The sequence below is a fragment of the Paenibacillus sp. FSL L8-0333 genome (assembly GCF_037965665.1).
Lineage (GTDB): Bacteria > Bacillota > Bacilli > Paenibacillales > Paenibacillaceae > Paenibacillus_AQ > Paenibacillus_AQ odorifer.
Map to the genome: position 1 here is coordinate 6,400,710 of NZ_CP150186.1, position 57,671 is coordinate 6,458,380.

A 57,671-nucleotide genomic window follows, 5' to 3' on the forward strand; every position below is an offset into this window, starting at 1 on the left:
GAAGAAGAGCATGATGCAGATGACTACAAAGGTAACCCAGTTCGCCTCGTAAAGAGCGGCAGAGGATTGAATAACAGCTAAAACTCCGAAAAATGCAGCAATACCATAAATAATGAGCACAGTCTGACGATGACTAAAGCCTAGCTCGCGAAGGCAATGATGCAAGTGACCTTTATCTGGTGCAAAGATTGGTTTCTTCTGCAGCTTACGGCGCACGATCGCAAAGAACGTGTCCGACAACGGTACACCAATAATAAGCAAAGGTGTAATAAACGAAACCACGGCAATCTGTTTAAACCCTAGCAAAGCAAGTAAAGCTAAGCAGAAGCCTAAGAACAGCGATCCCGTATCCCCCATAAAAATCTTGGCGGGATGGAAGTTGAAGAACAAGAATCCGATTATGCTACCCAGAAGCAACAGGCATAACATTGCAACCATCGTGTTACCCATCAAGAAAGCCATTACCGCAATCGTAGCAATCGCAATCCCTGATACACCAGCAGCAAGCCCGTCCAACCCGTCAATCAGGTTAACAGCATTGGTGACACCAACAATCCAGAAAATCGTAAGCGGGATAGCAATCCAGCTTTCTAATGAAGAATACGTATTGTTAAATGGAATATTCACAAAATCTACAGTAATACCAAAACCGAAAACTACAATACATGCTGCGACAATTTGGCCCAGCAGCTTCAACTTTGCTGATAATTCAAATCGGTCATCCAACCCTCCGATAAGTACAATCAGTCCGCCGCCACACAGCAGCGCTTTGATGAAGTTGGCCTCCCGCGGAGTGAACTCATATGGAATAATCGGCAATACGGCAAGCAGGCCTAACACAAACGCCAGAAAAATAGCTAATCCGCCAAGGCGGGGCATAATTTTCGTGTGCACTTTACGAGCATTCGGCACATCTGTCGCACCAATCTTAATGGCGAATTTTTTCACCAAAGGTGTGAGGCCAAGTGCGAGTCCCATGCATACGATAAATCCAGCGATGTATATGATTAACATTTGATCAGTCGACCCCCATTTCTCTACCGCATTGAATTATACGCTGTTACAAAAACAAATTCCAATCCCTTTTTTAGGCTATTCATCTGATTTTCTAGGTGAATATCGGCATTTGACTAGACTTTTGTTACTTTATCTTTCTCACGCACCACTTTTAATGCGAATTTCGGCAACGCAAGCATTCTTTTGTACCGCGTAGGCTCTTTTAATAAACGGTACAACCATTCAATTCTCATTTTTTGGAAAACTTTTGGCGCTCTCTTGCTCTTGCCAGAAATTACATCAAAGCTGCCGCCGACCCCCATCATGATCGGAACACCTAACTTGGATTTGTGTTTTGCAATCCATGGTTCCTGACTATCCGCGCCTCTGGCCACAAATAATAAGTCAGGATTGGTTTTAACAATTCCAGCAATAATTTCATCGTCCGATTCCGGACCAAAATAACCGTCATGATATCCTGCAATAATAACACGCGGATATTGCAATTGTAACCTTTCAGCGGTTTCCTGAATCACCTCAGGTGTAGAACCAAGGAGATATACCTTCCATCCATATCTTTCACCCTGTTGCATCAATTCATGTAACAGGTCAAACCCAGCTACCCGTTCGGTTACAGGCTCCTTACAATAATTAGCAGCCCATACCACACCGGTTCCATCTGGGACAACCAATTCAGCTGACTTCATTATCTCCATATAAGCTGGATCTTCCAAAGCAGTCATAACCATAATCGGATTAGCTGTAATCACTTGATGCGGGATACGGGTATGAACCGCCTCTGTCAAATAAGCAACAGTTGCTGCCATATCCACCTTGGAGACTCTAATCCCAAAAATAGGAACTGTAGGTACCGCGCTTTCTGCTTTCACTTTAGATCATCCTTTATGGTGGAAATATTCTACGATTTGCCGTGCTGGAGCCCCTGCTTCTTGAATCAACGAGGAGAGGATCGTCTCCCGCTCATTTCTCCATCCCTCTGTTGTTTCCAAAAGATGGCCTATCTCAGCAGCAACCTGTCCAGCATCTAATGATTGGGTCGTGCCCACAGGCTGACACCGAACTCTGTCTAGAAAATGATCAATTTTCGGATCATAAGAGATACCAATCAGCGGAACTCGCCGCCCTGCGGCATAAATCAGGCTATGAAGACGCATTCCGATCAGCACTTCACATTGCCCTACTTCCCGCAGCATGTGTTGCGGATGACTGGCATCTTCACAAATACTGACCTGACCCCCATGCTGGCTTATATTTTCTTCCAGCTTCTCCATCACATAACGTGAGGCTTCAATATCAGATGGAAGATGAAACGGAAGGAATCTTAAATGCAATGGTTTCTCAAGATTCGCCTTAATCAAGCCTTGAGCAAGAGCGTCCAGCTCCTTGCGATCTTGTTCCCAATAACGTACCGAAATACCTACTACCGGAAGTGAATCTGAAGACTCTGGTAATTCAGCAGCATCAGTATCATCAGGTAAAGATAAGCCCATCACCGGGTCAGGAACAACCTCTATGTTCTTCTGTTCTAATCCCATAGAAAGTAAAAGCTCGCGGGATTGTTCATCCCGCACAGAGATATAGGTACATTTGCGAAACACTGATTTGATTAATGGGTGGAAAAGCTTACGATTCACAGGTCCGATTCCTTGCGCATAAATAAAGGTCGGTTTACCCATCCACTGCGCAAGCTTGATAATACCTAAATAGTAAGGAATACTCTTGCTTCCTGTTACATCTTGCAGCAAGCTACCTCCACCGCTGATCAGACCAGAACTCTCATAAATAGCTTGACGGACTTCAACCAGCTTCATCCGGTGCACAGATTTCACTCCATATGTGGCGCTAGTCCACTCAGGATCGATGGACAAGACAATGGGTTCGATCTCTATACCTGCAGCTTGAGAATGTTGTTGCAGTGCAATCAATATAGATTGCAGTACCGCCTCATCCCCGCTGTTATGGAAACCGTAATAACCGGAAATAACTATCTTTTTAGGAGTGGCGACCATCGTTTCCAACACCCTTCTGCAATTTGCCATACGATTACGGCAATCACACCAATGATCAGTCCTAATCCAAGACCGAGCAAGCCACGAATGAGCGAGATCAGAACTGGCGAGTGAATATGTGCAAAGGTATCCACCATGGAGAGCTGACCGATTACAGCAATAATCATGATAAACGCTGCATTCCGATATCTAAAGGCCAAGAATGCGCCAAGAATTAATAACGGATGCGCTAGCAAGAACTCTTTATTACGCGGTCGAACGCCAACCGTATTCTCCAAGAATGTACGTAAAACCATTTCCAGCGGACTCACACTGCCACCGTTACCTGTACGGGTCATGTAATAATAGCCAACAACCGCCAAAACAAAGGCAATGATAATCATCGCAAATGTGATTGGTGTCCGCAGCAGCTTACCTGTCTTGTTAAAGACAAAATCCCCGCGATACAAAAGTACGTAAAGTGCCACAAGACCGATAGGCGCCATATGAAGCAGACTGACACCACGGAACTGGTTGAGAACCAGGCTATAAGTAACATTATTAAGCAGTGCTATCATAAACGGCACAGCGCTCAAAGAGATCAGTGAAGTCTTAAAATAAAGCACTAAGCTATGTGTAAACCGGCGTTGCGGGCTCATAGCCTTATAGGTAAGGGGATTGCTCCGTAGAGGTGGCCCCATTTCATTAACCTTACGAATGGCAAGCACAACGGCAAGCGTTGGTGCACTTATCGCAGCGGCAAGCGCGAGCGCTTGTTCAAACATTTCAGGCTTCACTAGCATCAGGCCTGCACTTCCAATCAGACCTAACACCCAGGCAGCAAGCGTGAGCTGTGGAATGAAGTAAGAGACCAGCAGAGCCACTAAAGACACTGCTCCAACCACCGCAACTAACTTAAAGTAACGTTGATAAGAGGAATCTACAACCTCAAATGCCGTAGCTTGTCCCAACTTAAATCCATTATCTTCAATCTGCTCAACAGCTCCGCCTGGTTCGCTTAGGCTGGTAATAAGATTATCTAATGTATCTGTTACCTGTGCCTTAGCAGTATTTCTTGCAGGAATCGTGTTTAAGTAGATCATGCGGATATTCCGATCCTTTGTTGCCAGAGCGAAACGGTCCGAAATCACTTTTGGATCTAAAGCAGAATCACCCTCACTAAGGGAATATAAACGCGTCACATTATAATCCAGCAAATAAGCGAGCCTGTTAAAGCCCTTTTGCTGTTTCTTAATATTCTCAATTGCTGCAATCCCCATTCCACGTTCCTTAAGGAGATTAGCAAAGTCAGTGATACTGCCAGTATCGGCATCATCATTAAACCCTTTAACAGACTCACCTTCAAATAGAATCCGTTTAACACCCAATTCCTCATAACGATCCAACAGCTTCTTTACCGTGGCTTCATTATAAGTCAGAGAATCCACAAGACGAGGTACAATACTGAATCCCTTGTTGTGCAGCATCTCCAGTGTAAATGGATCGGGCTGGAGCGGCTTCAATGTAGCATCTTCTAGCGGGGTCTCAATGATAAGACCCTGCTGTCCGCGGAAACTCCAGTCTCTTGAGTTAATCCCAAGATTACTAAATGCTTCTTTAATTACAGGCGCTAAAGTATCGCTGTAATCAGCACTGGTAAAAAGAATATAGGTATAGTTCTCATTTTCAGGAATGATCGTGTCCGTAAGATTAGCTATATCAGCCGCACCCCATATCATCAGACGACGCGCCTTACGATAATCTTCCAATGTGCTTTCGTAAATCGCCATACTCTGAACACCCGCGTCTTTAAGGCGATCTAACTGCTCGGAAATATAATCTTGTGGATTTGCACGATAGCTGGCTACATCAACCAGATCACGATAATCAAATACAAATTCTACTGTCTTGGAAGACTTCTCCGTCTGCAGTCGATCATAGACCACAGGCAAGGCTGCTATAACGCCAACCACAACTATGATCCACAGCCACTTTCGGGAAGTAATATTCCAACGTTGCCATTTTTGCCGCACCAAAAGTACCTCCTCTTTCGCTTTAAAAACTCTTTTAACAAAAGTAGAAACGGATCGTCATCCTTTTAGAGACGGTACCCGTTTCTACATAAAATATAATTCACAATATAGAAGGCACTCTATATTTATTATTGTCCCCCGTCAACGCGAGCCATAACCTGTTTCGACAGTGCAGCAACCTTATCCTTAGCATTCTGCAGGGAGTCACCCACTACTGCAAAATAAACCTTAATCTTAGGCTCTGTGCCGGAAGGGCGCAGGCAGAACCAAGATCCGTCAGCCAGCAAATACTTCAGTACATTTTCCTTCGGCAGTCCATTTAAGCCCAGAGAATAATCCTGAATTTCTGTTACGGCAGATCCAGCAATTTCTTGTGGTGCATTAGAACGCCAATCATTCATGATTCCTTGAATTTGCGCAACGCCATCTTTGCCTTTCAGCGTACGGGACTCCAAGCTTTCCAAGAAGTATCCGAACTGCTCGTACAATTCCTGAAGAACATCATATAATGTTTTGCCTTGAGCTTTATAATAAGCACCTGCTTCAGCGATAAGCATAGCAGCAAGAACAGCATCCTTATCACGAGCATAATTGCCTGCAAGATAACCATAGCTTTCTTCATATCCGAAAAGATATGTGTATTCTCCGGATTGTTCGAACTGCGTCATCTTTTCTCCAATATATTTGAAGCCAGTCAGCGTATTAAATACAGTTGCACCATAATGAGAAGCTACAGCAGCCCCCATTTCGCTAGTAACGATAGTCTTTACAACCGCACCATTGCGAGGCAGCTTTCCTTGTTCCTGCAAACGACTCAAATAGTAATGAATCATCAGTGCTCCGGATTGATTGCCGGACAGAACAACAAATTTACCTTCATTGTCGCGAACTACCGCACCCATACGGTCTGCATCAGGATCTGTACCAATCAAAAGGTCAGCATTCAACTCTTCGCCCAGCTTCATAGCCAGCGTAAAAGCTTCACGTTCCTCCGGGTTCGGAGATTTCACTGTAGAGAATTCAGAATCCGGCTGCTCTTGCTCAGGTACAACATGCACCTGGGTGAAGCCGATTTTCTCAAGTACACGGCGGACTGGCAAATTACCTGTACCATGCAGCGGAGTGTATACGATTTTGAAGTCTTTTCCAAGCGTAGAGGCAATCTCTTCACTTGCAAGACTGACCGCAGCAACAGTATCGGTAAACGCTTCGTCATCCTTCTCTCCTAGCCAGTGCAACAGTCCTTGAGCTTCAGCTTCTTCTTGCGAAATCCGCTTCACACCATCAAAAGTGTCAACCTCTAATATGTAAGAAATGACCTTTTCGGCTTCGTGTGGTACAAGCTGTCCGCCTTCCGAATTATAGACCTTATAACCATTGTATTCAGGAGGGTTATGGCTCGCGGTGATTACAATACCACCCGTTGCTTTCAAATAACGCACACTGAATGACAGCTGTGGTGTTGAACGAAGGGAAGTAAACAAATGCGCCTCGATACCATTAGCAGCCAGTACGAGAGCAGCCTCAAGTGTGAATTCAGGCGAGAAGCGGCGAGAGTCATGCGCGATAACAACCGAAGGTCTGCCTTCTCCAGTATGCTTTTCTAGAATATAATTAGCGAAGCCTTGTGTAGCTCTGCCAACAGTATAACGATTGATACGATTGCTGCCCGCACCAATAACCCCACGCAAGCCGCCTGTACCAAACTCTAAGTCTCTGTAAAAACGCTCTTCAAGCTCCTGTGGCTCATTCTCCAGAGCGCGAAGCTCTGCCTTTGTAGCCTCGTCAACAGAAGGGTCCTGCAACCAGCGGGATAATGTGTCTGCCGCTTTTGCACTTAATTGAGTCATATGAATCTCTCCTTTAGATATATTTATAAAAAAATAAAATATTTAGCTCAGAGCAAACATAATTTCTCCAGAGGCTACAACCTTACCTTCAACGGAAGCAGTAGCTTGTCCTTTTCCGATGCTGCCCTTAAGACGGGTGATCTCTACTTCAAGAGTAAGTGTATCGCCCGGTACCACTTGACCACGGAAACGGAATCCGTCCAGCCCAGCTAAAAAACCGATTCGGCCGCGATTAGCCTCTACTCCCAGGATAGCAACCGCACCCACTTGTGCAAGGGCTTCTGTAATCAGTACACCCGGCATTACCGGATAGCCCGGAAAGTGACCTACAAAGAACGGTTCATTGATCGTTACATTTTTGATTCCTACAGCTTTTTTGCCCATTTCAATCTCGATAATTTTGTCCACCAGCAGAAATGGAGGCCGATGGGGGATGATTTCTTGAATTTGGTTGATATCCAGCATTATGACAAAACTCCTTTCGGATGTTGCACATTTTCTTTTATTCTTTGCCGAAATGCATAAAATTAGGCAGGTTCGGTAAAAACTATATTTATCCTTCACCAACTGCAGAAGTGGAGGTTGAGATAAGGGGCTTTCTCCACCGGATGCGGCAGCATGGCGGAGAGGGCCCTTTTTGCTGCCCGAGGCCCCCCACCATTATACATTTTTCAGCATAAAAAAGAAAACTCCCTTGTATAACAAGGGAGTGGTTAAATCATCTTCATTTATGGAGCAAAAACCAAATCATATACATGTCTCCACGTGCTCCACTGCAGAGCATCGCTTAACTCTTTCTTACCCAGGACAACGTAACCGACGGCCAGGCCGCCTCCAAGTGCAGCTACGAGAAGCAAGGGAATAAGAACCCATTGTATCATGGTCCATTTGGAGATCCCTCGTGGAGAGGGTTCTTTCTTCTCTTCCGATTTAACTTTTTCCTGTCGATCCATTCCTTCACCTCTACGCGCGCATGTTATTGGCTAGACCAAACATCTGATCACTGGACGAAAGTGCCCGAGCTACGAGTTGATACGTGCGTTGAATCTGCATCATTTCTGTCATTTCTGAGGTCATATCGACATTCGACTGCTCCAGCCATCCTGAGCGCACTCCAATTCCAGATGCCTCGCCTGCCGCTCTTTGTACAAAAGCCTGCTGTGCTGTAACTCCATCTGCAAGCATATAGAAATTCCCGTCGACAGCCTTTAAGGCATTCTGTGTCTTAGGTTCTACTATCATTATAGTACCCGCTACCTGAACAGGTCCATTCTCCGTCTTTTTCGTTAACACACGACCGGATTCATCGATAGCAGCATTCACACCTACAGGAACCGTTAGAGGTTTGCCCTCTGTATTTAAAACGGAGTTTCCTGTGTTATCAACCAATACCATCATCTTGGCATCAGTCGTGTCAGGAATAAAGTGAAAATCACCCTGACGTGTGTACGCCGTAGTACCATTGACCTGAACACCAAAAAGCCCGTTGCCCTGAATGGCTAAGTCGGTCGGACTCCCTGTTTCTTTAAGGGGACCCTCTTCCCAATTCGTTGAGATCGAAGGCACATAAGTCCCAAAACCCATATTAAAGCCTAGGGGTGTAGAACGGCCCGGTTGGTCATAATCATCCGATTGCTGTTGTACACGAGTCAGCACGTCCTCAAAAGAGCCCTGCTTGCTCTTATAACCATTGGTATCCATGTTGGCTAGATTATCCGCTATAATATCAAGCCGCTGCTGAAGGCTCGACATGGAGACTGCTGCACTAATCGTTGAGTTGTTCATAGATCAAACCTCCTATAAGCTCTACCTGTAAAGCTCATTTCCTAAGCACTGCCTAAACCCTGCCAACTTCACTTACAGCCTTCTGCAAGCTGCCATCATAATATTGAACAATCTTCTGGTTCGCTTCATAAGCCCGATAGGCGGCATTCAAATCCACAGTAACCTGAGTAGGATCTACATTGGAGCTTTCCAAGTAACCTTGGCGTACTTGCATGTTATCTGTTCCGTTAGAGAAACGGATATCTGCCGCCTCTACATCATCAGCGTGAAATACACCATTACCGTCACGTACAAGCTCCTGTGGCTTTGTTACTACACTCACACCAAGCTTGGTCCCTGTCGGAAGTCCTGTTACTGGATTAAGCAAATTACCCTGCCCGTCCACTTTAAGGGTGTCCTGATTTCCTGTCAAGACAAGGGGCTTGCCTGTGGAATCAAGAACCTTGAAGCCACCACTGCTCAGTACCTCTCCTGTAGCCGCGTTTATTGAGAAGCTCCCATTTCGCGTATACAGATTATTCCCTTCAGCATCCTGTACAGTAAAGAAGGCCTGTGGACGATAAACAACCTCACCCTCAGGGCTTACATATTTGCCCGAACCATCAAAGGAGATATTTTGACCTGTCACAGGATCAGCTACTTGCAAATCCGTAGATAAAGCAAAATCCATGGTCTTGCCGCTCTCCCTTAAATCACCCTGTAAATATTGGGATATCGACTGTTCTGCAAAAACCCCAGTGTTAAGACGCCCCACTGGCTTGGTATTGCCATTACTCATAGCAGAGATCAATACATCCGGAAAAGCATGATTGACACTGTCAACCTGCTTGTACCCCGTTGTATTCAAGTTAGCGATGTTCTGTGTTGCCGTATCATGTCTACGCTGCTGTGTAACCATACCTGCAGCGGCTGTATATAATCCTCTTATCATGAAGGTAGTCCCCTTCCGAATCTTTTGCTACCTTTTATATCGGCTGCTTAGAACTTTTTCTTAACGACCTTGTCCAAATTATCCAGCATTATTCCTGTTCCCTTAACTACACAATGCATCGGGTCTTCCGCTATCCACACCGGAACATGTAATTCTTCCGAGAGGAGCTCGTCCAATCCATTAAGTAAAGCGCCACCACCAGTTAGAACAACACCCCGGTCAATAATATCTGCTGATAGCTCAGGCGGTGTACGTTCCAGAACAGACTTAGCAGCTGCCACAATAGAAGAAACCGGATCCCATAGTGCTTCTTTTACCTCGCCTGAAGTAATAGTGAGCGTCTGAGGGAGTCCACTTACCATATCACGACCACGAATATCCATTTCAGCCTGCATCAGGCCTGGACGCACGGTGCCAATTGTAACCTTAATATCCTCTGCCGTACGTTCGCCGATTAACAGCTTATACTTTTGTTTAATATATCTTAAAATGGCCTCATCGAACTTGTCTCCTGCGACTTTAATCGAAGAAGCGGTAACGACGTCGCCCATAGAAAGTACGGCTACATCCGTCGTTCCGCCACCGATATCGACGACCATGTTCCCACTAGGCTGATAAATATCCATTCCCGCTCCGATTGCAGCGGCTTTTGGCTCTTCCTCCATAAAAACTTCCTTAGCCCCGCTCCGCTCCGCCGCTTCCCGTATGGACTTCTGTTCCACAGATGTAATATTTGTAGGGGCGCAAATCAGAATACGGGGCCGTGCGTACCAGGACCGGCCGCCAACGCGGTCGATAAAATACTTAAGCATCATTTCTGTGATTTCAAAATCTGCAATGACACCATCCCGGAGAGGACGGATTGTTATAATATTTCCAGGTGTACGTCCAACCATGCGACGTGCCTGTTCTCCCACCGCAAGGACTCTCTTCGTATCACTTTCAAGTGTGACCACGGAAGGTTCATCCAGAACGACTCCCCTTCCCTTAACATGTATGAGCACATTGGCCGTGCCGAGGTCGATTCCGATATCCTTGCTAAACATAATGAAAGAGCCCCCAAAGTGTTATTTTAATTGAAAAAACAGCAGTTAGTACTAAATTTAAAAATACCATACTTTAGGGGAAGTACACAATGTATTAAAGCTGAATATTTCCTTAAATTTCCGAAAATCTCATGGCTTTGATGCTACAGCAACCTCACGTTTTTTCCCCGTCGATTTTTTATATTTGATTTTTGTGGCTTCTCCCCCCCGAAGATGTCGGATGGACTTGTGATATTCGAGAATGTGCTTCACCTGATCGGCCAGATCAGGGTTGATCTCTGGCAGACGCTCAGTTAAATCTTTATGCACCGTGCTCTTTGAAACGCCAAATTCCTTGGCTATGGTCCGGACCGTATGCCTGGTTTCCACGATGCAGCGTCCGATTTTGATCGTACGTTCCTTGATGTAATCGTGCACGCTCCCGCCTCCCAACTGTGGATAGTTTGGTACATTATATGAGGGGCGGGCTTATATATTCGCGCTTTCAAGACATGACAAGCTATGGAGGGCTCATTTTATTTAATGGACAACCTAATAACCCGTGTTATTAGCATGATGAAAAGCCGTCGCTGTACCTTTAGGTCAACAACCGTTTCCCGCGTAAACAAAAGGCTCATCACAAACATAACCTTAAAAATCCCTATATACACAAAAAAATAGGGGGCTTTCGCCCCCTGCTATAGAAATTTTTATCGCTGTGGCAGTAAATCCGATGGATTGACTACTTTGCCATCTTCGTACACTTCAAAGTGTACATGATTTCCAAGGTTCTTTTCGATCTCACTGCGACCAGCTGTGGCAAGAGTATCTCCCTGCTTCACTACATCGCCTTGTTTAACTTTTGTTTCACCAAGACTTTGGTATACAGTCTTCAAATTACCTTGATGGGTAATTTCAATCACTTTACCTAATACCGCAACATCTTCCACTCTGGTCACTTCACCGCTGAGCGCTGCTTTGACATCGAACGTATTGTTGTCTTCACGGGCAATATCGATTCCGACATTAGGAATAAATTTGTCGTTATATTGCACCATAGCGGCAACGTGATTGTCCTCTGTACCATTCTCATCATAATACGGCTTAACTACTTCTACTTCACCTGGATTAGCTACTGGCCAAGTCATACTTTCCGTTGAAGCAACAACTTCAAGTGCATCTGGACCTCCGGTTGTTGTACCAGCTTCATTAGCGGAAGTTCCTACTTGCTGCGAAGTGGCGGCAGTGTCCTGGTTGAGCGGCTTTTGGCCGGCATCCTGATAGACCCACACCAAGGTTAGTATAATTGCCGCTGCCGCCGTGTAGACTGCTGGGAATACCCAACGTTTAGATACCAGTCTGTTCCATGAAGAAGGTTTTGCACCAGGTAAATCTCCCTGAGTTTTTTTGAGAGATTCATCTTGGTTTGTTTTGTTTTTGTCTTGTTCATTCATATGGTTATCACCTCAGTAACCAGTGTTACCGGGCTTTTCTCTTTTATACGTATCTTTCAAGTTATTTTTTCAGAAGAGTTGAGATTTGTGTAAATGAGATACCACTATAATAGTGTTTGAGAATTTGGGTAGCTGTTCCACCCTCTTTGGCCATCCCATTTGCCCCCCACTGACTCATCCCTACCCCATGCCCATTTCCGAAGGTCGTGATCAAGATCTTATTCCCCTTACGGCTCCAACTGAATTGGCTGGATCGTAGGCCTAGCTTCTCCCTCACTTCACGTCCAGTAAATATAGAGCCTCCAATAGAGATCTCTTTAATCCGATGTCCAGTGGTAAGAGACAACACTTCCATAGGTAATCTCGAAGATGATGAAATCTTCGTTGTAGTTCCTGAATTGGTAGTTTCTTTGGAGGCTGGAATGACTTTATCGTTCAGACCCAATCTAGTAAGTATTTCAGAAACAGTAAAAGTGTTAGTCACCGCATAGTTTGGGGTAATCTCTTTCTCCCAAGGACTCGTCACACTGCGCAGATAGGGAATCGCTGCATTCCAATACTCTTCTGAGTTCTCAGTATATCCTCCACTGGAGGCGAAAAAGGAGGCCGTTATCGGCTGCCCTTTATAAGTCATAATCACTCCGCGCGTCTCAAGGACCGCGCGCTGCAGCTTTGCGAGGTCGGCGCTTCTTCCGCCGAGCTTCCATTGCCGTTCCAGCGTGTCCTTAGATATGTAAGCCTGATGGCTTACCGTATCGGTTACATCCGCCTCCGGAACGGGTACGCCGCTTCTGTCGCCAGCCACCAGGCGGCGCATGATAAAGGTGCGGGCCGCTACGGCCTGCGCTTTGAGCGCTTCAAGCTCAAAGTCGGCCGGCATCTCGGCCGCTAGCACGCCGCGGACGTAGTCCTCCAGCGGCAATGTCTCTATTTGTCCGCTGTGCGACAAATAGACAGAGACGTTCGGCTGCGGCGCTTCCTGCGCAGCCGTCTCCGGCGCCGCCGGAGGGGCCGTGACCGCCGGCACGGCCACAGGCGCCGGTTGTCCCCGGTGTAGCGGGACAACCGCCAGCGGAATCAGCAGCGCCGCCAGGAAAGGCGCTGCGAGCCAGGCGACGGGAATGAGTCGCCTGCGCCGGGGAGCAAGGGGACGCGAATGCCAGCGCGTTGTCTTGTTTCTTCGCAAGTAGCGGAAATCTTTCATCTCTATGGCTCCTTCCGTGAATCACTGGTGATTCTTATAGATATGAAATTACAGCAACTGCTAGAACACAATTTGAGAGAAAGAGAGTTCCTGTCCTCAATCTATTACTAGACCGCAGGCTATTAAATTGCGCACAAAAAAATCCCCATCAGATGAGGATTCCATAAAAAAAGACCAAGCTGCAATCTGCAGCCTGGTCTCTCTTAATGAGTGATATTATACCCAAGTTGGTTGAACCTGAAAGCGTGGTTTAACCTCTTCGGTTTTAGTCGATTCACTCTTGGATACTTCCGGTTTAAGAACTTCATCCTTCACGGTTTGCGCTGAAGTATCCTCCATGGAAATGCGCCAAATTTCCGCACCCAGTCCGGACAACTTCTCAGCCAAATGAACATACCCGCGGTCAATATGATGAGTTCCGCTTACTTCAGTAGTGCCTTCAGCAACCAGACCTGCCAAAATAAGCGCAGCTCCCGCACGCAGATCCGTAGCACAAACCTTAGCTCCGACCAATTGTGCATTACCTGTAACGATCGCCGAGCGACCTTCGATCTTAATCTCAGCGTTCATATTGTGGAATTCATCCACATGCATAAACCGGTTCTCAAATACGGTTTCTGTAACGACACTGGTACCTTCAGAACGCAGCAATAATGCCATCATTTGCGACTGCATATCCGTAGGAAAACCTGGATACGGCAAAGTCTTCAAATCAACAGCTTTGAGAGGCTTGTCACTGATTACACGAATACCGTTCTCGTCGGGAATAATGGTTACACCCATTTCTTCCATCTTAGCAATAACAGGACCTAAGTGATCTGCAATTGCGCCTTCCACATATACATCGCCACCGGTAATTGCTGCAGCCGCCATGTACGTACCTGCTTCGATACGGTCAGGGATTACATGATGTTTGACCCCATGCAGACGTTCTACCCCTTCAATACGAATAACGCCTGTTCCCGCACCACGCACGATAGCGCCCATACCATTCAAGTAATTAGCTAGGTCTACAATCTCAGGCTCCTTAGCCGCATTCTCGATAACGGTCACGCCTTCAGCTAGTGTAGCTGCCATCATTATATTTTCGGTCGCACCTACGCTTGCTACATCCAAATACACTTTGGCACCGCGCAGGCGTCCGTTGCTTTTCGCTTCAATGTAGCCCTGGCCGAGACTAATCTCCGCACCCAGTGCTTCAAACCCTTTCAAATGCTGATCAATCGGTCGTGTACCAATGGCACAGCCGCCTGGCAGGGAAATTCTTGTCTGACCAAGTCTAGATAACAGTGGGCCCATGACTAAAAAAGACGCCCGCATTTTTCGAACCCATTCATAAGGTGCTTCACAGGAAGTGATGTTTGTAGCATCCACCTGGATAATATCGTTCTGATATGTAACCCCTGCACCCAGAGATTCCAACATTTTTGATATCGTCATCACATCATCAAGCGGAGGTGCGTCTACAATGACGCTTACTCCTTCTTCTGCCAATAGAGAGGCGGCTATGATCGGTAATACGGAATTTTTTGCGCCGCTAACTTTCACGCTCCCGGTCAATCTGTTGCCACCGCGGACGATAAATTTGCTCATTTTCGGTTTCCCTCCGCGTCCATTATTTCTTAAATTATTTTTTTAGATTAAAGTAATTGCAAAAAAGTTCTCTACTCCATCAATACGCCCATTTACTCGGGCATGTTCCTTAAAGTTCAGTGTTGACATAATAAAACCTTATTATTCGACACCTTTTGACCACTGCGACCTAAGACACTTATAACCAAACTACATCCCCTTAAAACATATATCGGATCATCCCACTCCAGCTCAGGTAATCCAGGAAGAACCCCGCTACAAAACGACCAAGTACAATGGCCAACAGCAAGTGCAGCAGCCTTCCCTGAGGACTCTTGGGATATCTTATGACCAAATCGAGCTTAAGGTTCTGCAATGCCCACCAAGATAATACAACACTGAGCAAAGATACAATCATTGAGACCATACTGCTGGTTCCAACTGCACTAGACAACCCACCCGACAATATATCCTCCATGCTAACCCTCCGTGTTCGTATTACTCGGAAATCGACTCTTATATCATACTTGTGAAGGGCAAAAGAATCCAGTACTTTTACAAATTTTTAAACAATTCAGCGCCATTATCCAAAATAATGAAGAAATTTTAACCTTTTTCAATAGATTACTATAATAAAAAAGCAGTCAAACCCATAAGGCTTGACTGCTTTTTTCCTACTGTTGTCCTTTTCCAGTGGACACTTTAATCCGTGTAACAGCGCGTTGCAGCGCCAATTCCGCACGGCGGTGATCGATATCATCTTGTTTGCTCCGAGTCTGGAGACGGCGCTGAGCCCGTTCTCTAGCCGCTTCGGCGCGCTCAACATCGATATCTGTTGGCAGCTCGGCACTTTCAGCCAGCACAGTTACTTTGTCCTTATGCACTTCAACGAATCCGCCATGAACGGCGATGGAGATCGTAACACCGTCCGATTTGACGGATAACGGAGCAACCTGAAGTGGAGTCACAAGCGGAATGTGTCCCGGCAAAATACCCAACTCGCCTTCGACCCCTCTTACAATCAAGCTATTCACTTGCTTGGAGTAAACGAGATGCTCCGGCGTGACAATTTCCAACAAAAAGGTATTCACTTCCATTCCTCCTTAAAGCTTTACATAGTAAAGCTCGCTTCGAAAGCATGCACTAAGCTTTACGAAGTAAAGCTTGCATCGAAAGCATTAGCTAAGCTCAGGTTACATCGATTTCGCTTTTTCTACTGCTTCTTCAATCGTACCTACAAATAGGAAAGCTGCTTCTGGAAGATCATCATGCTTACCATCCAGGATTTCCTTAAAGCTGCGTACAGTTTCTTTGATTGGTACATATTTACCCTTAAAGCCAGTGAACTGTTCAGCCACGTGGAACGGCTGCGACAGGAAGCGTTCAACTTTACGAGCACGAGCTACGATAACCTTATCATCCTCACTCAATTCATCCATACCCAAGATGGCAATAATGTCTTGAAGCTCGGTATAACGTTGCAACAATTGTTTAACACCTTGTGCTACGTTGTAATGTTCTTCGCCAACAATTTCTGGAGCTAGCAAACGCGAGCTGGAAGCCAGTGGATCAACCGCTGGGAAAATCCCCTTCTCGGAAATTTTACGCTCAAGGTTAGTTGTTGCATCCAAGTGAGCAAACGCTGTAGCCGGAGCAGGGTCAGTGTAGTCATCCGCCGGTACGTAGATTGCTTGAATCGATGTAACGGAACCTTTTTTAGTCGATGTGATACGCTCTTGCAGCTGGCCCATTTCAGTAGCCAAAGTCGGCTGATAACCAACCGCGGATGGCATACGGCCGAGAAGAGCGGATACTTCGGAACCCGCTTGGGTAAAGCGGAATATATTATCGATAAAGAGCAGCGTATCGCGGCCTTCCACATCACGGAAATATTCCGCCATGGTCAAACCGGTCAAAGCTACACGAAGACGTGCACCTGGAGGCTCGTTCATTTGTCCGAAGACCATTGCTGTCTTCTTAATAACGCCGGAATCCGTCATTTCGTGATAAAGGTCATTACCTTCACGAGTACGTTCACCGACACCTGCGAATACGGAAATACCACCGTGCTCTTGGGCAATGTTATTAATCAATTCTTGGATTGTTACTGTTTTACCTACGCCGGCACCGCCGAAGAGGCCGACTTTACCACCCTTAGCATAAGGTGCGAGCAAGTCGATAACTTTAATACCTGTTTCCAGGATTTCCGCTTGTGTTGACAATTCGTCAAATGTTGGTGCGAGACGGTGAATCGGGTTCTTTTTCTCAGCAAGAACTTCACCAGCGTTATCAATTGGATTACCAAGTACGTTAAATACACGGCCTAATGTCGCTTCCCCTACAGGAACCGAAATTGGACCTCCTTGATCGATCGCATCCAGTCCACGAACCAGACCATCAGTAGAAGACATCGCGATACAACGTACCAGATTGTCTCCCAAGTGATTGGAAACCTCAAGTGTTAGGTTAAGCTGACGACCATTGTCCAAGACGGTTTCAATTTTGATAGCGTTGAAAATCTCGGGCAACTGGCCGCGTTCAAATTCAATATCGACAACCGGACCCATAATGCTTACAACGCGTCCTTTGTTCATCTTCTTTTCCCTCCTCGAAAGCTGTTACATCAAGAAGAAACGACGTTGTCGTCATATAAAGATGACAACCGTTTCTCGTAGAAATATAAGCATTTCGTATAGTGTAAAACCTATACTTTCTTATATTGTAAGAAGAACTTACAGTGCCGTTCTTAAGGAACTATGTACCCTAAGCAAGCGGCACTGTTTCTCGTAAAATACAAGACAAGTTAAGCACTCGGTTTAACTTTTCTTGTATTTTAAGACTGCGCGTTCGCTCCGGCCACGATCTCGGTAATTTCCTGCGTAATTGCCGCCTGACGGGCACGGTTGTACGTAAGGGTAAGTTCTCCGATCATTTTCGACGCGTTCTTCGTTGCACTGCCCATAGCTGTCATTTTCGCACCCAGCTCACTGGCCTTGCCATCCAGAATTGCGCTATAAATCAAAGTTTCAGCGTACTTTGGAAGCAATACTTCTAGCACGCCTTCCGGTGAAGGTTCATATTCGTAGTTTGCAGAAGCTTCATGATGCTCTTGATTCCCTACTCCATCCATAGGCAACAGTCGCTCAACGGTTGGGATCTGGGTGATAGCATTGACGAATTGATTGTAACAAACATACAACTCATCATACGTACCATCTACAAACTGCTGTACTGCCGAATTCGCGATAGACTTGATGTCAGCAAACTTCGGCGCATCCGAAAGCTCAGTAACTTCCTGTACAATCGGATATTCACGGCGACGTAGAAAGTCACGGCCCTTACGACCAATAACAAACAATGCGTACTCATCTTTGGACTTATGCTTCTCCGCGATGAGCATCGTCACCTTACGCAAAATATTAGCGTTGTAACCACCTGCAAGCCCTCTATCAGAGGTAACGATTAGATAACCAGTCTTCTTCACAGGGCGGCTAACCAGCATAGGGTGTTGAACACCTTCTGTGCCAGCAGCAATGCTCGATACAACCTCTTTTAGCTTCTCAGCATAAGGACGGGCGGCAATTGCCTTCTCCTGAGCTTTTCTCAGCTTGGATGCGGCTACCATTTCCATCGCTTTTGTGATCTGTCTTGTGTTTTGAACACTCTTAATTTGACGTTTAATATCACGCATGCTTCTTGCCATGATTTCACCACCTTAAAGCTTTGACGGAGTCAAAGCTAACTTCGTAAGCATCATCTTAGCTTTGACGGAGTCAAAGCTACTTCATAAGCACAGCCTGAGCTTCGGCAGAGCCAAAGCTCACTTAGTAAAATCCGTTAAAGTCTATCTATATTAGCTAGTAGCGAAACCTCTTTTAAAGGTATCAATCGCTGCTTTTAGAGCGGCTTCGTTATCAGCTGTCAAATCTTTTGTATCCCTGATGGATTGAGCTACATCAGCAGCACTGCTATCCATGTAAGCAAGGAATTCCTTTTCAAAACGTTTTACGTCTTTAACTGGAATATCATCCAAATATCCTTTTACAGCTGTGTACAAGCTAAGCACTTGATGCTCAACAGACAACGGCTGATTCACACCTTGTTTCAGAACTTCCATCATACGTGCCCCGCGATTCAGACGGGCAAGTGTAGATTTATCAAGATCTGAGCCGAACTGTGAGAAGGCTTGAAGTTCGCGATATTGGGCAAGATCCAAACGGAGCGAGCCGGCTACCTTCTTCATCGCTTTGATTTGAGCGGAGCCCCCTACACGGGAAACGGAGATACCGACGTTGATCGCCGGACGTTGACCAGAGTAGAACAGATCGGATTCAAGGAAGATTTGACCATCTGTAATCGAGATTACGTTCGTAGGAATGTAAGCTGATACGTCCGATGCTTGTGTTTCGATAAATGGAAGTGCGGTTAATGAACCACCACCAAGCTCATCACTAAGCTTAGCTGCACGCTCCAAAAGACGGGAGTGCAAGTAGAATACGTCACCTGGGAATGCTTCACGACCCGGTGGACGACGAAGCAGCAAGGACAATTCGCGATAAGCCGAAGCTTGTTTCGAAAGGTCATCGTAAATGATCAGTACGTGCTCGCCCTTGTACATGAAGTATTCGCCCATTGCGCAGCCTGCGTATGGAGCAATATACAACAATGGGGACGGCTCGGAAGCCGATGCAGTTACAACGATTGTATATTCCAAAGCGCCATGACGGCGAAGAGTTTCTACAACCTGTGCTACTGTGGATTGCTTTTGACCAATGGCAACATAAATACATTTCATGCCGTTGCCTTTTTGGTTGATAATCGCGTCAATTGCGATTGCAGTCTTACCTGTTTGACGGTCACCAATGATAAGTTCGCGTTGTCCACGACCGATTGGTACCATCGCATCAATGGCTTTAAGACCTGTTTGCATCGGTTCATGTACCGATTTACGATCGATAACACCTGGTGCATTATTTTCTACAGGACGGAATTCAGTTGTAGCAATTGGGCCTTTGCCGTCAAGCGGCATACCAAGTGCGTTAACTACACGGCCGAGCAGAGCTTCACCAACAGGAACTTGCATAATTTGTCCTGTACGTTTTACTTGATCGCCTTCACGAATTTCCTTGTACTCACCCAGAATAACAACACCGACGTTGCTTTCTTCCAGATTGAGCGCCATGCCCACTACTCCGTTGGAGAACTCTAGCAATTCGCCTGCCATTGCGTTTTCCAGACCGTAGACACGGGCGATACCGTCGCCGACTTGAATGACGGTGCCGACTTCGGCAACTTCGATATCGGCTTTATATTCCTCAATTTGACTTTTGATCAAAGTGCTGATCTCTTCAGGTCTGATGCCCAATATCCTCACCCCTATCTTCTATGCTTATCATTAAAGGATTTCTCGAGACGCTCCAATTTGTTAGACAGACTGCCGTCATACAGCTTATCGCCGATATAAACTTTCAGTCCTCCCAACAGGCTTGGGTCCACCACATTCGTAATCCGGATTTTACGGTTTACGAGTTGGCCGAATTCTGCAGCTACAGCTGCTTTTTCTTCTTCACTTAAAGAATAAACAGAGTATACCTTAGCATCACCAATGCCAAGAGCGTCTCCTTCAATCTTGATATACGTATCCAGCAGATCGGCAAAAATATCGGTTCTGCCTCGCTCTACTAACAATTCTACAATGTTCATCACGATGGGAGAGAGCTTATCTTGAAGCGCTGTGCGCAGCACTTTCAGCTTGTCGGACTCCGAGATGCGCGGTGCAAGAATAAACCGCTTTATCTCTTGGTCGGAATGTAATAACCCAACCACTGCCTTGAGCTCTTCTTCTACTTCAAGGGTAATCCCTTTCTCTACCGCTGCACTGTACAATGCTCTAGCGTAGCGCTTGGCAACTACCGTATCGCGGCTCATGATTGGCCTCCTACCTCTTTGAGGTATTGGTTCACAAGTTGCTCCTGCTCGCCGCTAGCACTAACTTCTTTCTTAAGAAGTTTGGAAGCAATACGAACAGATGCCGTTCCAATTTCGCTGCGCAACTCTTCCACTGCTTTGTTCTTTTCGTTCTCGATATCGCGCACAGCCTCTTCTTTGACACGTGCTGCATCTGCTTTGGCTTGTGCCAAAGTTTGTTCTACCTGTAGATTGCTTGTGATTTGCGATTGTTGAATAATCTGTTGAGCTTCCTGGCGTGCACTGTTCAGCGCTTGCTTCTGCTCTTCCACATACGCGACCGCTTGTTCTCTAGTCTTCGCAGCTTCGTCCATTTGCTGCATTACCAGCTCACGGCGCTTCTCCATAACTGCAAAAAGTTTGCTGAACGCATACTTGCTAAGCAAGAAATATAAAATCCCAAAGGCGACAATTGAAAATACTATGTTTGTCCAAACAATATCCACTGAGGTCACTCCCTTCCGTTACCGCGTCATGCGGACGTATACAAAAGTAAGGCGCGGATGGCATCGGCCGTCCCCGCCAAACCGTAACTACGGTTTATTAAGTAAACATAATCAGGAATGCGATAACTGTTGCTGCCAACGGAATAACTTCGACGATACCTACACCAATAAACATTGTTGTTTGCAAAGCATTTTTCGCTTCTGGTTGACGAGCGATGGACTCAACTGTTCTACTAACGATCATACCGTTACCAAGACCTGCGCCAAGTGCACCCAATCCAACCGCTATTGCTGCTGCTAAAAATTCCATTTGTAAATATCCTCCTTTAATTTCGGTTCATATTTGTGTTTAATGATATAAGATATCTCCCACGAAGGAAAATCAGACGATAGCCGTTCTCTTCGCAGCAGTTCATTAATGTGCTTCTTCTTCGTGAATCGTCATCTGTGCGATATAAACCATCGTCAGAATCGTAAAGATAAACGCTTGTAGTGCCCCGACGAAAATACTGAAGCCCTGCCATACAGCCAGGAACGGAATACTGAGAATCCCCAGCTTCAAAATGACTGTAATTAGTACTTCTCCGGCGAAAATGTTAGCGAATAGACGAATAGCCAACGCTACAGGTTTTGCCAGGTTTTCGATAATGTTCAGTGGCAAAAAGATTGGAAACGGCTCGATGTAGTGTTTGAAATAATGTTTGCCGTTGAGCTTAATGCCCAGAAAGTTCATCAGTACAAATACTATGATTGCCAATCCTGCAGTGACATTAATGTCAGCAGTTGGCGACTTGTACCATAAAATTTCTGCATGCTCACCATTCGCCAAGTTCTTAGTTGCTTCAATCACGTGGCCAAACACTGTTACAGGTCCATGCGCCTCAGTTACAACGGAGAAAGGCAATCCAAGTAGATTGGAAACAAAGATAAACAGAATCAATGTCAACCCTAAAGATATGTAAGGTTTTCCTTTCTTCAGATCCATGGCACTGCTTATGACACCCTCTACAAATTCCACAACCCATTCCATGAAGTTCTGAAGCTTGGATGGATTTTCAACGGAAAGCTTACGAACCGAAAGCATAACCAGAACAAATACCACTGTACAACTGATCAGAAGCATCAACACGGCGGATAAATCTATCGGTATTCCCCCGACAAATATTTTCGGCATGTCATGCATAGTATCATCCCCCTTTCTCTTTAATCTGGTTAAAGCTTATTCTTCACACTCAGATATATCCCCGCAGGAATGGCGAGAAGCTGAGGAATGAATACGCCCGAAACAGTTGCTACCAGGGAGAAATGCTCAATCTTGACCGAGAACATGGTGACCAAAATTGCGAAGCTAATCCGTGTAACAAAACCGAGGCTGAAGGCATTCCCTTCGTTGCTCGCAATCGACTGCGTAACCCGTCGAACCTTGACGGCCAGATAACGAAAGTTTACCAATCCCGCCACCAGACCCAGAGTCATGCCCAGTGTAATTGCCCGGGTCTCATGATGAAGCACCCAGCCCATTAAGAGTCCTGCCATAAGGACGAGCGTAACTCTAGTGACGGTATTGATCATGGGAGTCATATTATCCATTCTGCTCCCCCAAAAATTTTTTAATTAACAAGGCGACATTCACAATTCCCAGAATCATTCCAGTTATAGTGCCAATGGCGAGCCAATATTTTGGCCCCTCCATCAGGTCTTTCAGCCATCTTGCCGCAAAAAAACCAATAAGAATGTAAGCGGCAAGCAAAGTGCCTGCACTTCCAATGACAAGCGCGGTCTGTAACAAGCTGTCCTTGCTATTTTGTTCTTTCATGGGCTACAATCCCAACTAATTTTACTGAATTTCCTGAGTCTTTGTCAATTCATTGAACATTGCCTAAAAACCCTTGAAAACATGAAAATAATCACAGCAAAACGTTCCAAAACCATATAAACCGTACAGTTTCACTGTATGTTGATTTTAATCAGATCAGATATTAGTTTAATTGAAATTATTTATTTTTTGTGAACATTCTGTGAAACTCTTCAGGACGTTCCTTATTAACACCAAAATGGTGCAAAATCGCATTGACAATCCGTTGGGAAGCCTTGCCATCTCCATACGGGTTGGCGGCCCGACTCATCGACTGATAGAGCTCATTATCAGTCAAAAGAGCATGTGTCCGTTGATACACCTTCTCCTCGTCCGTGCCCACAAGTTCCAGCGTTCCAGCCTCTATCCCTTCGGGACGCTCCGTTGTATCACGAAGCACAAGAACAGGCACTCCATAAGAAGGAGCTTCCTCTTGCAGACCGCCGGAATCGGTCAATATCAAGTGGGTATGCGGATAAAAATTATGCAGGTCCACGACATCCAGCGGATCAATCAGCTTAATTCTTGGATGTCCTCCCAGTATCTCATGTGCAGGTTCCTTAACGGCAGGACTCGGATGCACAGGGTAAACAATGGCGACATCTTCGAATTCATCAGCGATTCTTTTAATAGCTCGGAAGATATTACGATGCGGTTCACCTTGAGATTCTCTGCGGTGAGCAGTCATCAAAATAAGTCTTTTTCCTGAAGCAAAATCCAAAACAGGATGCCGGTAATCCGGCTGTACGGTATATTGAAACACATCAGTTACGGTGTTGCCTGTGATATAAATACTTGATTCTTTTTTGTTCTCGTGTCTCAGATTACTAGCTGACCAATCGGTTGGAGCGAAATGCAGATCGGCTAATACACCTGTTAATTGACGGTTCATTTCTTCAGGATAAGGAGACAATTTGTTCCATGTCCTAAGTCCTGCTTCTACGTGCCCAACCTGAATTTGCTGCAGGAAGGAAGCGTAACTAGCTAAAAACGTTGTTAAGGTGTCCCCATGCACCAGCACGAGGTCAGGCTTAACCTCCCTCAGTACAGGTTCCAAACCTTCAAGCACACGAATAGTAATCTCGTTCAAGGTCTGACGGTCCTTCATCACATCCAAATCGTAATCAGGGGTGATATTAAACACTTCCAACACTTGATCGAGCAGTTCTCTATGCTGCGCTGTTACACATACTATTGATTCGATATGCTCAGGATGCTTCTTCAGTTCAAGAACCAGAGGAGCCATCTTGATCGCCTCGGGGCGCACTCCGAAAATAGTCATTACTTTGATTTTGGACATAACCCCTACCCTCTCATCAAATATTCTCGCATTACTATACTTAATACTTAATTACTTATTACTTGGTTCCATAAAGACGGTCACCAGCATCACCAAGGCCTGGCACGATGTAACCATGTTCATTCAAATGATCATCAAGCGCTGCTACATAAATATCAACATCCGGATGAGCTTCCTGAACTGCAGCAACACCTTCTGGCGCTGCAATCAAGTTCATCATTTTGATCTGTGTACAACCACGGTTCTTCAGTGAGGTAATCGCAGCAATTGCAGATCCGCCTGTAGCAAGCATTGGGTCAATCACTATCAACTCACGTTCCTGTACATCAGTTGGAAGCTTGATATAATACTCCACTGGTTGAAGAGTGTCTGGATCACGGAAAAGCCCTACATGTCCTACTTTAGCCGCAGGTAGAAGCTTCAGTACACCTTCAAGCATACCTAAACCCGCACGAAGAATAGGAATAAGCCCCAGCATTCTTCCCGAAATCACTTTGCTTTCCGTCTCAGTGACCGGTGTCTGTACCGTAATTGTCTCTAGTGGAATATCACGTGTAATCTCATAAGCCATCAATGTGGCAACTTCGTCAACATGTTCTCTGAAATCCTTCGTGTTTGTTCTAACGTCGCGAATAAATGTTAGTTTGTGTTGAATTAAAGGATGATCGCAAATCACCAATTTTCCCATTTACTGTCCCTCCGGTAATTGTAAGTCTTGTCTATAGCCATAGAAAGCGCTTTGCTTCTCAGTGGCTAAATCCTGTCTATTATAGCACTCCCGCCGCTGCATTTCACCTCAGAATGGTACTTGAACTCACATTGAACATATTCCCTTGTATTTCCTTGTTTTTAAAGGTAATGATTGGCTTAATTAGGAAACCAATCACTTATAAAACCTAGATTATGTTGTGCAACTTTGGCTTTTTCATACTATTCACATTATTTTCACTAATTTTATTGAAAGTTCCATGAACTTTCAAGATTAATTTCATTCAATTTCATCTATTAACTGCAGTAATATTTGTGAACAATATGCAACAAAAAAGCCTCCATCAAACCCGGAAGAGGGTATGAATGGAGGCAGAATCATTTCTTATTGGAAGCAAAAATTTAGTATTTCAACTCTGGATAAAGAGGGTATTGGTCAGTCAACTCAGCCACTTGACGGGCAGATTCTGCCAAGTTTGCCTCATCCTTCGGATTCTTTAGAACATTAGCAATGATACGTCCAATAGTGACCATTGCCTGCTCGTCCATACCACGGGATGTGACTGCAGGTGTACCAATCCGAATACCGCTTGTTACAAAAGGACTTGTAGGATCAAATGGAATTGCGTTTTTATTCACAGTAATCCCGATGGAATCTAGTACTTTTTCCGCATCTTTTCCGGTAATGTTCAGATTACGGGTATCCAGCAGCATCAAGTGGTTATCTGTACCTCCGGATACAATGTTAACCCCTTCACTGATCAACGTTTCTGCAAGAACATTAGCGTTCTTCACTACATTTTGAGCATAAGTCTTAAAGGATGGCTGCAATGCTTCACCAAATGCGACTGCTTTTGAAGCAATTACATGCATCAAAGGTCCACCTTGGGAACCAGGGAATACCGCTTTATCAATAGCAGCTGCCCACGGCTGTCTGCACATAATCATACCTCCGCGGGGACCGCGCAAAGTCTTATGCGTAGTAGTTGTAACGAAATGAGCATGAGGAACCGGGCTCGGATGAAGACCAGCAGCAACCAATCCTGCGATATGGGCCATATCTACCATAAATAGCGCACCCACATCATTGGCGATAGCGCCAAGTTTTTCGAAATCAATAATACGCGGATAGGCACTGGCACCAGCTACAATCATTTTTGGACGGTGCTTGAAGGCTGCTTTACGTACTTCATCATAATCAATTAGGAAAGTATCTTCTTGTACTCCATAAGCAACGAAGTTATAAAGCAATCCTGAAGCATTAACTGGGCTACCGTGTGTCAAATGACCGCCGTGAGCCAAATTCATTCCAAGAACAGTGTCGCCAGGCTTAAGCGCAGCCAGATAAACTGCCATATTTGCTTGAGCGCCGGAATGTGGTTGTACGTTGACATGATCCGCGCCAAACAATTCTTTTGCACGATCACGAGCAAGGTTCTCAACGATATCTACATCTTCACAGCCACCATAATATCGTTTGCCTGGATAACCCTCTGCATATTTGTTCGTAAGCACGGAGCCCATAGCTTCCATTACGGCTTCGCTAACGATATTCTCTGAGGCAATAAGCTCAATGTTGGCACGCTGACGTTTCAGTTCCAGTTCCATCGCTTCCAGTACTGCCGGGTCACTCTTACGCAATTGTTCCATGTTCTTATTTCCTCCCTAGTGTGTGTAGATATGTTGTATTTAAGTAGAAACGATTTGCCCGCCATAAAGTGACTTAGGTCTACGTTTCTGCAAAAAATATAAAAACTAAAGTTCGTTAATCACAAAACTGTGAACCACTTTGTTCTGGAGCACGATATACCGCACGTTCCCCGCCAATTAGTGGGGGTCTGGTCCATGCCGCATTCACTCTGGCTGCTCCAATGTAGCGTAGAGTCGGACGGAAAGGAACGGCTACCCGCCGTAAATGCATTCCTATCAGAGTCTCGCCAATATCTAAACCAGCATGAGCTTCTATCGTTTCCGCCAAAACAGGATCTTTCATAGCGTGATAAGCAGCCGTAGCCATCGAACCTCCAGCACCTCGTATAGGTACAGCTGATACTTCCTTCAGACCAAGTGACTCTAGCAGAGAGCGTTCCATTACAAGTGCACGATTTAAATGCTCGCAGCACTGATACACCGGATGAAATCCTTTTTCCGCTGCTACTAAACGAACACCTTCAAGCAATTGTTCTGCAACTTCAAGTGCACCACCAGTTCCAATCCGGACACCAGCAACTTCACTTGTGCTCACTCCGACGACAACAATTTTGCCTGACCCAAGGTTACCAGCCTCCGCCAACTCTCTTAACACAGTGACGGTGGCTTCAGTTAATGATAGCTCTACAACTTCGTCCATCACTCTACCTCCTCAAACTTCAAACAAGCTTATTTTAAACAAAAAAGAGCAGTCCGCAGGTAGCTGCGGATTTGCTCTTTTGCCCAGGCGACCGGCCGTTTATTCCGATGCTCCATCGTGGTTTGATCCACATTTGTCGCCAGTTACATCGGAACCGATTATTTGTAACTTCATCTTAAAGCAAAGTGAACTGAAAATCAACCATTTACAAATGGCGGAAGGTTTCCAGCTTATCCAGCAAACTGAATAGCGCAGTGCGAATCTCAGCAGCAGTTAGCTCATAGTCCTCACGCGTGCCACCAAATGGATCAGAAATATCGAAGCTCGGAATACGCTGGCGAATCTCAATCATCCGCTGCAGATCCGTTGCATTCGGTTCACCACCAAGGGCTAAGCTCAACTCCGCATCTGCGTAAAGGCTGTCCAATTCCTTGATATCTTCCGTCACCGCATCTTCATCATGCACGTATTCCTTCAATGTATAGGTTTTCGTTACAGCATCCGGAAAATACTGCAGCAAATGCTGCTTATGCCCACCCGTCAAGGTCAGCACGAGGTCGGCCCAAGCGACAGCTTGACCTGTCAATTGTGACGACTCCATTGAATCATGAATTCCTTCTTCCTGCAGTATAGCTGCAGCATGTCTTGATATAGAAGTACCGGAAATGGCGGATACACCTGCAGACCGCACTTCCAGGTCGATTCCACGTTCCTTCGCGAGCTTTCGTAAAAGCCCCTCAGCCATAGGACTTCGGCATGTATTTCCGGTGCAGACGAATAAAATATGCAGCATGTTTTGCACCCCCATGAAATTAAATATTCTAATGCCGTTATTGTATCAAAAGATGAATAGCAAGCCAAACCCCAGAAGTATTGCACCGCCTAGTGCTTCTCCATAATCCCCGAGACCACGACTGACATGCCGTCCTATTAGCAACCCTAGAATCGACATTAGTCCCCCGCAGGCACCGAAGGCTAAGATGGTCAAAAGCACTCCATTCACAAACATCCCCAGTGATACACCCACGGAGAAAGAGTCAATACTCACACTGAGCGAAAGAAGTATCATCCCCCACAAGGTTCGATGATCCATAGCTCGCGAGCTTCCCGTATCCGGACGAAAGGAGTTGTACACCATATGCCCGCCCAAAAGAACTAGAAGACCTCCAGCAGCATAAGTCGTTACTTGACCTAACAAGTGTCCGACATAACTTCCTGTCAACAAACCCAGGAGAGGCATCAGCATATGAAAAACAGCAATGAGCAGACTCATTTGCAGAACATGCAGCAGACGAATACCTTTCATACCGATCCCTACACCGAGCGAAAAGGCATCCATCCCTAATGCAACCGCCATTATAGTAATGGTAACAATCTGCCCCCATTCGGTATATACATCTCCTAAGCCCATGCTTAACCCCCCAAGTCCGAAATATCTTGTACAACAACGATATGCGGACAAGGGGGTAATCATGACTTCATATAGGAGTCATATACGAAAAAGCAACGCCGTGGTTATCCGGCGTCGATGACGGATCCACCGGCGGCTTTCATAAGCCGGTTCATGATGGCAGCGCCGAGGCCCGTATACGGGCAAGCCTCGGCTAAGATGTAAGTCGCTCCCGCTTCATCGAACCGCCGCAAAGCGGCATATAGGGAGCGGGCCCCTTCCTCCGGCGAGGATAACGAGCCAAGGGAAAGGACACAGGCGGCAGGGTCGGCGGGATAAAGGGCCTTATGCTCCTCAAAGAGGAGCAGGCCCGTGATCTCGCCGTTTAGCTGCGCCGCCTGAAGTTGACTTGCGGCTTCGTCCGCCACGCGTTGCGGGGAAGAGCCGCGCACTACACCAAGCCAGCCGCGCGGCGCGTAGTGCGTGTACTTCATGCCCGGCGCGCGCGGCGCCGAAATGCCGCCAGCAGCATCCGCACCATGCTGCTCAATAGATGCGGATGCCCTTTCGAAAGGCTCACGATTGTTAACATTCAGGCAATCCGCTGAAGATTGTGCTGTAGTTGCTTTAGCTGTGATTGGCTCAGCAGTACTTAAATCAACAACAGAGATTGTCGTCCCCGAATCAGCCATGACAGTAGTAGTAGAGGCAGCAGTTGCCTCAGCATTACCGGGCTCTGAGCTTACAGCTTCTGCTCCCACCACTGCAGCCAATTGCTCCGAAGTAATCCCGCCGGGGCGCAGCACAGCAACTTTTCCGTCAGGCTGTACCTGCACGACTGTTGACTCTAGTCCCACTCCAGCAGCACCACCATCAAGGACGCCATCAATGTATCCAGCCAAATCTTCCATCACATGCGAAGCTAATGTCGGGCTCGGGCGACCCGAACGATTAGCACTGGGCGCCGCAACCGGACAACCTGCGGCACTTATCAGCGCCAGAGCTACCGGATGATCCGGCATCCGCACACCAACCGTATCCAAACCCGCCGTCACACAAGGCGACAGTACACCTTCACGAACAGGAAGCACAACTGTCAGCGGACCAGGCCAATAAGCTGCCATCAGCGCGGCCGCCTTAGGATGCACCTCTGCAACAAGCTCGTCCAAAGCTGCCGTATCCGAAATATGTACAATTAACGGATTGTCAGAGGGCCGTCCTTTTGCTGCAAAAACAGCCTCAACTGCCGACGTATTTCGGGCATCCGCCCCTAGCCCGTAGACGGTTTCGGTTGTAAAAGCCACTGTTCCGCCTTCGCGAAGCATTGTTGCTGCCTCCGCTATCGCCAGCTTGTCAGCTTCATTCGGCTGAAATACCTCAGAGTTCGTTCCCTCAACAGAATTCAACTTCCAGTATACAGTCTCAGCTCTATTTCCACTCCGCCGCTGAACGGCGAATAAAGGATTATTGTGTTCATTCATTCTCATCACAGGCTTTCTAGAAGATATAATTTATCTTAGCAAAAAACGGCCCCAGTAGGGAGCCGTGATAGATCTGCTTATAAAATAGTAACATATCTGGGGTCTTACGACCATAATCCACTGATCCAGTTCCAAAGGTTTTGCAGCAGCTCCCAGACGAAGAACCGTACCTCTGGCTCAGCAGCAGTTTCTCCTGATGAAGCACTTCCTGCCGAGGAATCAGCCTGCACTGTTTTTGCAGCTGCCGATTTCACCTTAGCACTGTTATCCGCACCAGCAGCAGACACTGTTTTTGTACCTTTGTCAGCAGCAGGTGCTGCCGCATCTCCAGAGCCCGCATCGATAAAGCAAAGCGGAGGAAACAGTACACACCACCAATTTTGTCCCTTGCCTGCACCAAGCGTGACCCGTACAGCTTCATACTCCCCAGCAGGATAGACGGTACCACCGTATAATTTGGTTGGAAAAGGGACTACGCCCAGCTCCACTTTATAGGAATATTCAATGCCCCGTTTCTCGAGCTCTGATCCAACCAAAGCGTTAAGCTCCGGCAGATGATTTCTAATCAGAGCACGTGCCTGCTCCAAGCTCTGCGGATCCTCAAGAGCAGATACCCACTGGTTCATTTGCTCCACAATTTTATCGCGAATTTGCCGTTTCACCAGCTGATCTTGCGCTCCGTCAGAATTAGCTAGAATACGTAACCGGATAGATTCTTGGGGAATAGATACTTCAGCTACTGCAGCATCGGTTTTTTGACCTTCCCAAGCCATCATGAGGACCATAAAAAAACAAATTAAAATGGCAGTATACTTAAAAGTTACACGTAAGGAATCTCTTTTATCCATATGATTATCGTTCATTTGTTGCAGCCCCTCTCCTCTTAACTCTCATGCTAGTAGTATGCCCGGAGATAAGAGACTGCAAACCTATGAATCTATGATTTTAAGAAACGAGCAGTTTCAGTGAGATCTTAACAGTCCTATAAAAGAAAATAAAGGGAATATTTTACTTTTTTAAATCATTATGATATAGTGGGTATATTCGGTATATTGCTTATATTTTTCTTTAATATCCAATTTATATAAATTTAAGGAGGTTCATTATGAAACTAGTAAAAACTGTATCTACTCTGACTTTGGCACTCATTGCTTCAACTTCCATTTATACTACAAGCTCATTTGCCGCAGAAACCTCTTCTAATCAAGTTGAACAAAGTGCTACGACCTCAGTCACCTCATCAGATACTACTTTTGTAAAAACAGTTACTGCTGATGAGATTGAATCGATTAAAGAAGAAGCAGCTCTAACTCAAAATATAAACCAGCCAAATTTTAATGAAAATAACAATAACTCATTAGGCATATTCTCCTATACGGAAGGTTTCACTTTTACAATGGATGGATGGGCTTCAGGCACACAAAAGAGAACGAATGGTGAAATAACTTTCACCTCAAATTCTGATGTCTATGCAACGATACATCAAAGAACTTCCTTTCCTACCGAAGCAGTTCCGATCATCTCTTATGAATTGATTAGCAAAAGTAGCGGTAAATCGGCAGGGGTTAGAAACGTGTCTTGGCCTTATGCAGAAAGCAGCCCGTATACTATCGGTTGGAGTAATGTTCTTCCAGGAACTTACTATTTACTAATCACTAATCTGGGACCCAATCAAATATTCGGCGGAGGATTCCTAAACGCTTACTGATAAGCGAAATTGAATACAATAAAATCGAGGCAGATTCCATGGGTGCTTCCATATTTTAATCCGACGGAAAGTAAGGCATAGAATTCCTGTAGCATTATTCATTAAAGCGAGATATATCCTATTGTAATATACCGAATTTAATAACTAACTAACAAAAGCGCATGCTGATAATCAGCATGCGCTTTTGTTAAGTTTCAAAAAATATTATCTCATTACTGATCTTTTTAGTATCAGGCTTCTTTCGGGTTCTCACCCTTGACTATTCTAAACACCTTTAACCGATACATGATTTATGACCGGGTCTGGAAGATCTTCTTCCTCTTGCTGACCATGCAGACGTACACTCATTACCAAACCAATGCTGGCCATGTTGATAAGCAGGGATGTACCTCCAAAGCTGATGAAAGGTAACGTGATACCTGTCAAAGGCATCAGACCAATAAACGCGCCAATATTCTCAAAAATCTGATATAGCATCATGGCGACAATTCCGACAATCAAGAACGGCCCGGCTCTATCCTTACACTCCAGCGCAATCAGAATCATTCGGTGAATGAGGATAAAGTACAGCAGCAGCAGCAGCGCCGCCCCCACAAAACCGAATTCCTCGGCAATTTGCACGAAAATGGAGTCCGAGTAGGTATATGGCACACGATTCGTTTGAACGGAATCTCCCTTCATATAGCCATCACCACTCATTCCTCCAGAAGCAATAGCAATTCTAGCATTGGTGGTATGATACTTAGCCTTTTCTGTTGCCTTTTCGGGAACAAGCCAAGGATCAAAACGTTCAATCCAGTGAGATCGCCCAATATCCGTAAGAAAGGTTTTAATTTCATCGTGATAATGGATATAACTCATAATTCCCGCAATCGCAGAACTAGCCACGATGACCAGCCCGATTAATGCATGCGTGTATTTAATATTGCCAATCCACAACAGACCCGCAAGAATCACAACGTAAGACAAGGCATTCCCAAGGTCATTTTGGGTAAGAACAATAAGAAATGGAAACAAGGTCAGAAGGCCGAGTGGCACAACATCCCGCCAGAACAGAAGCTTACTCTTATTCTTGCGGACAAGCATGGCCGCCAGAAAAAGAATTAATATCAACTTGAACAGCTCAGCAGGCTGCAGACTCAGTCCTCCAGGCAGGGTCAACCAGCCTTGTGCATTATTTTTAGTCTCGCCCAAAAAGCTGACGAGCACCAGCATCCCTATCCCAAACAAATAAATATATATCGCATATTTCACTAATATTCTGTAATCCAAAAAGGTCATTCCAATAAAAGCTACAAAACCAATAGCATAATACATCATCATACGAATATGATGTCCGTCCAGCTTCTCTCTTCCATGAGTAACACTATATATGGCGAAGATGCTGACCACCATGAGTAATAACAGAACGACTACAATAGCACCATCAATCTTTTTAATCTTCTGAAGCACGCTCTGCCTCCCTACTCTATATCCGGTCTTTCTTTATGATCCCCTGAGAAATCCTGCTAAATACTATTATAAAGGAAGTCGGATTGAAAATACAATTTCTCTACCCTGGACAAAGGAACCCTCTGCAAAGTAGGCAATATTATTTCGTTATGCCTAGCACATGACGCGGGATTCCAGCCAGATCATTAATGGTGATAATCTCCGTCCAATGGCCCGCTGCCGCAAGGAGTGCAGCGACTTGCTCAGCTTGACCGAAGCCAAGCTCAAAGCCGATCAGGCGCGGCGGTGCCGGGAGCAGCGTCAGCTGCTCCATCATGCGGCGGTACGGGTCCAGCCCGTCCGCTCCGCCATCCAGCGCAGTGCGCGGCTCATGGTCGCGCACCTCACGCTGCAGCCCGGCGATATCCTCGCCGGGGATGTACGGCGGGTTGGAGACGAGAATATCCGTCTCCATCCCCGCGAACGGCTCGAGCAGATCGCCGAGCCGAAAGTCCACAGCTGTGCCATTGCGCAAAGCGTTGCGCTCGGCCACAGCCAGAGCCGCCGGCGAAATATCGCCGGCGCAGACCCTCCACGCCGGCGCTTCCGCCGCCAACGTGACGGAGATCGCTCCGCTGCCGGCGCCGATGTCGACGGCGGTCAGCGGTCTTGCGGCGCGCACGTCCCCCGCGCCGCCTCCGCTGCGGGCCGTATCTCCGCCCGCGCTATCCAGCGCCGCTTCGCCCGGCGTTACAACGCCGTTCGGCCAAAGCTCCGCGCCGTAACGTAAAATCGCCTCGACAAGCAGCTCCGTCTCCGGCCGCGGAATAAGCACGTCAGGCGTCACCTCAAAAGGCCGCCCGTAAAATTCTTGCTCGCCGATGATATACTGCACCGGCTCACCAGCGCCCCGGCGGGTAACTCCCGCCTCAAATGCTTCCTTAACCGCTGCTGGAAAAGGATCTGCCAACGCCATGTAATAAGCTGCGCCAGACACTCCAAGCACATGCTCCAGCAGCAATTGTGCACTGCGCTGCGGTTCATTGCAGCCGCTCCGGCTCAAAAAAGAAGAAGCCTCCGCAAAGGCTTCCCGGATGCTTTTGACTTCCGACATGACATATACGCCATCGTTCAAAGCATTATTCTCCATTATCCATATTATCCATCAAGTCAGCTTGTTCAGCGATTGAAAGGGCTGAGATAATTTCAGTGATTTCTCCGTTCATAACCTGCTCCAAACGGTGCAGTGTCAGGCCAATACGATGGTCTGTAACCCGGCTCTGCGGGAAGTTATACGTCCGAATGCGCTCACTACGGTCACCCGTACCTACTTTACTCTTCCGTTCACCAGCATACTTCGCTTCTTCTTCCTGCCGTTTCATATCAGAGATACGGGCACGAAGCACTTGCAGCGCTTTTTCTTTATTGGAGTTCTGTGACTTACCGTCCTGACAGGTAGCAACGATGCCTGTAGGTACATGGGTTACACGTACTGCAGACTTGGTCGTATTTACAGACTGTCCGCCTGCACCACTTGAACAGAAGGTATCTACGCGAATATCTTTATCATGGATCTCGATCTCAAAAGCCTCAGCTTCCGGCATCACAGACACCGTAGAAGTAGAGGTATGAATACGACCTCCGGATTCGGTCGCTGGGATACGTTGTACGCGATGCGCACCACTTTCGTATTTCAGCTTACTGTATGCACCACGGCCGTTAATAAGGAAGATTACCTCTTTGAATCCACCAAGATCACTCGCGTTAACATCCATTAACTCAACGCGCCATCCTTGTGCATCAGCATAACGAGTGTACATCCGGTAAAGATCTGAAGCGAACAATGCTGCTTCATCTCCACCCGCTGCACCACGAATTTCAACGATTACGTTCTTATCATCATTCGGGTCTTTAGGCAGCAGCAACACGCGGATTCTCTCTTCCAGCTCCACTTGACGTTTGGAAAGGTCATCAATTTCCATCTTGACCATTTCTTTCATCTCATCATCAAGCTTTTCGCCTTGCATCTGCTTAGCAGCTTCAAGCTCTTCCATTACGCTCTTATATTCAGTATACGCCTCAAATGCAGGCTGTAGGTCTGATTGTTCTTTGGAATAGTCCCTCAGTTTCTTACTGTCGTTTGCAACATCCGGATCACAAAGCAGTTCACTGAGCTTCTCATAGCGGTCCGCCAGGGATTGCAATCGGTCCAACAAGGGAATTCACCTCTCCTGATTCAATTTCAAATTCGCAAATATAACATCAAATTTGTACTGTCATAAAAATAGATATACGACTTTATATTATACCAAAGATATTGTGAAATGGCTACAGTTCCGTACGCACAATACCTTAATAAAAAGCTTATATTTTTAAAAAGGATCATCCCAGCAATAGAAACTCCCACTGCTCGAGATGACCCCTATATCATTCGTACACTTAAACCTTCTTAAACGTTAAAACGGAAATGCATTACGTCGCCGTCTTGCACCAAATATTCTTTACCTTCAAGACGCAGTTGACCACGTTCCTTCGCACCGTTCATGGAACCAGCTGCCACAAGATCCGCGTAAGCCACTACTTCAGCACGGATAAATCCCCGTTCGAAATCTGTATGAATCACACCGGCAGCTCCAGGTGCTTTGGTGCCGCGGCGAATCGTCCACGCCCGAACTTCCTGAACGCCTGCTGTGAAATACGTATACAAGCCAAGCAGTTTATAAGCCGCTTTAATCAACCGGTTAAGCCCGGATTCTTCCAGTCCCAGCTCTTCCAGGAACATAGCTTTATCTTCACCTTCAAGCTCAGCAATTTCTGCTTCCACCTTAGCACTGATCGGAACAACTTCTGCACCTTCAGTAGCTGCAAAATCGCGAACTTGCTGTACATAAGGATTGTCCTCAGCACTTGCCACTTCATCTTCACTTACATTCGCCGCATACAGCACTGGCTTCAATGTTAACAAATGAAGATCACGGATAATAAGCTTCTCGTCATCAGACAATTCTATACTGCGTGCAGGTTTATCTTCGTAGAGCACTTCTTTGACGCGTTCTAGCAGCTCAACTTCTTGAGCGTATTTCTTGTCGCCGCCTTTGATATTCTTACGGGAACGCTCAATCCGCTTCTCAATGCTCTCAATATCAGCAAGAATCAACTCCAGATTAATGGTCTGGATGTCGCTGATCGGATTTACCTTTCCATCAACGTGGGTAACGTTCTCATCTTCAAAACAACGAACCACATGCACGATAGCATCTACTTCACGGATATGGGCCAGGAACTTGTTGCCTAGTCCCTCTCCTTTACTGGCACCACGCACGAGACCAGCAATATCAACAAATTCAAAAGCAGTAGGTACGGTCTTGTTCGGCTGTACCAGCTCAGTCAGTTTATCAAGACGTTCGTCTGGAACTTCAACAACACCAACGTTAGGGTCAATGGTACAAAAAGGGTAGTTAGCGGATTCTGCTCCCGCTTGCGTTATCGCATTAAACAATGTGGATTTTCCTACGTTAGGAAGACCGACGATTCCAGCTTTCAAAGCCATTTATATGACAACTCCTATTTTCAGCTAAATTGATCATCCGAATAAGCTATACGATCTAAACCATTATATATTAGAACATATTCGCCAGCAACACCGGATGTCAGGCAGATGTGTCCGAACGCGCAAGCTCTAATACCTTTTTTATCGCCGGCTGGTCCAGTAATGGCTTAGATTTATCCGGATCAACCTCCACATCAGGCACAGTCTTTACCTCTTCATTACAACTTCCATCAGAATTCAGACCCATTTCAAAGGAAAACCTGAAGAGATAACCGCTATTAGGCAATGCAACAACAAGCGGATCTATCCCTAGTCCATCCCCACCTGTCCTGCCGCCTACAACCGTTGCAAACCCGGTGCCTTTTACAAAGGCTGCAAGACCTTCCGATGATGAATACACAGAGCTATCTACCAGCAAATAGATTTTCCCTTTAAATCCAACAGATTTATTAGGGGTTACTACATCATTTGTTTTTCTATATGTCTTAAACATCTTTAAAGCTTCGGTTGGCAGCTTGGGCAGTTGCTCATCTTTGATGCCAGCAATAGGTTGTTGCCCCTTTGTAATCTGACGTGCTTGCATAAAGGTCTCCGCATATTTGCCTCTTGTATAAAGTAAGTATGTATTGTATTCGATAGGTTTATTGATCAACATAGGGACAAGATGAATTCTCCAATAATTACTGTTTCCTCCCCCATTTCCGCGGATATCTAATATTAATGTCTTATAGTCCTTTACCTCTATTAAAAAATCATGGATCTCGGAGCTGTCCATCTCCATGAGACTCCCGTCAAAGCTTTGCATGCCGAGATAAGCGATTCGATCGGGCTCTATAATGACTTTTTTTACATTCCCAGAAGTCTTTTTTGTTACATCTCCTACTCCATCTCCACCATTATGCATATCGTTATTGATATCATTAGAGCTTTGCTGCTCCGCTAAAGGTTTCTGGTTGTAACGGGCCAATACGTTAGGCTGCTGAAACACGTTGACCCAAGGCTCAAAACCAAAACCTAACTGAGCATACGTATGTAGATACCAGGGGTATTCTTCCTTGGATATAAAATTTGTATGCCCATTGTTTAATCTGCTAAGGACAAATCTCATACGTTTCAAAAACTCATCATCCGATTTCACGGCTGCTATTTTATTGCGGTATTCCTCTTTTTTTGCAAGCCAATCCTCTCCATTGAGACGTTTATTCACCTCTAAGAAAGGATAGTTCTCCTCAATAATCTTCCACATGTAATCAAAATCCTCTAGCCTTTGTTCTACCGTCAATGAAGGCAAAGCTATTTCTGATTGATCTTCAACTACAGCTGAAGAGGCTAGCGGTGCAACCGGACTTGCCTGGACTTGCTCAGACTCAGATTTCTTCTTTCCTGGTAAATCGCCACTGTTGCAGCTGACCAGTAATAGTAATACTACTGCAGAAACAACCACCCACGATACAGTCCTTGGCCTCACCTTAATCCCCCCTTTTCTCTCTTTATGACTTAATCCATTTTCAGGAATTTATTTTTTAATCATATTTTCCTAATCATCCTAAATCAAATATATTTATCACAATTATTTACATAATAATTCAGTAGAACAACAAAAAAGGACCTCTTTCGAGGTCCTCACACTTATGGACTATAGATCTTTAGACATTGTGATGTCAGTTACGATATATCCCATTTTTTTGTATAACTCAAATGCGCGATTGTTCTGGCCGAAGACGTGTAACCCGATTTTGGTAACATTCATCTCCCGGGCTTCTTCATCGAGTGCGATCATAGCCTGCTTGCCATAACCCTTACTCTGGAACGGTTCAAAAACATAAAAATCATAAATGAAAGCCTCGCGGCCGCCTCGGCCTTCACTTACGTTAAACCAGATATAACCAACCTGTTCATCACTGCTTATTTCTACTATAGAATATAGATAAGCACCATCTGTGTGCAGCCCTTTTGGCAAAGAGCGTGTTATGGCTTCCTCAGACAGCTTCATCGCGATCTCCGGATCCCAAGCACCGGCGCTGATCTTATCTTCCGCATAATCCCGGGTAGCTTGACCTAAGAAAAATTGAAAGGCCGACTCATCCATATGGACCAGTTTAATCATAATCTTACTCACTTCCTCGCTTCAATATTTACCATCCTATTTACGTATTAAACGGGAAGTACCACGTAAAGTTGCTAAATCTGGAGCGCCAATACCAAACATTGCTATTTTTAGCTCCAGCTCAACCTGTGCCAATGCAGCATCCAGCGCCTCTTCAGAATCGACAGCCGGCCCTAACAGATTGCGGCCAAAGCCTGCCAGATCAGCTCCAAGTGCCAGTGCTTTCGCTGCATCCACGCCATGTTTTAGTCCGCCGCTGCCAATCAAAGCGCCCTGCGGGGAAACTGCGCGCACCTCTGTGATACAATCAGCTGTTGGAGTACCCCAATCTGCGAAAGCCTCCGCCGCTGCCCGCCGTATAGGATCTACACTGCGGAACTTCTCCACCTGACTCCAGGATGTCCCGCCTGCACCCGCAACATCAATAAAAGCCGCACCTGCATTATAAAGACGTGCAGCTGCATCTCCATCAATGCCCCAGCCTACTTCTTTCACACCTACAGGGACTTCAAGTGCACGGCATACCTTCTCTATCTGGGATAGCAAAGAGGCAAAACCAGTGTTCCCTTCCGGTTGAAAGACCTCTTGCAGCCCATTCAGATGCAGTACAAGAAAATCAGCACCTGCGATATCCACAGCCCGGCGACATTCCTCAATCCCAAAACCATAGGACAGCTGTACAGCACCAATATTGGCGATAACCGGAATATCAGGTGCTTGATCCCGCACATAAAAGGTCGCCGTAAGCTCAGAGCGCTCCACTGCCGCCCGGACCGAGCCTACACCCAGCGCCCAACCACGACGCTGTGCAGCTGTGGCCAACCGGGCGTTAATCGCTCCTGTAGCTGCGCTGCCACCTGTCATCGAGCTGATGAGCAGCGGTGTACGCAGCTTGCGATCCAAAAACGTAGTCTGCAATGATATATCGTCAAAATTCAGCTCTGGAAGAGCATTATGCTGAAATCTGTAATGTTCAAACCCTGTAGTCACACCGACGCCACCTACTTCTTCATTTAGGCAAAGGCGTACATGTTCAATTTTGCGTTCGCCTGTCTTCGATGTAGGCAATAAAGATCTTTTGTCAGAAGCCTCTACAGCCGGCAGGTCCTTGCCATGATCTGCGCCAGACTGCCTAGTCGCATCATATGGCACGGCCTCTTCTGGCGTATGATTCATGCTGCGTTCCTCCTATTCCCAAACTCGATTTATTATAACATATCCCTACAGATGAATTTACAATATGAGGTTAGCGATTACAATTCTCCGGCTTAGTAATCATTAATTTCATAAACTTCGTACTAATCGTTCAAACTCATTATAGCTAGCTGAATGTTATTTATTAATGTTAAGGATATTTGGGCTGCTTCATTTCGCTCCACTAGGTGTTAATAGGTTGGTAATACACCGGAGCATAACAATCACAAGGAAGTGCTCTGCAATAATTTCAGGAGGAACTTCCATGAATTCAGATCGTCAGCAACCCGTTCACCCCTATAAACCTAAAGAAATAAACTACGCTCCCGGTTTAACTACGAAGAAACGTTCCGGTTCACGCCGCCGCACAATGGCGTTATGGACTGTCTTCATTCTAATCCTCTGGCTAATCGGCGTAATGACTTACCAGACGCACAAACCTTTACCCAGCGGCATTTCCTATGAAAGCCCTATATACAGAACGAATCATGTATCCTTCTGGCACGACCTAACCTATTCGGACGGTACAGCCACGGGCACTCAAGAGAGTCAGATTCTTTCGAGGATTCTACAAATTATCGAGGAGTCCAAAGAATTTTTGGTGATTGACCTCTTCCTTTTCAATGATTATACCCATAAAGATCAGTCATTTCCTCCGGTCAGCCGAATGTTGACGGACAAGCTTATCTTACAAAAAACAACTTATCCCGAGATGGAGATCGTCTTCATTACGGATGAGGTTAATACCAATTACAACTCTGCACCCAACCATCTTCTGGAAGAATTGAAGGCTGCGGGGATTAAAGTGATTTTGACCGATGTAAATGCTCTACGCGATTCTACGCCTGCTTATTCCGCTGTCTGGCGTACCTTTATTCAATGGTTCGGACAGTCGGGCGAAGGCCGGATTCCCAATCTTATGGCCAGCGGAGGACCGGATATTACCGCACGTTCTTATTTGAAGCTACTTAATGTGAAGGCTAACCACCGTAAGGTGGTTATTAGTGAGAATACCGCTCTAGTCTCCTCAGGAAATATCCATGATGCCAGCGCCTATCATTCCAATATCGCTCTGGAAGTACAAGGCCCAATTATTGCTGATATTCTCCAGACGGAACAAGCCGCGGCCAATCTTTCGGCTGCAGGGCCACTACTCACTTATGAGCCAGACTTCACCAAGGAGAAGGATCAGCACTCTGAAGAATCTATGGGAGTCCGCTATTTAACGGAAGGAAAGGTATATAAATATGCAAGACAAGCCCTCCAATCTGCACAGGAGGGTGACACCATTTGGATGGGTATGTTCTACCTTGCCGATGATGCAATTCTCGATGAATTGGTAGAAGCTACCGAACGAGGGGCTACGGTAAGATTGATACTGGACCCCAATCAGAACGCCTTCGGTCGTGATAAAATCGGCATTCCTAACCGTCCAGTTGCCATGAACCTGAACAAGCGCACGAACGGAAAAATCTCTATTCGCTGGTACAACACGACCAAAGAACAATATCACTCGAAGCTGCTTTTCATTGCCAAACAGACTGGAAGTTCCATCATTCTTGGCGGTTCCACCAATTTCACGACACGCAATCTGGATGACTACAACCTGGAGAATAATCTGTGGGTATCTGTAAAACAAGATCAGCCTCTTTATGCCCAGATGGAAGCCTACTTCAATCGACTGTGGAATAACGAGGACCATGAGTATACCCTACCTTTTGAGGCTTATCAGGGCGAAGTGACCTGGTTCAAATATATCCTGTTCCGGTTGCAGACCACCTTGGGCTTAACTACTTTTTAAAGCAAAAACCACCGCAGATGAGGCACAACACCCTCTGAGGTGGTTTTTGGTTATAGTAACGGCGACATAAGTCGAGCAGCAGATTCCAGTATACGGATCACCATACGCTTATTCATAAATTCCTCATGCTCAATTAAGCTGGTAGATAATAAATCCCGCTCAAAATCAGCCACAATACGAGCAACACTCTCCGTCTGAATCAGTAATGCATTCACTTCAAAATTAAGGTGGAAGCTGCGCATATCCATATTGGCCGTACCGATTGTTGCTATTTCACCATCGACGATAAGCAGCTTAGAGTGGATAAATCCCTTTTCATATTCATAAATCTTCACGCCAGCTTCCAGCAACGCCGGGAAATAAGAATGTGAAGCCAGAAAAGGAATCCATTTATCCGGCTTAGCCGGGAATAACAATCGCACATCTAAACCAGAAATAGCGGCTACACGCAGTGCAGTTAAGATGTCCTCATCAGGAATAAAATATGGACTGGCAATCCACACCGATTTCTCGGCAGAAGTGATCATGGAGAAGAAAATGTTTTTGAGCGCACGACGTTCGTTATCCGGTCCGCTAGCAATAATCTGTACGGCTCCATCACCTGTCATAAAGCGAAGTTGTGGAGTGAGGTAGTCTTGCTCCAGTATTTTTTCACCCGTAGTGTGCATCCAATCTTGCAGGAAAATAATTTGCATCGTCCGTACCGCTTCGCCTCTAACCAACATATGTGTGTCACGCCAAAATCCATAAGTCTTACTGCGGCTTAAATATTCATCGCCTACATTGAGACCACCCATGAATCCGACATCTCCGTCGATCACAACAATTTTACGGTGATTCCGGTAATTCACACGGCTGGAAAAAAAGGATGTTGAATTTCCGTAAGAAGCCACCTGAACTCCGGCGTCACTCATTTCCTTCAAAAAAGCTTTGGAAAGCTGAAAACTGCCAACGGCATCATACATAAATCTGACTGCAACACCGGCACGAGCTTTATCGATCAGAATTTGTTTAATGCGTGTTCCAATGTGGTCCGCCCGGAAGATGTAATACTCCATATGAATGTGATGCTTAGCTTGACGAAGCTCCAACAATAACGTACCAAACGTCTCTTCACCATTAGTGAGGATACGAGTTTCTGATGCAAAGGAAATAGGAGTACGTGCTAAAGTCTTGGATAACAGCAACAGTTTTTGGCGCGAGGGATCAAAGACTGACCAATCTTGGTGCGTACGTAAAGCGTCATTCTCAATTCTTTCGTAGGCCATAAGGTCTCTTTGTGCCTTTTTATCATATTTACGGCGTTTGAACACATTTTGCCCAAATAGAAAATAGAAGACCAGTCCCAGCACTGGGATCAACGCAAGCAATAAGATCCATGACATTGTTGTAGAAGGATTACGGTTCTCCATAAAAATAGCCAAGCTAATCGAAATAACTGTCAGAGTGGAGAAGATACTAATAATCGTTCCCGCAGTACTCCCAAAAATGCCGAAACCAAAATAATAAAATGCTATGAATGCCCCAATGATAATTATAGATTGAAGTCCTCTTCTCATACTCTACCTACCTTCTTATTCATACAAGCAACACGAAATTGACACATTTTATATATTACATGAAGAACCCTTTTCTTCCTAGCTAATTACTGTGCAAAAGTCTATTTACGACAAAACTGTAACCCTTCAGTTCCGATATTTGTATTGCCTGGTTGGATGGAATATAATAATTTTGACCAACTAGTCAATTATAGAACCCAGTAGTCAGAAAGGAGGTTAATCCTTTAATGAATGATAAAACTATTGACAAGCAGGAACAAATTATTAAGATCGCCATGCAGTTATTCGCTGTGAAAGGCTCCTCGTCCACATCCATGCAAGAGATCGCTGAATTATGTGGGATTTCGAAGGGCAGTTTGTATCTGGTATTTAAATCAAAAGAAGAACTGGAGCGCAGTATCTTCCTTTATTGTTATCGGATGATTCGTGATCCCTTGTTACGTGAAGAACAGGAAACCCGACGAACACCACGTGAGAAGCTTAGGAATCAGATAGAAATTCTGCTAAGTCACGTGTACGAATTGCGCGAGTTCTTGCAGCGTCAAATTCAGGAGGTTGCGGGCAAAGGATTTGATACTGAAGTCCCGGACTGGCTGCGGAGAAACAACGCTTCCTTCTTAAGATGGTTCCAGGTGAAGATGGAGTTGCTCTATGGAAAAGACGTCGTTCCCTATACCGGAGATTTATGTATGATCGGACATGGTCTCATCAAGTCTTATATTGCGGTTATTTTTCGTAAGGATACGCAGGTACCCATTGCCGATATGGCAGATCATCTAATGAATCTAATGGATATGATTGTGTCTGGCTTACTCACTAGTAAACAGGTTCCACTAATCAACTCTGCTACTTTAGCGAACTGGATGGCGGAGAATGAGGAGAATAAACGAAAGAATCCATTACAGCTCATTAAAGAAATGAAGACTGTGGTCAGTAAATTAAATAGTATAGAATCCGAAGAAGCAGCCGATCTGCTGGAATCGCTCAATATTCTGGAAGGTGAGGTGCTTATACCTCACCCACGAAAAGCAATCATTCAGGGGATGCTGTCCAACCTCCAATCCTGCTCTGAGCTCACAGCAGAATTAGAAGAGCTGAGGAAGCTAATTGCCTCAATTCCGCACAATTCATGTGTATTTCGTTAATTGACTCTAAGAAGAGTTCGGTAGAGAGAAAGTCATGGATAGTGAGTATTATGAATTTTTATAATGGCGCCTTATTTCGTAAAGAAAAGGGCCGAGAGGAGCAGAAACGAAACTTATGAAAAGCTTAATTAATTTCTCGCTCAGGAACAAATTTGCCATTTGGCTTCTGACGATAATTATTGTGTTTGCCGGTTTATATAGCGGACTGACGATGAAGCAAGAAACCTTGCCTAATATTAGTATACCCTATCTTAGCGTAACAACCATTTATCCGGGGGCCGCACCAGAAGGCGTCGTTAATGATGTCAGCAAACCGTTGGAGCAAAAGCTCCGCAATGTGGATGGTGTAAAGACGATCACCTCCACTTCTCTGGAGAATGCCTCCAGTATCCAAATTGAATTCGATTACGGAACAAATCTGGATAATGCTACAGCAGCAGTGCGCGAATCGCTAAATGAGGTCTCATTGCCAGACAATGTGCAGAAGCCTTCCATTTCCCGTTTTAGCCTTAGCTCAATGCCTGTCGTTTCGCTCAGTCTTTCCAATGGAGATACCCAGGACCTTGAGGAATTGACACGTATTGCTGAGAACGATATTCGCCCAGCCCTAGAGGATGTTGAGGGTGTGGCTTCTATTCAAATCTCTGGTCAATACGTCAAAGAAGTATCACTTAAATTCAATCAAGATAAGCTCAGCCAATATGGACTGACTGAAGATACCGTTAAAGGTATCATTCAAGGCTCTTCCCTCCGTGTTCCACTAGGACTATTCGAGATGGACAAGGCTCAAAAAGCAGTTGTCGTGGACGGCAACATCACTACCGTTGAAGATCTTAAAAATGTGACCATACCGGTAATGCCAACTGGCGCTAACGCTGCAGGTGCTGCAGGTGCTGCAGGTGCTGGAGCTACCGGCGCTGGTGCTGCTAACGGAGCTGCTGGTGCAGGTGCTGGAAATGCTGCTCCTGGCGGAGCTGCAAGTATGGGACTTCCAACCGTGAAGCTCGGAGAGTTGGCCACGATTGAGGTTGTGGGGAATTCCGAATCCATCTCCCGTACAAATGGTAAAGAATCGATCGGTATTCAGATTGTCAAAGCCAATGATGCCAACACTGTTGATGTTGTAAATGGCGTTAAAGACAAAACTGAAGAATTAAAAGCACAATATAAAGGCATTGACCTTACTGTTCTGCTTGACCAAGGTAAGCCCATTGAGGACTCCGTAAATACGATGTTGTCCAAAGCTGTGTTTGGTGCCTTATTCGCAGTAATTATCATTTTGGTGTTCCTGCGGAATATTCGTTCGACGATTATTTCTATCATCTCTATTCCATTATCCCTGCTGATTGCAGTGCTGTGTCTGCGGCAGATGAACATTACGCTTAATATGATGACACTTGGAGCGATGACGGTCGCGATCGGGCGGGTAGTCGATGACTCGATTGTAGTTATAGAGAACATATATCGACGGCTCTCCTTATCTGGTGAGAAACTGAAGGGCAGAGAATTAATCAGTGCAGCCACGCGTGAAATGTTCGTGCCTATCATGTCCTCTACAATTGTAACCATCGCGGTGTTCTTACCACTTGCTTTGGTTAGTGGTATGGTTGGTGAGCTGTTCTTGCCTTTCGCTCTAACCATGGTCTTCGCCCTGCTCGCTTCATTAGTAGTTGCGATTACCCTAGTTCCTGCAATGGCTCACTCGTTGTTCCGTAATGGATTGAAAGGTAAAAAAACTCACAGCGAGAAACCAGACAAACTTTCTGCTGGTTATCAAAAGATTCTGAACTGGTGTCTTTCTCATAAGCTCGTTACTTTTGGAGTTGCTGTTCTTCTCCTTGCGGGCAGCTTGTTCTTAATCAAGCCTATTGGCGTAAGCTTCATGCCATCCCAAGAGGATAAAACTGTAATGCTTACTTATTCACCAAAGGCTGGACAACGGATTGAGGAAGTTCAAGAACAAGGTCTGAAAGCTGAAAAATACATTTTAGCGCAGAAGCATATAGACAAAATGCAATATTCCATCGGCGGTGGAAGCCCGATGGGTATGGGTGGATCCAGCAATTCAGGACTATTTTTCATCGTTTATGATAGTGATACTCCTGATTTCGAAGCTGTTAAAGAGAAACTTATTGAAGGTTTGACCGCAGAAGTTCCAGATGGTGTATGGGGTGACATGTCCGCTCTGATGAGTGGAGGTATGGGTGGAAGCACTCTAACCGTGAATGTATTCGGAGATGAACTGGATCAGCTGAAGCCGGTCGCGGATGAGATTGCCTCAATCGTACAGGCTGACACCACTAATTTCAAAGACGCGGAAACAAGTCTCAAAGAAGCATACGATCAATATACGATTGTAGCGGATCAACAGAAGCTTAGCTCCCTTGGACTTACAGCCGGACAAATTGCGATGAAGCTGAGTCCAGCAGGCACACGTCCAGTGCTCACAGAAGTAGAATTGGACGGCAAGAACTACAAAGTCTATATCGAAACAGATAAAGAAACGTACAAGAGCATTAAAGAAATGGAAGAGGCTACTTTGACATCGCCACTAGGCATCTCCGTGCCAATCGGGCAAGTCGCTAAAATTGAAAATGGCTCCTCCCCTGACTCGATTACTCGTATGGACGGTAAAATGAAGGTAGATGTTACTGCCGAAATTATTTCGAGTGACGTGAATAGCGCTTCGAACAGCGTGAAAGAAAAAGTAGATGCTATGGAATTGCCTGATGGTGTAACTGTTACCTTCGGCGGTGTAACCGAGCAGATCAATGATACGTTTGGTCAATTAGGAATTGCTATGGCGGCCGCTATTGCCATCGTATACTTCGTGCTTGTGGTTACATTTGGCGGTGGATTAGCACCATTCGCTATCCTGTTCTCACTTCCTTTCACAGTGATTGGGGTACTCGTTGCCCTGCTGATCGCTGGGGAAACCTTAAACGTGTCCTCGCTCATGGGTGCGCTGATGTTGATTGGTATCGTAGTAACGAATGCGATTGTCCTCATCGACCGCGTTATTCATAAGGAAAAAGAAGGACTCACTACGCGTCAGGCCTTGCTTGAAGCAGGTGGCACACGTTTACGTCCAATCCTGATGACTGCCCTTGCAACGATTGGTGCATTGCTGCCATTGGTTACTGGACTTGAAAATAGTGCAGGAATTATCTCTAAGGGGCTCGGCGTGACCGTAATCGGTGGTTTGGTCAGTTCCACGCTGCTGACACTTGTAGTAGTGCCAGTCGTGTATGAATTCCTGATGAAATTCCGCAGCAAAAAGGTAATTGATTAGAACTATGATGTGAATAAGTAAATAGGCTCAAACGAGAGGCTGTCTCCAAAGTAGTGAATTCTACTTATGAGGCAGCTTCTTTTTTTTAGTAAAAGGCTGCACAGCGGATTCCTACTTTGGCCAATAGACTGTGTGCTGTGCCAATGTTCAACGTCATTAGGTTGGGTGGTGAGTGGAGAGAGTTGAGCGGTGAAAAATACGTGATGTGTGATAGCTGATGTACTGTGGGTGCTGGATGATATGCAATTTATGGTGGGGGGTTTGCGATATGCGGTATTTGTGGCGACAGGCGGTGGAGCATTTGCAGCATTGTGGTGGCAGACGATGTACCGTGAGCGCTGGATGATATACGAAGAGCGGTGGACGATGTGCGATTTATGGTGGGGTTCGCGGCATACAGCGGGTGATCTGCGTGGGTCGTTTGGACGGCGTACATTTGTGTTTACTGCGTTCTGTGTTTGGGCGATGTGCGGAGTGGATCTTAAACTAATTAGGGAAAAATTCCCTGGAAAAAGCCAATATTTTCTCTAAATGAACGAAATTAGGGATTTCCTCCCTGATAATAAGGGGATTTCTTTAATTACCACCGAATCAGCTATATTTTAGGGAGGTTTTCCCTAATTATTAGTCTGATGACTGAAAATCCCAGAATTTCAGGGAGAAATTCCCCAATTAGTCTATCGGTGCTTCAGTTGGGCAACAATAAGACGCTTCGGTTGGTACTTCAATTACTACTTCAGTTGGTGTGTCAGCCTCTACTTCTATCGGAGTTTAACTAGATCATCACTAGGATGCTTCACATGGTACTTCTATTTGTGCTTCTACAGAGCTTCTATTAAAGCTTCATATCTACTTGAATAGCACGCAAAAGCCCGACCTATCAATTAGGCCGGGCTTTCTAATATTAAATGCTTGTAGCTGCACTGCTCTCCAATGAAGCTCTCCAGGAACGAAGCATTTGCAGATCAAGTGGCAGAAACTCCTCAAGCATATGAGAGAGGCCTAGATATAGCGGACTATCTGTTGCTGCATTTAGTTTCTGACAGAACTGCGGTGTCCATTGAAGTAGATGCTTTTCCAAAAAGGACTCCTGAATATCAAGCAGCTCCATAGCACTTCTTATTGAAAAACTATTGTAAAGCATACGCTCATGCATGACTGCCATAAATTCGAGCTCAATAGCAATATGATCATCGGCTTCACCATTACACTTATTGAATACAATTCCAGCGGAGGTGTACACATCTGCAAGCACGTTGCAGAAATCCTCCGAACGACCTAAAATCGCTGCTTCGCGCAATTTAAAAGAACTAACGGACTGTTCTTGCATAAGCCGTTTATATTCTTTGCTCTCTTTCTCGCATATCATTGGCAGCTTGTTCGGTTCCTGACTCAAATAGCGCTTCAGCTCCCGACCGCCTTCTGTCATCTCTGCCGCTACACTCATCTGGCGATGGCGGCTCCATTGAGCCACTAGAGAGAGTGATGGTTTTCTACCCAAAAAATCCACTAAAAGCTGATATATTAATCCCCGACTTTCCAACCAACGGCTAAAAGCCTCCGGAACGGTGAGCGATGGAACAGTATGTGTACTCATTTTGCAAATCCTCCTCAATGGTTTCCCGGTCACTCTCCGTCACACACATTACCGACGTGCGGTTTCCGGTATCCTATCTGTTTTCGCAAAAGTGAACGTTAAAACTAATCCGCACCTAGATTATATCGGAAATTAAAAGCGCTTTCCGTGAGCATTCTATGTCTAAAAACTTTATTTGTCGTACTTTTGTCACACTTTTCGTTGTTCAATATGCGTTATCTTCTTATCTAGTTTGTCCAGTTTTATGTAATGAAACCCTGTCGTCCAGAACTTTGCTCATTGACGTGAATCCAAGCAATCTTTAAAATTCTAAACAAGTATAAACATCTTCGCGTTCTATCCTGTTAGTGACGTTAGGCGTTTATACGAGAAAATTTAAGAGCAATTTATCAGCCAGATTTAAAGGAAGGGAGCAACGCCATGGAGCCGCTGACGGACCCTTTTGGACGTTTACACGATTACATCCGCATTTCGGTTACCGACCGCTGCAACCTGCGTTGCATCTATTGTATGCCAGCGGAAGGGATGCAATTCCAACCGCAGGACGAGATTCTAAGTTACGAGGAAATTACCGCAGTCGTTAAGTCGCTAGCCCCTCTTGGATTACGTAAAGTACGACTAACTGGCGGAGAACCTCTTGTCCGCAAAGATCTGGAAAAGCTTGTTGCGATGATATCCGCGATTCCAGGTATAGAAGATATTTCGCTGACTACAAATGGTTTAATGCTTCCAGCCAAAGCCGCGCTGTTAAAAGAGGCTGGTCTGTCACGGGTAAACATCAGCCTAGACTCTTTACGGCAGGATCGATTTTCTATGATTACTCGTGGCGGTGAAGTCGCCAAGGTATTAAAGGGGATCGAGGCCGCACAAGCCGCCGGACTTCAACCGATAAAGCTTAACGTCGTATTGATGAAAGGAATTAATGACGACGAAATCAAAGACTTCATCTCCCTTACGCTGGAGAGTCCTCTAAATGTACGCTTTATAGAATACATGCCGATTGGCAGTGCTACTGATGCTTGGCGCCAAACTTATCTGCCTCTGGAAAGGGTTGTAGAAGCTTGTACTGAGGCTGGTTGGGAAACGGAAGCAGCAGAAATGCCCTCCGGGAATGGCCCTTCCCAGAATCGGCGGGTTGTTGGAGCCCCTGGTACATTCGGCCTGATTCATCCGGTGAGCGATCACTTCTGCGATAATTGCAACCGCCTGAGACTTACCGCAGATGGGCACATCAAAGCTTGCCTGTATTGGGCAGATGAATACAATGTCCGTCCTTTAATAAGCGATCCTGCTGCTGTGCAGGCCTTATTCCGGAAAGCGCTGGGCAACAAACCTCATAACCATGAAATGGCCTTAGCTCTGGAGAAAAAAGCACAAAGCCACACGCCGACAGCTCGGCGCATGTCTCAAATTGGTGGATAAACGTCCATCCCGGTATTATAGTTCCTCTTTTAATTTCATAAATACAAAAAACGCCGCTTTCCCACTGAACAACCTGGGGAAGCGGCGTTTGGTTTAAAGCTTAGCGATGAACTATTCAATCACTATTAGAGAGACAGAGCTTCGAGCAGCTTATAAATAGTCGCTCCTGCCTCGGCTCTTGTGGCATTATTCTCAGGACGGAAGGTGTTATCCTCGAATCCACCCAGAAAACCAGCTTCAGCTGGTTTTCACATACAGCAAATTTATTTCATTCGTACTCGCAAGCTCACCTTAAAGGCGGTTCCTTCCCCCGGACGACTATGTACAGTTACCTTACCTTCATGCAGCTCAACGATTTTTTTAACCAGTGACAGACCCAGTCCACTACCGCCACCACTTGCGGTTCTAGCTTTATCTGCCTTATAGAAACGCTCGAAGATCCGAGGCAGATCTTCCTCCGAGATGCCAATCCCGCTATCTTGAATCTCCACCTCTACCTGCTCATCCACCATGCGAAGGCTAATATGGATGTAACCGTTCTGCGGAGTAAACTTGATGCTGTTATGCAGTAGATTGGTCCAGACCTGGCTCATTAAATCTTTTACAGCAGATACATTCACTTCTTCCAGTTCAGCCTCTACCTCTATATTTTTCTCCAACCACTGTGGTTCAGAAGCCAGAATCGTATCTCTAAGCTGCTTATCCAGGCGGTAAATCTGATTTTCAAACGGAAAATTGCCCGATTCAAGCGCGGACAGCTTCAATAAATTATCACTGAGCCCAGATACACGGGTACTCTCAGCCACGATAATATTAAGGTAGTGCCTCCTGCTCTTCACACTCAAAGTTTCATCCTGCAGCGCAAGAGCAAACCCCCGAATAGAGGTTAGCGGAGATTGAATTTCATGCGATACATTAGAGATAAAGTCTTGACGCATGGTCTCCATCTGACTCAGTTCGCTGGCCATTACGTTGATGCTCTCTACAATCTCACCAAAATCACCATAGTCCTTAGTATTATCGAGTACCACATTGAAATCACCCTTAGCAATACGCCCTAAACCTTCGATAATTGATTTATAAAAAACACGTTCCCAGCCCCGGAATAACTTGGAGGTTACCAATGCCATCATGAACAAAATCACAATTCCGACCATCACGCCGATTAACTGGGTCAAATACTCCGAAGAGGGGCGTCCAACCCTGCCATATATCCAGTTCATCAAGAAATAAGCTGCACTCCAGCTAATCCCAACGCCACCGAAGTAAATAAAAGTCATCCCAATCCGCTTAAGAAGCTCCTTAAACCGGTTCATGCCTCTGCCTCCAGCCGATAGCCTAATCCGCGGATGGTACGAATAACAAACCCGTATTTATCTGGAGCGAACCGTTCGCGTAAACGGTTGATATGCACATCGAGCGTCCGCTCATTCCCTTCAAAATCATAACCCCATATCTCTTCGATCAGCCTGTCTCTAGTCAATGTCTGCCCCGGATAGCTGCCCAGCTTAAACAACAGCTCAAATTCCTTAAGCGGCAAGGTGACTTCTCCATACTCTGAGGATACCTCGTAGGTTTTACGATTCATTCGCAGCCGGCCGATCCCCACACTTTGTGCAGCAGAGATTTGGTAACGTTTGAGCAGCGCCTTTACTCGCGCAATAAGCACCACTGGCTCAAAGGGTTTGACGAGATAGTCATCACTTCCCAGTTCAAAGCCCTTCACAATTTGGGAGGTCTCACCCTTAGCCGTCAGCATCAATATCGGAAAATCATAAGTTTGGCGCATCTTCCGGCACAGCTCCCAGCCATCCAAATTGGGCATCATCACATCAATAATGGCTAAGTCTATGTTATGGCTCTCCAGAATCTGAAGAGCCTCCAGTCCATCAGAAGCTCCATAGATGTCATCCATCCCCTCAGCTCTCAGAAATACTTCTACCAATTCGCGGATGTGCGGATCGTCGTCCGCTACTAGTATTTTTGTCATGTATCACTGGAGCCTCCTCTTTATTGTCTTGAATCTCAAGGTTATTCATCTGCAGCTGCTGGGTGGCAAATTCACGATACAGCTCATGGTTTTCCAGCAGTTCTTCATGTCTTCCCATCCCGGTAATCTGGCCCTTTTCCATAAAAATAATCTGCTCAGCATTTACAACAGTAGCCAAACGGTGCGCAATTACAATCGTAGTCCGGCCCTTCATCAAATTGGACAGTGCTTTCTGTACTACGGCCTCTGATTGGCTATCCAGACTGGAGGTAGCCTCATCAAGCATAAGAATCTTTGGATTCCGCAGCAGCGCTCTAGCAATAGCAATCCGTTGCCGCTGTCCACCTGAGAGCTTCACACCTCTCTCACCAACATCCGTATTATATCCTTCAGGAAGCTCATCGATAAAGCCATCTGCATAAGCCATTGCTGCTGCTGCACGCATCTCCTCCATGCTAACGTCGCGATCCAATCCATAGGTTAAATTCTCAGCAATCGTACCTGCCAATAATGGGCTTTCCTGTGAGACATACCCGATCAGTTTCCGCCATGAGCGTAAAGAGAAGGTTGACACTGGTTTATCACCTAACTTAACCATACCTTTCTGAGGCTCATAGAATCGTTCGAGCAGTGAAAATAATGTAGTCTTGCCGCCCCCGCTCGGTCCAACAATAGCCGTCACCTGACCCGGAAGCATCCGAAAGCTTACATCGGTTAGCACATTCTCACCATTTTTATATCCAAAGCTTAGATTTTCTACCGAGATAGGACCTTCTGCACCGTTCGCCTCTTCCTGGCCCTCATATACCTCCTCTTCTGCTGCCAGGGTTTCAATAATGCGCTCTGATGCCCCTTTAGCCTTCTGAATCTGTGTAAAGAACGTGGTCAATTGAGTAAGCGGCATAATAATCTGAATAAGATACAGGATAAAGGCTACCAGCTCTCCAGCTGTCAAAGCCCCGGAAGATACCTGCATTCCGCCATAACCGATAATGACCACAAGTAACATCATAAAAACAAAAGAGACAAGTGGACTGATCATAGCGCTGATTTTGCCTTCACGAATACCAAAGGAGAGCAGGTTCATAATTCCGGTTTTGCCTGCTTCGTACTCTTTTTTCTCTGCACCCGAGGATTTGACCAGACGGATTTCTGACAATACACCACTAAGTGTGGCGGTAAAAGAGGCTGTTTCGTCCTGCATACCTTTGGAGATTTTGTACATCTGCCGTCCAAGCGGCACCAGAATCAACGCAGATAGTGGAAGAACGGTGAATAGAACAAGCGTCATTTTCCAATTTAGAAATAACAGCACAGCAATGGAGCCCACAATGGAGATCACTCCGGTAAATAAGCTGGCCAGATGTTCAGAAATCAGCGTTTTGATGATCCCTGTATCATTCGTCATCCGCTTTCTCCTGTTCGATTATCATTGTAATAAGCTACTGGCAATACTAAAAATTTACGCCATAACCGGTCACGTAGACCTGCAACCATCTTCTGGCCCACGTAATTCAGCAGATAGATGGAAATTCCCCCGGCGATCGTCTGCGCGATAAAAGCACCCGCTATACCCGCAATTTGCAGCTTGCTGACGGAGGCCAAAGAAAAGCCATCCACCAGATTTTTGGTGAACATTGGGATCACCAGACTAACCAATGTCGAGATCATGCTTAGTGCAATGGCTATTGCCAATAAGCCGTATGAAGGCTTGGTCTCTTTTAATAATGTGAGGAATGGCTTCAGCGCCGTTTTCCCCTTAGCTTCGGATTTTCTCATGCAAAAACTCCCCTTTTCTTGGTGACTCTGCGAGAAGAGTGTATCATCTCTGTTTCGCTTAACCCCATCCTAGCCCTGAATTGTAAACTGAAGTTAAACCCGTTAATCCGCTTTTGTACGAACGTAGATAGGGTAATCCTCAGGCATATTCCTAGTAAGGAGGAGCGATCTCTTAACATTTCTGCCACCTGCAAACTTGTTATATGCGTTTTTTGTCACTTAGCGGATCAAATTTAAATAAACGTTAAAAAAATGTAAAAAAGTAAAAAAGGAAGTTTGTATCCCTTTTCAACACGTGTTACAGTGATAGAAGGGCCTAATATTGGTCAGTATATCCATGCAAGACATCTAGTGGGAAAGGAGTGACGCATTTGCGGAAAGGCGTTAACTATCCATCTTCTTTCACGTCTTTAAAATGGTTCAATTTTTTTGTATACGGAACCATGGTCCTCTTCTCCAGCTTCTTTCAACTATACCTGCTGGATGTAGGGATGAACAAATTAGAGATCGGTGCCGTATTCTCTATGGGTGCGCTAGTATCCATCTTTGCAAATCCATTCTGGGCGATCTGGACTGACCGATACCAGAATATCCGGCGAATCGTTTTGCTTATGTTAATCGGAACGTTAGTGTTATCCCAGCTTATGTTTCGGGCAAATACATATGAGATGATCTACATCTCCATTCTTTTGTTCTATTTCTTCCAAGGACCGTTATTTGCTCAGAGCAATACGATGATTCTCAGCTATATTGACGGAACTAACTATCGCTTCCGTTCTTTTCGGCTTTGGGGTTCATTGGGGTGGGCACTAATTGCAATTGCTGCCGGATTGGTCCTTGACTGGGCTGGTGTATCTATCTTGTCCTATCTGTTTGCAGGCTTACTATGTGCATCAATGTTATCCATTCTTGCATTACCGAAACTCAACCATACCATTGGCATGGCTCCCATGCCGTATAGAGGCTTCAGCAAGCTAATTTATAATCCCTTTTTCTTGTGTTTCATATTGTTTGGTATCCTAGTTTCCATACCGAACACCATGAACACTACATTCATGTCTTTGTATATTACGGATCTAGGCGGCTCCAAGGGAATGATTGGTCTCGCAGTATTCCTCTCCTCTATTTTGGAAGTGGGTGTATTTGTTCTCTGCGACCGATTCCTTAAACGTAAAATATCTGTTCTGCTTGGCTGGCTTGCGCTGGTTAGCGCTTTATTCGTACTACGATGGTGGTTCATGGCGGACGCGACTACAGCCCTCCAAGTAGTGCTCATTCAAATTTTACACTGCATAACATTTGGTGGTTTCTTCTATGTAGGCACTCAACTGACCATGCTTCTTATTCCAAGACCTTACCGTGCTTCAGGACAAGCACTCTACACACTGACTTGGAGCGGTATAGCCGGTATTGTTGGAGGAGTTCTCGGTGGGTGGATGTATCAGAATCTAGGTGCACAGAGCATGTATCAAGCGGGTGTCTTCTTGACACTGTTTGGAACGCTAGGCTTTACTTTCATGTGGCTCTTTGTAAACCGTGGAGGCTACCGGCCCCCTACAGAGGATGAGGAAGAACTCTCTCACATCGAAATATTATAAGCGAAAATATAAAAAACAGGCTCAAACGTACCTAAACGGGACGTTTGAGCCTGTTTTATTATAAAGAACCTGAACGAATCAAGTGTTAGCCTTGTTTTGGAGGCTGAAATGAACTCTTCAGTGAAACGATAAGATTGAATACGAGATGCCCAGGCGCCGAATATTTGCTATCTACATTAAAATAGCCATGACGGAAAAACTGGAATTTATCCTGAGCCACACTGTCCTTAAGCGCGGGTTCCACAAAACCTTGTAAGATTTCAATGGATTTAGGATTAAGCTGATCCAAGAAGCTAGGCTCCGCTTTCTCTACCGTGGAATCCAGACCTTCAACTTCTGCAGCTTCATCTACTTCTTCAGCAGAAATCAGTGGCTCGTATAAACGGAATTCTGCAGGCACAGCTTGACTAGCTTCTACCCAGTGCAGAGTACCTTTTACCTTACGGCCTGTAAATCCACTGCCACTCTTTGTTTCCGGATCATACGTACAATGCAGTTCAACAACCTCGCCATTCTCATCTTTAATGACTTCATTACATTTGATGAAATAAGCATGCTTCAGACGTACTTCATTGCCGGGGAACAAGCGGAAATATTTATTGGGCGGATTCTCCATAAAGTCGTCGCGCTCAACATAAATCTCACGAGAGAACGGAATTTGGCGTACACCCATTTCTTCATTCTCTGTATTATTCTCCGCTTCAAGCCATTCTGTTTGGCCTTCCGGATAATTGGTGATAACAACCTTAAGCGGACGAAGTATAGCCATGGTGCGAGGCACAGTTAACTTAAGGTCTTCCCGGATAAAGTGCTCCAGCATTTGCAGGTCCACTAGACCCTGACTCTTGGAGATCCCTGCTTCGAACACGAACTTACGAATCGCTTCCGGCGTATATCCTCTGCGGCGCAGGCCGGAGATCGTTGGCATCCGCGGATCGTCCCAGCCATCCACATGTTTTTCGTCTACCAGCAGCTTCAGCTTACGTTTACTAGTCATGGTTTGAGCGAGATTCAGACGGCCGAATTCATATTGATGCGGAACAGAAGGCATCTCACATTCCGCTACGACCCAATCATAAAATGGGCGTTGATCTTCAAACTCAAGCGAACAAAGGGAGTGAGTTACACCTTCAATGGCGTCC

The 57,671-nt window shown here is 45.7% G+C and carries 52 protein-coding genes, 1 pseudogene and 1 riboswitch (2 of these 54 cut by a window edge); of the genes and pseudogenes, 7 read left to right on the plus strand and 46 right to left on the minus strand.

Annotated features, from left to right (window positions below):
- The 33 genes from NYE72_RS28570 to spoIIR form a co-directional block, all read right to left on the minus strand.
- Positions 1-1,014 carry the 5' portion of an MraY family glycosyltransferase gene (locus NYE72_RS28570; protein ID WP_036681523.1) on the minus strand. The gene continues 114 nt to the left of window position 1, outside the view, so only the first 1,014 of its 1,128 coding nucleotides appear in the window; its start codon is at positions 1,012-1,014; its stop codon lies off the left edge, out of view.
- Between the two features lie 116 nt (positions 1,015-1,130).
- Positions 1,131-1,886 carry a WecB/TagA/CpsF family glycosyltransferase gene (locus tag NYE72_RS28575; RefSeq protein ID WP_038573630.1) on the minus strand — a complete coding sequence of 252 codons (756 nt, stop codon included), beginning with the start codon at positions 1,884-1,886 and terminating at the stop codon, positions 1,131-1,133.
- Between the two features lie 6 nt (positions 1,887-1,892).
- Positions 1,893-3,026, minus strand: a complete 1,134-nt coding sequence (csaB, locus tag NYE72_RS28580; protein WP_036681529.1) for a polysaccharide pyruvyl transferase CsaB — start codon at positions 3,024-3,026, stop codon at positions 1,893-1,895.
- A complete protein-coding gene (locus NYE72_RS28585) occupies positions 3,002-5,038 on the minus strand; it encodes a DUF5693 family protein (protein ID WP_036681532.1) in 2,037 nt (678 codons plus the stop codon). The genes csaB and NYE72_RS28585 overlap by 25 nt, the downstream gene beginning before the upstream one ends.
- Before the next feature lie 128 nt (positions 5,039-5,166).
- A complete protein-coding gene (locus tag NYE72_RS28590; protein ID WP_036681534.1) occupies positions 5,167-6,888 on the minus strand; it encodes a phospho-sugar mutase in 1,722 nt (573 codons plus the stop codon).
- A gap of 42 nt (positions 6,889-6,930) precedes the next feature.
- The gene (gene fabZ / locus NYE72_RS28595) at positions 6,931-7,353 is read right to left on the minus strand and encodes a 3-hydroxyacyl-ACP dehydratase FabZ (RefSeq protein WP_036681536.1); all 423 of its coding nucleotides are present in this window, start codon (positions 7,351-7,353) and stop codon (positions 6,931-6,933) included.
- Between the two features lie 263 nt (positions 7,354-7,616).
- Entirely contained in the window at positions 7,617-7,841 is a 225-nt protein-coding gene (locus NYE72_RS28600) for a DNA-directed RNA polymerase subunit beta (RefSeq protein ID WP_036681538.1), read from the minus strand.
- Between the two features lie 10 nt (positions 7,842-7,851).
- On the minus strand, positions 7,852-8,673 hold the full coding sequence (locus tag NYE72_RS28605; RefSeq protein ID WP_038573632.1) for a flagellar hook-basal body protein: 822 nt from the start codon (positions 8,671-8,673) through the stop codon (positions 7,852-7,854).
- 52 nt (positions 8,674-8,725) lie between these two features.
- Entirely contained in the window at positions 8,726-9,604 is an 879-nt protein-coding gene (locus tag NYE72_RS28610) for a flagellar hook-basal body protein (protein ID WP_038573634.1), read from the minus strand.
- 47 nt (positions 9,605-9,651) lie between these two features.
- Positions 9,652-10,650 carry a rod shape-determining protein gene (locus tag NYE72_RS28615; protein WP_036681546.1) on the minus strand — a complete coding sequence of 333 codons (999 nt, stop codon included), beginning with the start codon at positions 10,648-10,650 and terminating at the stop codon, positions 9,652-9,654.
- 129 nt (positions 10,651-10,779) lie between these two features.
- On the minus strand, positions 10,780-11,067 hold the full coding sequence (gene spoIIID / locus NYE72_RS28620) for a sporulation transcriptional regulator SpoIIID (RefSeq protein WP_036681548.1): 288 nt from the start codon (positions 11,065-11,067) through the stop codon (positions 10,780-10,782).
- Positions 11,068-11,339: 272 nt separating this feature from the next.
- A complete protein-coding gene (locus tag NYE72_RS28625; RefSeq protein WP_036681550.1) occupies positions 11,340-12,083 on the minus strand; it encodes a M23 family metallopeptidase in 744 nt (247 codons plus the stop codon).
- Positions 12,084-12,144: 61 nt separating this feature from the next.
- Positions 12,145-13,287, minus strand: coding sequence for a stage II sporulation protein D (spoIID, locus tag NYE72_RS28630; protein ID WP_038573638.1), 1,143 nt, complete (start codon positions 13,285-13,287; stop codon positions 12,145-12,147).
- 216 nt (positions 13,288-13,503) lie between these two features.
- A complete protein-coding gene (gene murA, locus NYE72_RS28635; RefSeq protein WP_036681554.1) occupies positions 13,504-14,880 on the minus strand; it encodes a UDP-N-acetylglucosamine 1-carboxyvinyltransferase in 1,377 nt (458 codons plus the stop codon).
- Positions 14,881-15,079: 199 nt separating this feature from the next.
- A complete protein-coding gene (locus NYE72_RS28640; RefSeq protein WP_036681556.1) occupies positions 15,080-15,337 on the minus strand; it encodes a DUF1146 family protein in 258 nt (85 codons plus the stop codon).
- Between the two features lie 196 nt (positions 15,338-15,533).
- On the minus strand, positions 15,534-15,950 hold the full coding sequence (locus tag NYE72_RS28645) for a F0F1 ATP synthase subunit epsilon (protein WP_036681559.1): 417 nt from the start codon (positions 15,948-15,950) through the stop codon (positions 15,534-15,536).
- Between the two features lie 102 nt (positions 15,951-16,052).
- Positions 16,053-17,453 carry a F0F1 ATP synthase subunit beta gene (gene atpD, locus NYE72_RS28650; protein ID WP_036681562.1) on the minus strand — a complete coding sequence of 467 codons (1,401 nt, stop codon included), beginning with the start codon at positions 17,451-17,453 and terminating at the stop codon, positions 16,053-16,055.
- A 239-nt stretch (positions 17,454-17,692) separates the two neighbouring features.
- Positions 17,693-18,562: an ATP synthase F1 subunit gamma gene (gene atpG, locus NYE72_RS28655; protein ID WP_036681564.1), complete on the minus strand. Its 870-nt coding sequence runs from the start codon at positions 18,560-18,562 to the stop codon at positions 17,693-17,695.
- A gap of 150 nt (positions 18,563-18,712) precedes the next feature.
- Positions 18,713-20,224, minus strand: coding sequence for a F0F1 ATP synthase subunit alpha (gene atpA / locus NYE72_RS28660; protein ID WP_036681566.1), 1,512 nt, complete (start codon positions 20,222-20,224; stop codon positions 18,713-18,715).
- 11 nt (positions 20,225-20,235) lie between these two features.
- A complete protein-coding gene (locus NYE72_RS28665; protein ID WP_036681568.1) occupies positions 20,236-20,787 on the minus strand; it encodes a F0F1 ATP synthase subunit delta in 552 nt (183 codons plus the stop codon).
- Positions 20,784-21,272 carry a F0F1 ATP synthase subunit B gene (gene atpF / locus NYE72_RS28670; protein WP_036681571.1) on the minus strand — a complete coding sequence of 163 codons (489 nt, stop codon included), beginning with the start codon at positions 21,270-21,272 and terminating at the stop codon, positions 20,784-20,786. The genes NYE72_RS28665 and atpF overlap by 4 nt, the downstream gene beginning before the upstream one ends.
- Positions 21,273-21,369: 97 nt before the next feature.
- Positions 21,370-21,582, minus strand: coding sequence for a F0F1 ATP synthase subunit C (gene atpE, locus NYE72_RS28675; RefSeq protein WP_036681574.1), 213 nt, complete (start codon positions 21,580-21,582; stop codon positions 21,370-21,372).
- A gap of 105 nt (positions 21,583-21,687) precedes the next feature.
- The gene (atpB, locus tag NYE72_RS28680; RefSeq protein WP_036681575.1) at positions 21,688-22,455 is read right to left on the minus strand and encodes a F0F1 ATP synthase subunit A; all 768 of its coding nucleotides are present in this window, start codon (positions 22,453-22,455) and stop codon (positions 21,688-21,690) included.
- A 29-nt stretch (positions 22,456-22,484) separates the two neighbouring features.
- Positions 22,485-22,862 carry an ATP synthase subunit I gene (locus NYE72_RS28685; protein WP_036681578.1) on the minus strand — a complete coding sequence of 126 codons (378 nt, stop codon included), beginning with the start codon at positions 22,860-22,862 and terminating at the stop codon, positions 22,485-22,487.
- Entirely contained in the window at positions 22,855-23,088 is a 234-nt protein-coding gene (locus NYE72_RS28690) for an AtpZ/AtpI family protein (RefSeq protein ID WP_036681579.1), read from the minus strand. The genes NYE72_RS28685 and NYE72_RS28690 overlap by 8 nt, the downstream gene beginning before the upstream one ends.
- A 178-nt stretch (positions 23,089-23,266) precedes the next feature.
- Positions 23,267-24,427 (minus strand): UDP-N-acetylglucosamine 2-epimerase (non-hydrolyzing), encoded by a 1,161-nt coding sequence (gene wecB, locus NYE72_RS28695; protein ID WP_036681581.1) that lies wholly within the window; start codon positions 24,425-24,427, stop codon positions 23,267-23,269.
- Between the two features lie 58 nt (positions 24,428-24,485).
- Positions 24,486-25,115, minus strand: coding sequence for a uracil phosphoribosyltransferase (gene upp, locus NYE72_RS28700; RefSeq protein WP_036681583.1), 630 nt, complete (start codon positions 25,113-25,115; stop codon positions 24,486-24,488).
- Positions 25,116-25,537: 422 nt separating this feature from the next.
- Positions 25,538-26,785 (minus strand): serine hydroxymethyltransferase, encoded by a 1,248-nt coding sequence (gene glyA, locus NYE72_RS28705; RefSeq protein ID WP_038573642.1) that lies wholly within the window; start codon positions 26,783-26,785, stop codon positions 25,538-25,540.
- Between the two features lie 115 nt (positions 26,786-26,900).
- The gene (locus NYE72_RS28710) at positions 26,901-27,485 is read right to left on the minus strand and encodes a TIGR01440 family protein (RefSeq protein WP_076099682.1); all 585 of its coding nucleotides are present in this window, start codon (positions 27,483-27,485) and stop codon (positions 26,901-26,903) included.
- Between the two features lie 74 nt (positions 27,486-27,559).
- A riboswitch (ZMP/ZTP riboswitch) is annotated at positions 27,560-27,642 on the minus strand.
- A gap of 48 nt (positions 27,643-27,690) precedes the next feature.
- Entirely contained in the window at positions 27,691-28,278 is a 588-nt protein-coding gene (locus NYE72_RS28715; protein ID WP_036681588.1) for a low molecular weight protein arginine phosphatase, read from the minus strand.
- A 45-nt stretch (positions 28,279-28,323) separates the two neighbouring features.
- Positions 28,324-28,896, minus strand: a complete 573-nt coding sequence (locus tag NYE72_RS28720; RefSeq protein WP_038573646.1) for a manganese efflux pump MntP family protein — start codon at positions 28,894-28,896, stop codon at positions 28,324-28,326.
- A 104-nt stretch (positions 28,897-29,000) separates the two neighbouring features.
- Positions 29,001-30,356: an L-threonylcarbamoyladenylate synthase gene (locus NYE72_RS28725; protein WP_076099805.1), complete on the minus strand. Its 1,356-nt coding sequence runs from the start codon at positions 30,354-30,356 to the stop codon at positions 29,001-29,003.
- A 104-nt stretch (positions 30,357-30,460) separates the two neighbouring features.
- Complete coding sequence (spoIIR, locus tag NYE72_RS28730; RefSeq protein WP_081382511.1) at positions 30,461-31,219, minus strand: stage II sporulation protein R; 759 nt, start codon at positions 31,217-31,219, stop codon at positions 30,461-30,463.
- Between the two features lie 242 nt (positions 31,220-31,461).
- Between spoIIR and NYE72_RS28735 the strand changes: the two genes are divergently transcribed.
- Positions 31,462-32,064, plus strand: coding sequence for a hypothetical protein (locus NYE72_RS28735; protein ID WP_036681592.1), 603 nt, complete (start codon positions 31,462-31,464; stop codon positions 32,062-32,064).
- 264 nt (positions 32,065-32,328) lie between these two features.
- Here the strand turns inward: NYE72_RS28735 and NYE72_RS28740 are convergent, their stop codons facing one another.
- The 7 genes from NYE72_RS28740 to fni all read right to left on the minus strand — a co-directional run bounded on the left by NYE72_RS28740 (position 32,329) and on the right by fni (position 40,328).
- Positions 32,329-33,516 (minus strand): FtsW/RodA/SpoVE family cell cycle protein, encoded by a 1,188-nt coding sequence (locus tag NYE72_RS28740; RefSeq protein ID WP_036681594.1) that lies wholly within the window; start codon positions 33,514-33,516, stop codon positions 32,329-32,331.
- A 139-nt stretch (positions 33,517-33,655) separates the two neighbouring features.
- The gene (prmC, locus tag NYE72_RS28745; RefSeq protein ID WP_256717868.1) at positions 33,656-34,609 is read right to left on the minus strand and encodes a peptide chain release factor N(5)-glutamine methyltransferase; all 954 of its coding nucleotides are present in this window, start codon (positions 34,607-34,609) and stop codon (positions 33,656-33,658) included.
- 25 nt (positions 34,610-34,634) lie between these two features.
- The gene (gene prfA / locus NYE72_RS28750) at positions 34,635-35,711 is read right to left on the minus strand and encodes a peptide chain release factor 1 (RefSeq protein WP_036681601.1); all 1,077 of its coding nucleotides are present in this window, start codon (positions 35,709-35,711) and stop codon (positions 34,635-34,637) included.
- Positions 35,712-35,944: 233 nt separating this feature from the next.
- Entirely contained in the window at positions 35,945-37,045 is a 1,101-nt protein-coding gene (gene ychF / locus NYE72_RS28755) for a redox-regulated ATPase YchF (protein ID WP_036681604.1), read from the minus strand.
- Between the two features lie 100 nt (positions 37,046-37,145).
- Positions 37,146-38,513 (minus strand): S41 family peptidase, encoded by a 1,368-nt coding sequence (locus tag NYE72_RS28760; protein WP_143763750.1) that lies wholly within the window; start codon positions 38,511-38,513, stop codon positions 37,146-37,148.
- Positions 38,514-38,681: 168 nt separating this feature from the next.
- On the minus strand, positions 38,682-39,152 hold the full coding sequence (locus tag NYE72_RS28765; RefSeq protein ID WP_235219460.1) for a GNAT family N-acetyltransferase: 471 nt from the start codon (positions 39,150-39,152) through the stop codon (positions 38,682-38,684).
- Between the two features lie 36 nt (positions 39,153-39,188).
- Positions 39,189-40,328 (minus strand): type 2 isopentenyl-diphosphate Delta-isomerase, encoded by a 1,140-nt coding sequence (fni, locus tag NYE72_RS28770; RefSeq protein ID WP_080742651.1) that lies wholly within the window; start codon positions 40,326-40,328, stop codon positions 39,189-39,191.
- A gap of 283 nt (positions 40,329-40,611) precedes the next feature.
- On the opposite strand from fni, the gene NYE72_RS28775 reads away from it, so the two are divergent.
- On the plus strand, positions 40,612-42,147 hold the full coding sequence (locus NYE72_RS28775) for a phospholipase D family protein (RefSeq protein ID WP_235219461.1): 1,536 nt from the start codon (positions 40,612-40,614) through the stop codon (positions 42,145-42,147).
- 50 nt (positions 42,148-42,197) lie between these two features.
- Here the strand turns inward: NYE72_RS28775 and cls are convergent, their stop codons facing one another.
- Complete coding sequence (cls, locus tag NYE72_RS28780; protein ID WP_036681607.1) at positions 42,198-43,706, minus strand: cardiolipin synthase; 1,509 nt, start codon at positions 43,704-43,706, stop codon at positions 42,198-42,200.
- A gap of 227 nt (positions 43,707-43,933) precedes the next feature.
- Here cls and NYE72_RS28785 point away from each other — a divergent pair, with 227 nt between their 5' ends.
- The 3 genes from NYE72_RS28785 (at position 43,934) to NYE72_RS28795 (ending at position 48,674) form a co-directional block, all read left to right on the plus strand.
- A complete protein-coding gene (locus NYE72_RS28785; protein WP_036681609.1) occupies positions 43,934-44,851 on the plus strand; it encodes a TetR/AcrR family transcriptional regulator in 918 nt (305 codons plus the stop codon).
- A gap of 115 nt (positions 44,852-44,966) precedes the next feature.
- Complete coding sequence (locus NYE72_RS28790) at positions 44,967-48,143, plus strand: efflux RND transporter permease subunit (protein ID WP_094901279.1); 3,177 nt, start codon at positions 44,967-44,969, stop codon at positions 48,141-48,143.
- Between the two features lie 240 nt (positions 48,144-48,383).
- Complete coding sequence (locus NYE72_RS28795) at positions 48,384-48,674, plus strand: hypothetical protein (protein ID WP_339210958.1); 291 nt, start codon at positions 48,384-48,386, stop codon at positions 48,672-48,674.
- 373 nt (positions 48,675-49,047) lie between these two features.
- Here NYE72_RS28795 and NYE72_RS28800 read toward each other — a convergent pair whose 3' ends face one another.
- On the minus strand, positions 49,048-49,740 hold the full coding sequence (locus NYE72_RS28800; protein ID WP_036681926.1) for a molecular chaperone TorD family protein: 693 nt from the start codon (positions 49,738-49,740) through the stop codon (positions 49,048-49,050).
- Between the two features lie 420 nt (positions 49,741-50,160).
- On the opposite strand from NYE72_RS28800, the gene moaA reads away from it, so the two are divergent.
- Positions 50,161-51,162: a GTP 3',8-cyclase MoaA gene (gene moaA / locus NYE72_RS28805; protein WP_036681928.1), complete on the plus strand. Its 1,002-nt coding sequence runs from the start codon at positions 50,161-50,163 to the stop codon at positions 51,160-51,162.
- A 263-nt stretch (positions 51,163-51,425) separates the two neighbouring features.
- Here the strand turns inward: moaA and NYE72_RS28810 are convergent, their stop codons facing one another.
- The 3 genes and pseudogenes from NYE72_RS28810 to NYE72_RS28820 all read right to left on the minus strand — a co-directional run bounded on the left by NYE72_RS28810 (position 51,426) and on the right by NYE72_RS28820 (position 54,931).
- The gene (locus NYE72_RS28810; protein WP_038573657.1) at positions 51,426-52,478 is read right to left on the minus strand and encodes a HAMP domain-containing sensor histidine kinase; all 1,053 of its coding nucleotides are present in this window, start codon (positions 52,476-52,478) and stop codon (positions 51,426-51,428) included.
- A complete protein-coding gene (locus NYE72_RS28815; protein ID WP_036681932.1) occupies positions 52,475-53,152 on the minus strand; it encodes a response regulator transcription factor in 678 nt (225 codons plus the stop codon). The genes NYE72_RS28810 and NYE72_RS28815 overlap by 4 nt, the downstream gene beginning before the upstream one ends.
- Positions 53,082-54,931, minus strand: a pseudogene (locus NYE72_RS28820) (ABC transporter ATP-binding protein). The gene NYE72_RS28815 and the pseudogene NYE72_RS28820 overlap by 71 nt, the downstream one beginning before the upstream one ends.
- Positions 54,932-55,293: 362 nt before the next feature.
- Between NYE72_RS28820 and NYE72_RS28825 the strand changes: the two are divergent.
- On the plus strand, positions 55,294-56,529 hold the full coding sequence (locus NYE72_RS28825) for an MFS transporter (RefSeq protein WP_305953522.1): 1,236 nt from the start codon (positions 55,294-55,296) through the stop codon (positions 56,527-56,529).
- An 85-nt stretch (positions 56,530-56,614) separates the two neighbouring features.
- On the opposite strand, the gene NYE72_RS28830 is transcribed toward NYE72_RS28825, so the two are convergent.
- Positions 56,615-57,671, minus strand: the 3' portion of a protein-coding gene (locus NYE72_RS28830; protein WP_339212126.1) for a glutamine--tRNA ligase/YqeY domain fusion protein. The gene runs 650 nt beyond the window's last position; 1,057 of the gene's 1,707 nt are visible here — the last part of the coding sequence; its start codon lies off the right edge, out of view — the gene reads right to left on this strand; it ends in the stop codon at positions 56,615-56,617.

Bases quoted from the DNA above. Each gene is read 5' to 3' on its own strand.
- NYE72_RS28690 (WP_036681579.1), bottom strand. From the start codon at position 23,088: ATGAAAGAACAAAATAGCAAGGACAGCTTGTTACAGACCGCGCTTGTC.
- NYE72_RS28815 (WP_036681932.1), bottom strand. From the start codon at position 53,152: ATGACAAAAATACTAGTAGCGGACGACGATCCGCACATCCGCGAATTG.
- NYE72_RS28795 (WP_339210958.1), top strand. From the start codon at position 48,384: ATGCAATTTATGGTGGGGGGTTTGCGATATGCGGTATTTGTGGCGACA.
- csaB (WP_036681529.1), bottom strand. From the start codon at position 3,026: ATGGTCGCCACTCCTAAAAAGATAGTTATTTCCGGTTATTACGGTTTC.
- NYE72_RS28590 (WP_036681534.1), bottom strand. From the start codon at position 6,888: ATGACTCAATTAAGTGCAAAAGCGGCAGACACATTATCCCGCTGGTTG.
- NYE72_RS28665 (WP_036681568.1), bottom strand. From the start codon at position 20,787: ATGAGCCGCGATACGGTAGTTGCCAAGCGCTACGCTAGAGCATTGTAC.
- upp (WP_036681583.1), bottom strand. From the start codon at position 25,115: ATGGGAAAATTGGTGATTTGCGATCATCCTTTAATTCAACACAAACTA.
- NYE72_RS28810 (WP_038573657.1), bottom strand. From the start codon at position 52,478: ATGAACCGGTTTAAGGAGCTTCTTAAGCGGATTGGGATGACTTTTATT.
- prmC (WP_256717868.1), bottom strand. From the start codon at position 34,609: ATGTCGGAAGTCAAAAGCATCCGGGAAGCCTTTGCGGAGGCTTCTTCT.
- atpD (WP_036681562.1), bottom strand. From the start codon at position 17,453: ATGAACAAAGGACGCGTTGTAAGCATTATGGGTCCGGTTGTCGATATT.
- NYE72_RS28765 (WP_235219460.1), bottom strand. From the start codon at position 39,152: ATGATTAAACTGGTCCATATGGATGAGTCGGCCTTTCAATTTTTCTTA.
- atpE (WP_036681574.1), bottom strand. From the start codon at position 21,582: ATGGAATTTTTAGCAGCAGCAATAGCGGTTGGATTGGGTGCACTTGGC.
- atpB (WP_036681575.1), bottom strand. From the start codon at position 22,455: ATGCATGACATGCCGAAAATATTTGTCGGGGGAATACCGATAGATTTA.
- NYE72_RS28625 (WP_036681550.1), bottom strand. From the start codon at position 12,083: ATGAATGAACAAGACAAAAACAAAACAAACCAAGATGAATCTCTCAAA.
- fabZ (WP_036681536.1), bottom strand. From the start codon at position 7,353: ATGCTGGATATCAACCAAATTCAAGAAATCATCCCCCATCGGCCTCCA.
- NYE72_RS28735 (WP_036681592.1), top strand. From the start codon at position 31,462: ATGAAACTAGTAAAAACTGTATCTACTCTGACTTTGGCACTCATTGCT.
- NYE72_RS28640 (WP_036681556.1), bottom strand. From the start codon at position 15,337: ATGGAGGATATATTGTCGGGTGGGTTGTCTAGTGCAGTTGGAACCAGC.
- cls (WP_036681607.1), bottom strand. From the start codon at position 43,706: ATGAGAAGAGGACTTCAATCTATAATTATCATTGGGGCATTCATAGCA.
- fni (WP_080742651.1), bottom strand. From the start codon at position 40,328: ATGAATCATACGCCAGAAGAGGCCGTGCCATATGATGCGACTAGGCAG.
- NYE72_RS28800 (WP_036681926.1), bottom strand. From the start codon at position 49,740: ATGAGTACACATACTGTTCCATCGCTCACCGTTCCGGAGGCTTTTAGC.
- NYE72_RS28775 (WP_235219461.1), top strand. From the start codon at position 40,612: ATGAATTCAGATCGTCAGCAACCCGTTCACCCCTATAAACCTAAAGAA.
- NYE72_RS28685 (WP_036681578.1), bottom strand. From the start codon at position 22,862: ATGGATAATATGACTCCCATGATCAATACCGTCACTAGAGTTACGCTC.
- NYE72_RS28725 (WP_076099805.1), bottom strand. From the start codon at position 30,356: ATGAATGAACACAATAATCCTTTATTCGCCGTTCAGCGGCGGAGTGGA.
- NYE72_RS28600 (WP_036681538.1), bottom strand. From the start codon at position 7,841: ATGGATCGACAGGAAAAAGTTAAATCGGAAGAGAAGAAAGAACCCTCT.
- NYE72_RS28720 (WP_038573646.1), bottom strand. From the start codon at position 28,896: ATGGGCTTAGGAGATGTATATACCGAATGGGGGCAGATTGTTACCATT.
- moaA (WP_036681928.1), top strand. From the start codon at position 50,161: ATGGAGCCGCTGACGGACCCTTTTGGACGTTTACACGATTACATCCGC.
- NYE72_RS28785 (WP_036681609.1), top strand. From the start codon at position 43,934: ATGAATGATAAAACTATTGACAAGCAGGAACAAATTATTAAGATCGCC.
- ychF (WP_036681604.1), bottom strand. From the start codon at position 37,045: ATGGCTTTGAAAGCTGGAATCGTCGGTCTTCCTAACGTAGGAAAATCC.
- spoIID (WP_038573638.1), bottom strand. From the start codon at position 13,287: ATGAAAGATTTCCGCTACTTGCGAAGAAACAAGACAACGCGCTGGCAT.
- murA (WP_036681554.1), bottom strand. From the start codon at position 14,880: ATGAGCAAATTTATCGTCCGCGGTGGCAACAGATTGACCGGGAGCGTG.
- wecB (WP_036681581.1), bottom strand. From the start codon at position 24,427: ATGTCCAAAATCAAAGTAATGACTATTTTCGGAGTGCGCCCCGAGGCG.
- NYE72_RS28610 (WP_038573634.1), bottom strand. From the start codon at position 9,604: ATGATAAGAGGATTATATACAGCCGCTGCAGGTATGGTTACACAGCAG.
- NYE72_RS28790 (WP_094901279.1), top strand. From the start codon at position 44,967: ATGAAAAGCTTAATTAATTTCTCGCTCAGGAACAAATTTGCCATTTGG.
- glyA (WP_038573642.1), bottom strand. From the start codon at position 26,785: ATGGAACAATTGCGTAAGAGTGACCCGGCAGTACTGGAAGCGATGGAA.
- spoIIR (WP_081382511.1), bottom strand. From the start codon at position 31,219: ATGAACGATAATCATATGGATAAAAGAGATTCCTTACGTGTAACTTTT.
- NYE72_RS28615 (WP_036681546.1), bottom strand. From the start codon at position 10,650: ATGTTTAGCAAGGATATCGGAATCGACCTCGGCACGGCCAATGTGCTC.
- atpG (WP_036681564.1), bottom strand. From the start codon at position 18,562: ATGGCAAGAAGCATGCGTGATATTAAACGTCAAATTAAGAGTGTTCAA.
- NYE72_RS28715 (WP_036681588.1), bottom strand. From the start codon at position 28,278: ATGCTGCATATTTTATTCGTCTGCACCGGAAATACATGCCGAAGTCCT.
- NYE72_RS28710 (WP_076099682.1), bottom strand. From the start codon at position 27,485: ATGGACGAAGTTGTAGAGCTATCATTAACTGAAGCCACCGTCACTGTG.
- NYE72_RS28605 (WP_038573632.1), bottom strand. From the start codon at position 8,673: ATGAACAACTCAACGATTAGTGCAGCAGTCTCCATGTCGAGCCTTCAG.